57 protein-coding genes and 2 tRNA genes (2 of these 59 cut by a window edge) are annotated in these 56,506 nt (G+C 61.6%); 31 read left to right on the top strand and 28 right to left on the bottom strand.

Annotated features, from left to right (window positions below; translation table 11 throughout):
• Together K3759_RS01650 and K3759_RS01645 are read left to right on the top strand one after the other, a co-directional pair.
• Positions 1–1,417, top strand: the 3' portion of a protein-coding gene (locus tag K3759_RS01650) for a beta-1,6-N-acetylglucosaminyltransferase (RefSeq protein WP_259983951.1). Its footprint begins 161 nt before the window's first position; the window shows 1,417 of its 1,578 coding nt (coding positions 162–1,578); the start codon falls outside the window, past its left edge; it ends in the stop codon at positions 1,415–1,417.
• Between the two features lie 107 nt (positions 1,418–1,524).
• On the top strand, positions 1,525–2,037 hold the full coding sequence (locus K3759_RS01645) for a PepSY domain-containing protein (protein ID WP_259983949.1): 513 nt from the start codon (positions 1,525–1,527) through the stop codon (positions 2,035–2,037).
• A gap of 119 nt (positions 2,038–2,156) precedes the next feature.
• Here K3759_RS01645 and K3759_RS01640 read toward each other — a convergent pair whose 3' ends face one another.
• From K3759_RS01640 to K3759_RS01630, 3 genes are all read right to left on the bottom strand, one after another.
• The gene (locus tag K3759_RS01640; protein ID WP_259983948.1) at positions 2,157–4,667 is read right to left on the bottom strand and encodes a cation:proton antiporter; all 2,511 of its coding nucleotides are present in this window, start codon (positions 4,665–4,667) and stop codon (positions 2,157–2,159) included.
• A gap of 76 nt (positions 4,668–4,743) precedes the next feature.
• Entirely contained in the window at positions 4,744–5,373 is a 630-nt protein-coding gene (locus K3759_RS01635; protein WP_259983947.1) for a DUF1523 family protein, read from the bottom strand.
• 128 nt (positions 5,374–5,501) lie between these two features.
• Entirely contained in the window at positions 5,502–6,290 is a 789-nt protein-coding gene (locus K3759_RS01630) for an alpha/beta hydrolase (RefSeq protein ID WP_259983946.1), read from the bottom strand.
• A 91-nt stretch (positions 6,291–6,381) separates the two neighbouring features.
• Between K3759_RS01630 and K3759_RS01625 the strand changes: the two genes are divergently transcribed.
• Entirely contained in the window at positions 6,382–7,857 is a 1,476-nt protein-coding gene (locus tag K3759_RS01625; RefSeq protein ID WP_259983945.1) for an NAD-dependent succinate-semialdehyde dehydrogenase, read from the top strand.
• A 197-nt stretch (positions 7,858–8,054) separates the two neighbouring features.
• Here K3759_RS01625 and K3759_RS01620 read toward each other — a convergent pair whose 3' ends face one another.
• The 6 genes from K3759_RS01620 to K3759_RS01595 form a co-directional block, all read right to left on the bottom strand.
• Positions 8,055–8,597, bottom strand: coding sequence for a hypothetical protein (locus tag K3759_RS01620; RefSeq protein WP_259983943.1), 543 nt, complete (start codon positions 8,595–8,597; stop codon positions 8,055–8,057).
• 245 nt (positions 8,598–8,842) lie between these two features.
• Entirely contained in the window at positions 8,843–9,313 is a 471-nt protein-coding gene (locus tag K3759_RS01615) for an Hsp20 family protein (RefSeq protein WP_259983941.1), read from the bottom strand.
• Between the two features lie 149 nt (positions 9,314–9,462).
• The gene (locus K3759_RS01610) at positions 9,463–10,293 is read right to left on the bottom strand and encodes a trypsin-like serine peptidase (protein ID WP_409202498.1); all 831 of its coding nucleotides are present in this window, start codon (positions 10,291–10,293) and stop codon (positions 9,463–9,465) included.
• A gap of 49 nt (positions 10,294–10,342) precedes the next feature.
• Complete coding sequence (gene glcF, locus K3759_RS01605) at positions 10,343–11,671, bottom strand: glycolate oxidase subunit GlcF (protein WP_259983939.1); 1,329 nt, start codon at positions 11,669–11,671, stop codon at positions 10,343–10,345.
• Positions 11,672–11,684: 13 nt separating this feature from the next.
• The gene (locus K3759_RS01600) at positions 11,685–12,800 is read right to left on the bottom strand and encodes an FAD-binding protein (protein WP_259983937.1); all 1,116 of its coding nucleotides are present in this window, start codon (positions 12,798–12,800) and stop codon (positions 11,685–11,687) included.
• On the bottom strand, positions 12,797–14,248 hold the full coding sequence (locus K3759_RS01595; RefSeq protein ID WP_259983936.1) for an FAD-linked oxidase C-terminal domain-containing protein: 1,452 nt from the start codon (positions 14,246–14,248) through the stop codon (positions 12,797–12,799). The genes K3759_RS01600 and K3759_RS01595 overlap by 4 nt, the downstream gene beginning before the upstream one ends.
• 185 nt (positions 14,249–14,433) lie before the next feature.
• Here K3759_RS01595 and K3759_RS01590 point away from each other — a divergent pair, with 185 nt between their 5' ends.
• Positions 14,434–14,790 carry a hypothetical protein gene (locus K3759_RS01590; protein WP_259983934.1) on the top strand — a complete coding sequence of 119 codons (357 nt, stop codon included), beginning with the start codon at positions 14,434–14,436 and terminating at the stop codon, positions 14,788–14,790.
• 11 nt (positions 14,791–14,801) lie between these two features.
• On the opposite strand, the gene rlmH is transcribed toward K3759_RS01590, so the two are convergent.
• From rlmH to K3759_RS01575, 3 genes are all read right to left on the bottom strand, one after another.
• The gene (gene rlmH / locus K3759_RS01585) at positions 14,802–15,272 is read right to left on the bottom strand and encodes a 23S rRNA (pseudouridine(1915)-N(3))-methyltransferase RlmH (protein ID WP_259983932.1); all 471 of its coding nucleotides are present in this window, start codon (positions 15,270–15,272) and stop codon (positions 14,802–14,804) included.
• 23 nt (positions 15,273–15,295) lie between these two features.
• On the bottom strand, positions 15,296–15,667 hold the full coding sequence (gene rsfS / locus K3759_RS01580) for a ribosome silencing factor (protein WP_067631153.1): 372 nt from the start codon (positions 15,665–15,667) through the stop codon (positions 15,296–15,298).
• A 184-nt stretch (positions 15,668–15,851) separates the two neighbouring features.
• Positions 15,852–17,207, bottom strand: coding sequence for a mechanosensitive ion channel family protein (locus tag K3759_RS01575; RefSeq protein WP_259983930.1), 1,356 nt, complete (start codon positions 17,205–17,207; stop codon positions 15,852–15,854).
• 277 nt (positions 17,208–17,484) lie between these two features.
• Between K3759_RS01575 and leuC the strand changes: the two genes are divergently transcribed.
• The gene (leuC, locus tag K3759_RS01570) at positions 17,485–18,891 is read left to right on the top strand and encodes a 3-isopropylmalate dehydratase large subunit (RefSeq protein WP_259983928.1); all 1,407 of its coding nucleotides are present in this window, start codon (positions 17,485–17,487) and stop codon (positions 18,889–18,891) included.
• Between the two features lie 38 nt (positions 18,892–18,929).
• Here leuC and K3759_RS01565 read toward each other — a convergent pair whose 3' ends face one another.
• Positions 18,930–19,145: a DUF2945 domain-containing protein gene (locus tag K3759_RS01565; protein ID WP_067268510.1), complete on the bottom strand. Its 216-nt coding sequence runs from the start codon at positions 19,143–19,145 to the stop codon at positions 18,930–18,932.
• Between the two features lie 80 nt (positions 19,146–19,225).
• On the opposite strand from K3759_RS01565, the gene leuD reads away from it, so the two are divergent.
• A complete protein-coding gene (gene leuD, locus K3759_RS01560; protein WP_243262040.1) occupies positions 19,226–19,831 on the top strand; it encodes a 3-isopropylmalate dehydratase small subunit in 606 nt (201 codons plus the stop codon).
• On the opposite strand, the gene K3759_RS01555 is transcribed toward leuD, so the two are convergent.
• Positions 19,828–19,971, bottom strand: coding sequence for a hypothetical protein (locus K3759_RS01555; protein ID WP_259983925.1), 144 nt, complete (start codon positions 19,969–19,971; stop codon positions 19,828–19,830). The two genes, leuD and K3759_RS01555, sit on opposite strands and share 4 nt — an antisense overlap.
• Before the next feature lie 135 nt (positions 19,972–20,106).
• Here K3759_RS01555 and K3759_RS01550 point away from each other — a divergent pair, with 135 nt between their 5' ends.
• From K3759_RS01550 to K3759_RS01535, 4 genes are all read left to right on the top strand, one after another.
• Positions 20,107–20,937, top strand: a complete 831-nt coding sequence (locus K3759_RS01550) for a hypothetical protein (RefSeq protein WP_259983923.1) — start codon at positions 20,107–20,109, stop codon at positions 20,935–20,937.
• A gap of 23 nt (positions 20,938–20,960) precedes the next feature.
• Positions 20,961–21,929 carry an endonuclease/exonuclease/phosphatase family protein gene (locus tag K3759_RS01545; protein WP_311199020.1) on the top strand — a complete coding sequence of 323 codons (969 nt, stop codon included), beginning with the start codon at positions 20,961–20,963 and terminating at the stop codon, positions 21,927–21,929.
• 68 nt (positions 21,930–21,997) lie between these two features.
• A complete protein-coding gene (gene leuB / locus K3759_RS01540) occupies positions 21,998–23,104 on the top strand; it encodes a 3-isopropylmalate dehydrogenase (RefSeq protein WP_259983922.1) in 1,107 nt (368 codons plus the stop codon).
• 183 nt (positions 23,105–23,287) lie between these two features.
• Positions 23,288–23,364 (top strand) — tRNA-Pro (locus K3759_RS01535).
• A 51-nt stretch (positions 23,365–23,415) separates the two neighbouring features.
• Here the strand turns inward: K3759_RS01535 and K3759_RS01530 are convergent.
• Positions 23,416–24,174 carry a MauE/DoxX family redox-associated membrane protein gene (locus tag K3759_RS01530; RefSeq protein ID WP_259983921.1) on the bottom strand — a complete coding sequence of 253 codons (759 nt, stop codon included), beginning with the start codon at positions 24,172–24,174 and terminating at the stop codon, positions 23,416–23,418.
• 155 nt (positions 24,175–24,329) lie between these two features.
• A complete protein-coding gene (locus tag K3759_RS01525) occupies positions 24,330–25,727 on the bottom strand; it encodes a sensor histidine kinase (RefSeq protein ID WP_259983920.1) in 1,398 nt (465 codons plus the stop codon).
• Positions 25,728–25,945: 218 nt separating this feature from the next.
• Here K3759_RS01525 and queC point away from each other — a divergent pair, with 218 nt between their 5' ends.
• The 5 genes from queC to K3759_RS01500 all read left to right on the top strand — a co-directional run bounded on the left by queC (position 25,946) and on the right by K3759_RS01500 (position 29,061).
• Positions 25,946–26,647, top strand: coding sequence for a 7-cyano-7-deazaguanine synthase QueC (queC, locus tag K3759_RS01520; RefSeq protein WP_259983919.1), 702 nt, complete (start codon positions 25,946–25,948; stop codon positions 26,645–26,647).
• Entirely contained in the window at positions 26,647–27,000 is a 354-nt protein-coding gene (queD, locus tag K3759_RS01515; protein WP_259983917.1) for a 6-carboxytetrahydropterin synthase QueD, read from the top strand. Before queC ends, queD begins: the two co-directional genes overlap by 1 nt.
• Positions 26,997–27,704, top strand: a complete 708-nt coding sequence (queE, locus tag K3759_RS01510; RefSeq protein ID WP_259983916.1) for a 7-carboxy-7-deazaguanine synthase QueE — start codon at positions 26,997–26,999, stop codon at positions 27,702–27,704. Before queD ends, queE begins: the two co-directional genes overlap by 4 nt.
• 15 nt (positions 27,705–27,719) lie before the next feature.
• Positions 27,720–28,184 (top strand): preQ(1) synthase, encoded by a 465-nt coding sequence (gene queF / locus K3759_RS01505; RefSeq protein ID WP_259983914.1) that lies wholly within the window; start codon positions 27,720–27,722, stop codon positions 28,182–28,184.
• 211 nt (positions 28,185–28,395) lie between these two features.
• Positions 28,396–29,061, top strand: coding sequence for a L,D-transpeptidase (locus tag K3759_RS01500; RefSeq protein WP_259983913.1), 666 nt, complete (start codon positions 28,396–28,398; stop codon positions 29,059–29,061).
• 48 nt (positions 29,062–29,109) lie between these two features.
• Here K3759_RS01500 and K3759_RS01495 read toward each other — a convergent pair whose 3' ends face one another.
• Both K3759_RS01495 and K3759_RS01490 read right to left on the bottom strand, forming a co-directional pair.
• A complete protein-coding gene (locus tag K3759_RS01495; RefSeq protein ID WP_259983911.1) occupies positions 29,110–29,382 on the bottom strand; it encodes a hypothetical protein in 273 nt (90 codons plus the stop codon).
• 110 nt (positions 29,383–29,492) lie between these two features.
• Positions 29,493–29,569: transfer RNA gene (locus tag K3759_RS01490), tRNA-Arg, on the bottom strand.
• A gap of 146 nt (positions 29,570–29,715) precedes the next feature.
• Here K3759_RS01490 and K3759_RS01485 point away from each other — a divergent pair.
• Positions 29,716–30,753 carry a LacI family DNA-binding transcriptional regulator gene (locus K3759_RS01485; protein ID WP_311199015.1) on the top strand — a complete coding sequence of 346 codons (1,038 nt, stop codon included), beginning with the start codon at positions 29,716–29,718 and terminating at the stop codon, positions 30,751–30,753.
• On the top strand, positions 30,750–31,964 hold the full coding sequence (locus tag K3759_RS01480) for a winged helix-turn-helix domain-containing protein (RefSeq protein ID WP_259983910.1): 1,215 nt from the start codon (positions 30,750–30,752) through the stop codon (positions 31,962–31,964). The genes K3759_RS01485 and K3759_RS01480 overlap by 4 nt, the downstream gene beginning before the upstream one ends.
• On the opposite strand, the gene K3759_RS01475 is transcribed toward K3759_RS01480, so the two are convergent.
• Positions 31,961–32,656, bottom strand: coding sequence for an aspartate/glutamate racemase family protein (locus tag K3759_RS01475; protein ID WP_259983909.1), 696 nt, complete (start codon positions 32,654–32,656; stop codon positions 31,961–31,963). The genes K3759_RS01480 and K3759_RS01475 overlap by 4 nt on opposite strands.
• Positions 32,657–32,820: 164 nt before the next feature.
• Between K3759_RS01475 and K3759_RS01470 the strand changes: the two genes are divergently transcribed.
• From K3759_RS01470 to K3759_RS01435, 8 genes are all read left to right on the top strand, one after another.
• Positions 32,821–34,062 carry an FAD-binding oxidoreductase gene (locus K3759_RS01470; RefSeq protein ID WP_259983907.1) on the top strand — a complete coding sequence of 414 codons (1,242 nt, stop codon included), beginning with the start codon at positions 32,821–32,823 and terminating at the stop codon, positions 34,060–34,062.
• A gap of 39 nt (positions 34,063–34,101) precedes the next feature.
• On the top strand, positions 34,102–35,091 hold the full coding sequence (locus tag K3759_RS01465; protein ID WP_259983905.1) for a TRAP transporter substrate-binding protein: 990 nt from the start codon (positions 34,102–34,104) through the stop codon (positions 35,089–35,091).
• A 71-nt stretch (positions 35,092–35,162) separates the two neighbouring features.
• Entirely contained in the window at positions 35,163–35,687 is a 525-nt protein-coding gene (locus tag K3759_RS01460) for a TRAP transporter small permease (RefSeq protein ID WP_259983903.1), read from the top strand.
• Positions 35,688–35,691: 4 nt separating this feature from the next.
• Positions 35,692–37,008 (top strand): TRAP transporter large permease, encoded by a 1,317-nt coding sequence (locus tag K3759_RS01455; RefSeq protein WP_259983901.1) that lies wholly within the window; start codon positions 35,692–35,694, stop codon positions 37,006–37,008.
• 6 nt (positions 37,009–37,014) lie between these two features.
• Entirely contained in the window at positions 37,015–37,950 is a 936-nt protein-coding gene (locus K3759_RS01450) for a hypothetical protein (protein WP_259983899.1), read from the top strand.
• On the top strand, positions 37,943–38,671 hold the full coding sequence (locus K3759_RS01445; RefSeq protein ID WP_259983897.1) for an allophanate hydrolase subunit 1: 729 nt from the start codon (positions 37,943–37,945) through the stop codon (positions 38,669–38,671). The genes K3759_RS01450 and K3759_RS01445 overlap by 8 nt, the downstream gene beginning before the upstream one ends.
• Positions 38,668–39,699, top strand: a complete 1,032-nt coding sequence (locus K3759_RS01440; protein WP_259983895.1) for a biotin-dependent carboxyltransferase family protein — start codon at positions 38,668–38,670, stop codon at positions 39,697–39,699. The genes K3759_RS01445 and K3759_RS01440 overlap by 4 nt, the downstream gene beginning before the upstream one ends.
• Entirely contained in the window at positions 39,696–40,463 is a 768-nt protein-coding gene (locus tag K3759_RS01435) for a LamB/YcsF family protein (RefSeq protein ID WP_259983893.1), read from the top strand. Before K3759_RS01440 ends, K3759_RS01435 begins: the two co-directional genes overlap by 4 nt.
• On the opposite strand, the gene K3759_RS01430 is transcribed toward K3759_RS01435, so the two are convergent.
• Positions 40,460–41,329: a branched-chain amino acid aminotransferase gene (locus K3759_RS01430; RefSeq protein ID WP_259983891.1), complete on the bottom strand. Its 870-nt coding sequence runs from the start codon at positions 41,327–41,329 to the stop codon at positions 40,460–40,462. The two genes, K3759_RS01435 and K3759_RS01430, sit on opposite strands and share 4 nt — an antisense overlap.
• A 171-nt stretch (positions 41,330–41,500) precedes the next feature.
• Here K3759_RS01430 and K3759_RS01425 point away from each other — a divergent pair, with 171 nt between their 5' ends.
• From K3759_RS01425 to dxs, 5 genes are all read left to right on the top strand, one after another.
• Entirely contained in the window at positions 41,501–42,013 is a 513-nt protein-coding gene (locus K3759_RS01425; protein WP_067264985.1) for a MarR family winged helix-turn-helix transcriptional regulator, read from the top strand.
• Positions 42,010–42,711 carry a response regulator gene (locus tag K3759_RS01420; RefSeq protein ID WP_259983888.1) on the top strand — a complete coding sequence of 234 codons (702 nt, stop codon included), beginning with the start codon at positions 42,010–42,012 and terminating at the stop codon, positions 42,709–42,711. Before K3759_RS01425 ends, K3759_RS01420 begins: the two co-directional genes overlap by 4 nt.
• Positions 42,712–42,819: 108 nt before the next feature.
• Complete coding sequence (locus K3759_RS01415) at positions 42,820–43,062, top strand: exodeoxyribonuclease VII small subunit (protein ID WP_007118582.1); 243 nt, start codon at positions 42,820–42,822, stop codon at positions 43,060–43,062.
• 8 nt (positions 43,063–43,070) lie between these two features.
• On the top strand, positions 43,071–43,955 hold the full coding sequence (locus tag K3759_RS01410; RefSeq protein ID WP_259983884.1) for a polyprenyl synthetase family protein: 885 nt from the start codon (positions 43,071–43,073) through the stop codon (positions 43,953–43,955).
• A 41-nt stretch (positions 43,956–43,996) separates the two neighbouring features.
• The gene (dxs, locus tag K3759_RS01405) at positions 43,997–45,925 is read left to right on the top strand and encodes a 1-deoxy-D-xylulose-5-phosphate synthase (protein ID WP_259983883.1); all 1,929 of its coding nucleotides are present in this window, start codon (positions 43,997–43,999) and stop codon (positions 45,923–45,925) included.
• On the opposite strand, the gene K3759_RS01400 is transcribed toward dxs, so the two are convergent.
• From K3759_RS01400 to K3759_RS01370, 7 genes are all read right to left on the bottom strand, one after another.
• Positions 45,922–46,515 carry an exopolysaccharide biosynthesis protein gene (locus tag K3759_RS01400; RefSeq protein ID WP_259983881.1) on the bottom strand — a complete coding sequence of 198 codons (594 nt, stop codon included), beginning with the start codon at positions 46,513–46,515 and terminating at the stop codon, positions 45,922–45,924. The two genes, dxs and K3759_RS01400, sit on opposite strands and share 4 nt — an antisense overlap.
• Before the next feature lie 14 nt (positions 46,516–46,529).
• Positions 46,530–47,384 carry an SDR family oxidoreductase gene (locus K3759_RS01395; RefSeq protein WP_259985532.1) on the bottom strand — a complete coding sequence of 285 codons (855 nt, stop codon included), beginning with the start codon at positions 47,382–47,384 and terminating at the stop codon, positions 46,530–46,532.
• 51 nt (positions 47,385–47,435) lie between these two features.
• Positions 47,436–48,134 carry a YjbF family lipoprotein gene (locus K3759_RS01390; protein ID WP_259983879.1) on the bottom strand — a complete coding sequence of 233 codons (699 nt, stop codon included), beginning with the start codon at positions 48,132–48,134 and terminating at the stop codon, positions 47,436–47,438.
• The gene (locus K3759_RS01385; protein WP_259983878.1) at positions 48,131–50,272 is read right to left on the bottom strand and encodes a YjbH domain-containing protein; all 2,142 of its coding nucleotides are present in this window, start codon (positions 50,270–50,272) and stop codon (positions 48,131–48,133) included. Before K3759_RS01385 ends, K3759_RS01390 begins: the two co-directional genes overlap by 4 nt.
• 180 nt (positions 50,273–50,452) lie before the next feature.
• Complete coding sequence (locus tag K3759_RS01380; protein ID WP_259983876.1) at positions 50,453–52,336, bottom strand: nucleoside-diphosphate sugar epimerase/dehydratase; 1,884 nt, start codon at positions 52,334–52,336, stop codon at positions 50,453–50,455.
• A 244-nt stretch (positions 52,337–52,580) separates the two neighbouring features.
• Positions 52,581–53,192, bottom strand: a complete 612-nt coding sequence (locus tag K3759_RS01375) for a sugar transferase (RefSeq protein ID WP_259983873.1) — start codon at positions 53,190–53,192, stop codon at positions 52,581–52,583.
• Between the two features lie 10 nt (positions 53,193–53,202).
• Positions 53,203–54,096, bottom strand: a complete 894-nt coding sequence (locus K3759_RS01370; protein ID WP_259983871.1) for an NAD(P)-dependent oxidoreductase — start codon at positions 54,094–54,096, stop codon at positions 53,203–53,205.
• 142 nt (positions 54,097–54,238) lie between these two features.
• Here K3759_RS01370 and K3759_RS01365 point away from each other — a divergent pair, with 142 nt between their 5' ends.
• Positions 54,239–55,357, top strand: a complete 1,119-nt coding sequence (locus tag K3759_RS01365; protein WP_259983870.1) for a polysaccharide biosynthesis/export family protein — start codon at positions 54,239–54,241, stop codon at positions 55,355–55,357.
• Positions 55,358–55,363: 6 nt separating this feature from the next.
• Here K3759_RS01365 and K3759_RS01360 read toward each other — a convergent pair whose 3' ends face one another.
• On the bottom strand, positions 55,364–56,506 hold the 3' portion of the coding sequence (locus K3759_RS01360; protein ID WP_259983869.1) for a glycosyltransferase family 4 protein. 102 nt of this gene lie beyond the right edge of the window; the window shows 1,143 of its 1,245 coding nt (coding positions 103–1,245); its start codon lies off the right edge, out of view; its stop codon occupies positions 55,364–55,366.

The raw sequence follows: 56,506 nt of genomic DNA, 5'->3' as shown, positions 1-56,506 counted from the left end.
CGCCAACGTCACCTTTCCGCGCAAACGCATCCGTTGCGGTTGGGGCGAATGGTCTTTGGTACAGGCCACGCTGGACACGCTCAGCGCCGCGATGGAATGCTTCCCGCGCGCCACGCATTTCTACCTGCTCTCCGGCGACTGCATGGCGATCAAATCAGCAGAATACGCACACCAGTTTCTTGATGAGAACGACACCGACTTCATCGAAAGCGTGGACTATTTCGAAAGCGATTGGATTAAAACCGGCTGGAAAGAAGAGCGGCTGATCTACCGTCACTGGTTCAACGAACGCACACAGCGCAAGCGATTCTACGCGATGTTCGAGGTACAAAAGCGCCTTGGCCTGACCCGCAAGATCCCCGCTGACCTTCAGGTGCAGATCGGCAGCCAATGGTGGTGCCTGCGCCGCCGCACCGTTGAGGCGGTGATGGCGTTCACCCACAAACGCCGCGACGTGATGCGCTTTTTCCGCAGCACATGGATTCCGGATGAGACCTTCTTCCAAACCCTCGTGCGCCATCTGGTCCCCGAGGCGGAGATCTCGAACCGCAGCCTGACCTTCCTGCTCTTCACCGACTACGGCATGCCGGTGACCTTCTACAACGATCACTACGATCTGCTGTTAAGCCAAGATTACCTCTTTGCCCGCAAGATCAGCCCCGAAGCGCTGGACCTCAAACGCCGCCTCGGCCTGCTCTATTCCGCCCGAGGGGTGCAGTTTCAGATCAGCAACGAAGGCCGCAATTTATTCGAATTCCTCACCGCGCGGGGCCGCATCGGCCGCCGCTTCGCCACGCGGTTTTGGGAGACCGAAGCCAGCCTTGGACGCGAGCGGGAACTGCTGATCGTCATTGCCAAGAAATGGCATGTGGCCAAACGGGTGCTGGAGCGGATGCGGCAAGAGACAAACCTGCCCGCCATCGACTTTCTCTTCAACGAAGAAGACACACCCCTGCCCGACCTCGGCGGCATCCAAACGACGCTGGAAAAACGCACCCGACACCGGCGAGCCTTGATGCGGATGCTTTATGACTATTACGACAGTGGGCGGCTGATCGTCTGTATGGACACGTCCAACCTCGACCTGCTGAATGATTTCGCCACTGACCGCGCTCAGGTGCGCATGCTGGAGGTCGAGGGCAAGCTAACGGATGAATACCTCACTGGACATGCCCTGCGCATTGGCCTCGCTGGGGATCAGACGTCGCAGGAAACCCTGTCGCGCCTGCTGCCGACGATCAGGGCCGACATGCTGCATGAGGTCGACCAAATCCGGGACGCCCAGTTTGAAAACTACACCCGCCTATCCGAATACGCCGACACCGATGCGAATGCCGTGGCTCTCGCGCGTTTCCTTACCGTGAGCGAGGATAAGGCCCGTGCGATAGCGCAGACCGAGAGTCTGTTCGCGGATTAGCGCGCCGCCAAAACCGCATGGAACAGCCCCGATGGCCACGCGTTGGTCCGGGAACGCCGATGCCCGCTCCGGTCCGGCAACCCCACAACGCAACCAATGAGGTACCCATGCCACATAAATTCACCGCCATCGCCACTTCCCTCCTGCTTGCCCCGGCGGCCCTCTTTGCCCAAGAAACCGCCCTACAGGCCGAGCGCATCAGCATGTCCCAAGCGATTAAGGCCGCCCAAGGCAGCATCGACGGCGGCGTGCTCGAGGCCGAGATCGAAACCGAAGGCGACGCGCTGGTCTATGAGATCGACCTCGTTCGTGGCGAGGCCGTCTACGAAGTCACCGTCAACGCCGCCACCGGCGAAGTGATCTCGCAATCCGAAGAGCAGCTGACCAGCTTCCTCAGCGGTCTCTTCCAAGAAGATGAGTTGCGCGCCGCCGACGCATCCCGCGAGATGCTGATGAAGGCTTTGGCCGACCTCGAAGGCCAAGAGGGCACGCAGGTCGAGGAGTTGTCGCTCGACGAAGAGAATGACCGCATGGTCTATGAAGTCGAGCTGATCGACGCCTCAGGCGAACGTGAAGTGCTGATAGACGCCAACACTGGCGAAATTACCAACGACGACTAATCCCTCTCAACTAGGTGCGGCCAGCCGTTGGCCGCACCACCCCACCCATTTTCATCCTTTTTCAAATACCGCTGCGCAGCACCAACCCCAAACACGGCGTCAGCAGTAATCGACACCCCTCAATCGACGCCACCCCCCGACACGAGATCCACCGGATCGATCCCCCGCTTCTCCGCGCTTGCTCGCACCGCCTCTCGCAGGGCGGCACTCCGCTCCAGCAGGCGGCGAAAACGATCTTCATCCAGCACCAAAAGCGTGGTCGGCGCGATGGCGCGGACATCCACCCGGCGCACCCGGTTTGTCAGGATCGCCATCTGACCGAACATCTCACCCCGACCAAGCCGCCATGTCTGGCCCGCACTTTCCAGCTCGACCGCGCCAGAGGCGATGAAGAACACACTGCGTGCTGGGCTTTCCTTATGCAGCACCACATCGCCAATATCGACATAGCGGGTTTTAAGCGACCGGCTGAGCCGCTTAAGCGCACCATCTTCCAGATCCGTGAACAGCGGAAATTGCTCAATAAACGCGCCGCGTCGCACGGCAAGATCAAGCCCCGGGCGCCCCTCTGCCGCCGTGCGCCGCGTCGCTAGTTCCTGCATCAGCGCGGTATGAACCTCGGCCCCGAACAGGCCGTCTTCGCGCATCAACGTGTATTCGCGCTCTTCCAGACGCAGCGCCGTGCGGCGGATAAAGCGGCGTTCCAGTTCTTCGGCATAGCCGGGGTACTGCAGTCGCAGCCCCTCAAGCGCGGTTTCAATGCCCTCGATGCGGCGCGTCAGCAGGTCGTGCAGCAATTCGGCCACTCGCCGCCCGTGAATACGGCGAATGCGCCCGTCGATGAATGTCCCCAGGTCGCGCAAGATCAACCGCTGCGACAGCAACATTTCAAAGCGGTCCGCTGTCATTCTGGCCAGCGGCCCCGAAACGCCGTAGCGCCCGTGCAGCACCGCCGCCGCGCGGAAGGTGCGCCCATAGGCCACGCTGCGCCGCGCCGCGCGTTGATAGCCGCTGCGGCCTTGGGTGCGCGCCCCTTCAATCAACCGGTCCGCGTCAGACAGCACCAGATCCGCCATCCGGGCCGAGATCGTCCGCTCTCGCACGCGGGCAAGAATCGTATCGCGCTCATGGCCCGCCAGTGCGATCAGGCCAAGCGCGATGCGGTCCCGGTCGAGGATATCGGTCGCCTCCTCCGCCGTCTTGACCGCCGACTCAAGCCGTTCCCCAAAGCGTTTCGCCTCAGAGCGCACGATGTCGCGGTTCAGATCGTAGTTCTCGGTCGTTTGGGCCACATCTTCACGCACAGTCTGCAGGGCGACGGCGATCACCTGCCGCGACAGCGCGTGGTCGATGGGCGAAAGCTGATCAAGCCCCAGCCGCCCGATGATCCAGCGCAGCGTCGTACCTTGGGCCAGCAGCGTAAACAGCGTGAAACCAGTGGCCAGAATACCAACGATCCGCTGGATGTCATCCGGCACCCGTACGCTTTCCGTTACCGCCAGCGCCAGCGCCAGCGTCACGGCCCCGCGCAAGCCCCCCCAAAGGATCGCGACGCGGTAGGGCCGCTCGACCATTGGTGAAAGCTTAACGGCGGTGAGCAGGGGCAAGAGCACGAACAGGATCACCGCCCGCGCGAAAATGGCGGCGAGCACGACCACGGCAATGAGGAAGAAATCTTCCAACCGGACTTCTTCCAACAAGCGCGGAATCAGCAGCGCGGCAAGGATAAAGATCAGCGCCCCGGCCCAATGGGCCAGCACATCCCAAAGCTCGCGCAGGTTGGTCAGTGCTTGCGGCGGCAGCCGCCCCGGCGCGGTGAGGTTTAGCGTCAGCCCCGCTGCGACCACCGCGATCACCCCCGAGGCCCCGACGCTTTGTTCGGCCACGATATAGGCCAGATAGGGCAGCGCGACCGAGATCGATTGCTGCGCCAGTTCGTGCCGCGCGAAAAGCGCCATGACCCAAACAGCGATCCGCGCGCCAAGCCATCCCACCAGCGCCCCGCCCGCGATCAGAACGGGAAACTGTGCAAGAGCACTCCCCAGCTCCGGGTCGGGGATGCCCAGCATCACGAAGCCCATGAACAGCCCGAACAATGCGATGGCGGCTGCGTCGTTCAGCAGGCTCTCGCCCTCGATGATCCGCGCCAACCGCCGCGGGGCCGAGATCGAGCGAAAGATCGAGACCACCGCCGAAGGGTCCGTGGTGGAGACAATCGCGCCAATCAATAGACAGGCGGCCAGAGGAATGGCGCTGACCCAGAAAAGCGCGTAGCCAATGCTGACCGTGGCCACCACCACTGCCACCACGGCCAGAACCAAGATCGGCACCCAGTCATCGACCATGCGCCGCAGGTTCATCCCCAAGGTGGCCTGAAACAAAAGCGTCGGCAGGAAGACATAGAGGAAGACGTTCGACCGGATCGGCAGCCCCAGAATCGCCGCCGCCATCGGGTTCAATGCATCCGTCAGATCGGTGCGCAGCAGAAAGATCGCCGACGCGCCGATGAGGATACCCACGACCGCTAGGATCACGCTGAACGGCAGCCGCAACCGCGCGGCCAAGGGTTCGGCCAAGCCGATAACCACAAAGAGCGACGCGATGATCGTGGTGACGAGAATGATGTCCATATAGGATGGAATACCAGAAAATTATCTCAAGGCGGGGCACTTCTTGCCCCGCGCATCGCTTGCCGCCTGCCGAAGTTTACTTCCGCGCGCGGCGCTCAGCACGCCAGCGGGCAAAGCGGCCCCGGCGCACGGCGATATCGTCTTCGATCGCCTCGATCCTCGGATCCAGCCGGGCCCGCCGGAAGCGACGCCACCGGACCCAGATGGCATAGACCAACGCCGCAAGGAGCGTCAGGATGATGATGTTCGTAAAGGGAATACCTTTGCTCGCCCCAGGCCCTTCGACCGCACGGAGCGAGATGGCATTGGGGTAGATCGACAAAAGCTCACTACGCCAACCATAGTGTTTCAGCGCGTAATACTGCGGCGCGCCGGTGGTGCTGCGTGCGTCTGCCGCTTCGGCCTGAAGATTGGCAGTGTCGAATTTGAAATAGGGCGGCCAGCCCCAGCCAGTGTCTTCGTTGCGATAAACCATGACATCGCCCTTGGCGCGGCGGGTCTGAATGAAAAAGACATCGCGGTTGACCGCCTGCCCGGCGCTGTCGGTCGACGACCCCGCCCAGAAGATCGAGCTGTTGCCGAAGTCGATCCGCTTTTCATAGGTGTCAGTAACGCGGACGATATCGGTCTGCGGCAGGGTATAGTGGAAGAACGCCCCCACCAGCACCCAGATGGTCACCCAGAACACCCATTTAACGATTCTCATCTTCGGCCCTTTCAATTAGGTCGCGCGGCCGAACAGGGGCCCTTGCCCTTCTGACATAGTGTTTCCGCGGCACTGCGGCAAATGCCTTACGCGCTTTAACACAAGACATTTGCCGCAAGATGCGGGCCTTAGCTACCGAGAAGCGCTTTAGTCAGGTCACTGTCGGGCTTGGCCAGCGGATCAATCACATCGAAATGGTGTTTGCCCTCGGCCACCACCTGTTTCGCGCCCCAACTGCGGGCGAAATTTTCGGCCTGCTCAAGGAAGACCGGGCGCTCATCCGCGCCGACCCAAACCGTCACCTCTACGCCATGGGGCGGGGTCATGTTCATCGGGCTTTCAGCGGCAGCTTCGGCCTCATCCAGACGCAGGGTGTCGTTCATTTCGGTCTGAATCAGCGGGGTCAGATCGGCCACGGGAGAGATCGGCACGATCCGTGTGATCCGGTCCCGCACCTCCGCCCCCAGCAGCAGGGGGTCGGTCATCCGCGCCACCAGATGCCCGCCCGCCGAATGGCCCGACAGCACGATGGTGCCCTGCGTGCGGTTCGCCACCTCAGTCAGCGCGGCGGCGATCTGTGTGGAAATCTCCGAAATGCGCACATCGGGACAAAGATCATAAGACGGCATCGCCACGGCATATCCCCGCGCCAATGGCCCAGCGGCCAGATGCGACCAATAGCTCTTGTCGAACGCCTTCCAATAGCCGCCATGCACAAAGACGGCTGTCCCGCGCGACACGCCCTCAGGCTGGAAGAGATCGAATTTCTGCCGGTCCGAAGGGCCATAGCGCACATTCAACTGCGCCCGCGCACCCAAGTTTGCGCGAAACGCCTCTGCCTCCTTCTTCCAGCGGGGCGGAAAGCTGTCGGCCCCGTCGATATAGGCAGCGTTTGCGTAGGCGTCATCAAGCATCATTTGGGTCTCCCACCCCGGATTTGATCAAACTGAACTGGACAATCATACTCGTTGTTGCTTTGGAGGCTAGAGAGAATAGCGGAGAGATGACATGACTGATGCTAAGACGGATCTGAAATCACTACTCAAAGACCCCAGCCTGCTGGAAACACGCGCCTATATCGGCGGCCAATGGGTCGATGGCGACGACGGCACATTCGACGTGACCAACCCCGCGCGGGGCGATGTCATCGCACAGGTTGCTGACCTGAGCCGCGCGCAGGTCGCGGGTGCTATTGCACAGGCGGAAAAGGCGCAGAAGGACTGGGCCAGCTGGACCGGCAAGGAACGTGCCGCCGTGATGCGCAAATGGTTCGACCTGATGATGGAGAACCAAGACGATCTGGGCACCATCCTGACCGCCGAGCAGGGCAAACCGCTGGCCGAGGCCAAGGGCGAGATCGCCTATGGCGCGTCCTTCATCGAGTTCTTCGGCGAAGAAGCCAAGCGCGTCTACGGCGAGATGATCCCCGGCCACCAGCGCGACAAGCGCATAATGGTGATGAAGCAGCCCATCGGTGTGGCAGCCTCGATCACACCGTGGAACTTCCCCAACGCGATGATCACCCGCAAGGCGGCTCCGGCGCTGGCGGCGGGCTGTTCCTTCGTGGCGCGTCCGGCGGCTGAGACACCGCTCTCGGCCATCGTCATGGGCGTGCTGGCGGAACGTGCGGGCATCCCTGCAGGTGTGTTTAACGTGCTGCCATCGTCGTCGTCGTCTGCCGTGGGCAAAGAGTTCTGCGAGAACCCCGCCGTGCGCAAGCTGACCTTTACCGGCTCCACCGAAGTGGGGCGCATCCTGCTGAAACAGGCTGCCGATCAGGTGATGAAATGCTCCATGGAACTGGGCGGCAACGCGCCTTTCATCGTCTTCGATGACGCCGATCTCGATGCGGCGGTCGAAGGTGCCATCATGTGCAAGTTCCGCAACAACGGCCAGACCTGTGTCTGCGCCAACCGGATCTATGTGCAGGCAGGCGTCTATGACGCATTCGCGGCCAAGCTGAAGGACCGGGTGAGCAAGATGAAGGTTGGCGACGGCCTTGAAGAGGGCACAGACCTTGGCCCGCTCATCAACCCCGAAGCCTCCGACAAAGTGCGCGAGCACATCAAGGACGCGGTCGACAACGGTGCCGAGATCATTCTGGGCAACGCTAAGGACGACATGGGCGGCAACTTCTTCGGCCCGACCATCGTCACCGGTGTGACGCAGGACATGAAGGTCGCTAAGGAAGAGACCTTTGGCCCGCTCGCCCCGCTGTTCAAATTTGATGGCGTGGATGATGTGATCGCGATGGCCAATGACACGATATTTGGCCTTGCGTCCTACTTCTATGCCAAGGATCTCAGCCGCGTCTACAAAGTAGCCGAGGCGCTGGAATATGGCATCGTCGGCGTCAACACCGGCATCATCTCAACCGAGCTTGCCCCCTTTGGTGGGGTTAAACAGTCCGGCCTTGGCCGCGAAGGGTCTCACCACGGGATCGAAGATTACCTTGAGATGAAATACGTCTGCCTGTCTGTCTAACGCCTAAAGACCAAAAGGGCGATTGAGGGCCGCCGGGGAACACCCCGCGCGGCCCTTTTCAAAGACGCAATGGCGATTTTACCCCACGATCTGAGCTTCGGCTTAGGGACATTGGCAAACCATACAAAAAAGCCGACAGCGCTTTCACGCTGCCGGCCTCCGGGCGGGGGAGAGAAACGCCCTTGGGGTGACCCGTCTTAGTTGGTCTGGGTCTGCGCTGCGCCGCCCGCATTGATCTGCTGGGTCAGGGCTGCGGCGAATTCATCGCCTGTCATACCGATGACAAGCTGCCCTTGGGCGTCGACCTCTTGCTCAATCTGGACGACTGCACGGTCGCTATCGACGGCAAAGTCTTCGGCAAGATCGATGGAATAACGCACAGAGCCGTCGGCCTGCGGTTCCGCGTCAGAGATTGTGCCGATCACGGTGTCATCCGAAGCAACAGCAACGGTGCTGCCATCCAGCGCGATATCGACGTCGGTCTCGGTCTCTGCCGGGATGGTTTCAGCCACTTGATCTTCGACGCTGAGACCGGTGTCGGTCGAAACGGTGCTGTCCGCACCCACCGCGACATTAGCGCCGGTGGCAGAGCCTGCCACATCGGCGCTGACACCTGCATTCACATCGGCGCCAGCGCCCACGTCAGCAGTCTGTGCCATTGCGGCAATCGGTGCGGCCATGAAGGCTGTGACAGCCGTGGTCATGGTCAGCTTGCGTAGGGAATTTGCATAGTTAGTCATGGTTCTTCCTTTCATTACGCGTGCGGAACTTTGCACGCTGTTGCCCGGGCACGCCTGCCCGGTCCCCCACTCAACCCGGCAGTCTGACCAAGGTTTCGCCGCTTGTGCTGCGCAGCAGAAAGCCGCCGTTTTTCGGCCTGATCCTCGGCAGATATTCTCCCACGCGGGGGCACCTCCAACCGCCATCGCCAACAAAAAAGGCCCGCAAAAAGCGGGCCTTCGTAAAGTTCGAATTTGGTCGGCGCTTAGTTCACGGATTTGGCGTCGACCACGTCTTTTTCGATCGCCTTCACCTCAGAAGAAATCGCAATCTGGCGCGGTTTCAGGGCTTCGGGCACCTGACGCTCAAGCTCGATATGCAGCATGCCGTTGGCATGGGCCGCACCTGTCACTTGAACGTGGTCCGCCAGATGGAAGCGACGCTCGAAGGCGCGGGTGGCGATGCCACGGTGCAGATAGGATTTGGCCTCATCCCCATCTGCTTTTCGGGCCGAAACGATCAGCGCCTTCTCACGCACTTCAACGCTCAGATCGCTATCAGAGAAGCCAGCGACTGCGATGGAGATGCGGTAGGCATCGTTGTCGAGCTTCTCAATATTATACGGGGGATAGCTGGGGGTGGCCCCATCATTTGTCAGAACCCGGTCCATCATATTGGCGATCTGGTCAAAACCAACGCTGGAGCGGTAAAGGGGTGCGAAATCAAAGCTACGCATGTGTTCATCCTCATCTTTGAGCGATTGACATATCGGGCCTTCCACCATTGGACAGACCCGGTTTTTCAAGCGCCGAAGCCCTATAGAGGCACCTCGGCAAAGCTCATGTGGGAAGGGTTTTGGGCGCTTTCAAGTCTTGAGTCGCAGATTTAGGGCCGGATAAATTTCGCCCCGGTGCCGCGCTCTTCTCCGACCCGGATGCGCTTGCCCGCGGGGTTGGAATCCAGAAACACACCTTTGCCCGCCACCAATTCCGCTTGCAGCAGCGCCAAGGGCGCGCCCAAAGCGGTGCCGAGCGAGACCTGCGTGCCTTCGACCTCCGCCTTGGCCGAAACAACCGAGACGATATGCGCCTCGCCCGCGACAATGCTAAAGATCGGCGCGCCACTGGAGCCGAAATCGACCGCGCAGGAGGTCACCAGAACCCCCTCCTGCTGTGCCAGCACCTTGCAGACCTCCTGCAGGGACGGCGCTTCGGCCCGGTCGCGGGCATAGCTGACCACGCCGACGCTGTCGCCGGGACGCGGACGCGCGGCGGTGCCAAAGGGGCGGATCGTCGTGTTGCGGATGGGGCGGGACAGTTCCAAGAGCGCCAGATCATTGCGCACCCGACCCGAGGATACTTCTCCGTCATAGACGTAGTCGGGGTGCACCACGGCGCGGCGGATATCGCGGTAGGCCCCTGCGCGGCCATTGCGCCAACCGGCGAGGAACTGCACCTCACCATGATCAATCCGGGCTTTGGTTTCGCGGTCAAACAGGCAATGCGCGGCGGTCAGCACCAGACGCGGGGCGATCAGGGTGCCGGTGCAAAAGCCGGTGCCGCCGATGTCGAGACGGCCCACGGCCTCCCAAGCGGCGGCGTCAACACCGTTGTCGAGCGCCTTGAGCGCGCTGTCTTGGGCCATCGCCGCCGTGGCGAAGGTAAAGACCCCGAGAATAGCCGCCAACAATTGTCGCAAAATGCACCTCAAAACCATGTCAACTTTGGCGGATATAGGGGAGTTGCGGCGAAAATACGGCGCAGGCTTAACGCAAACGCGGCACCTGCGCGGGCGCGTCGGGATCACGGCTGAGCGCCGGCGGTTTTGGCCCTCCGCAGGCCCAATCGAGCAGTTCGACGCTATGCACCACAGGCACCCCCGTGCCCGAGCCGATCTGCATCATGCAGCCGATGTTGCCCGCCGCAATGACATCTGGCGATTTCGCCTCCAAGGTCTTGATCTTGCGCTCTTTCAGCTTGGCCGAAATCTCGGGTTGCATGAGGTTATACGTCCCTGCCGAGCCACAGCAGAGGTGGCTATCGGCAGGCTCTACCACAGTGAACCCCGCCTGTTTCAGCAGCGTTTTCGGCGTGGCCTTGATCTGCTGCCCATGTTGCAGTGAACAAGCCGCGTGATAGGCGACGACCATGCCCGGCTCAGCCGGTTCAGCAAAAGGCAGGTCCAGCTCCGCCAGCAACTCCGTCACATCCTTCGCGAGGGCCGAGACCCGTGCGGCATCTTCGGCCAGCGGATCATTGCGGAACATATGGCCGTAATCCTTTACCGTAGTGCCGCAGCCCGAGGTGTTGATCACGATCGCATCCAGCCCATTGCCGTCCATCTCCGCACACCACGCGCGGATGTTGCGGGCGGCGTGGGCGTGGCTTTCATCGGTCTTGCCCATATGATGGGTCAGAGCCCCACAACAGCCCGCGCCTTCGGCGACCACCACCTCGCAGCCTGCACGGGTCAGCAGCCGGATTGTGGCGTCGTTGATATCGGTGTTCAGCGCTTTCTGCGCGCAGCCGGTCATCAGGGCGACCCGGCGCAGCGGCTGGCCCTTGGCGGGGAAGCTCTGCGGATCGTCATTGCGGCTGACCGGGGGGATCGTTTTGGGGGCCATCTCAAGCATGGCGCGCAGCCGGGCGTCGGGCATCAGCCGCGCGAAGGGCCGCCCGATCTTGGCCCCTAAAAGCGCCAGTCGAAAGCGTGTCGGATAGGGCAGGATCCGCGCCAGCATCCAACGCAGCGCGCGTTCCCCCATTGGCCGCTTGTACCGCTCTTCGATGTAGCTGCGCGCGTGGTCGACCAGATGCATGTAATGCACGCCCGAGGGGCAGGTCGTCATACAGGCGAGGCAAGAGAGGCAGCGGTCAATGTGCAGCACCGTCTTTGGGTCCGGGTCGCGGTCGTTCTCAAGCATATCCTTGATCAGGTAGATACGCCCGCGCGGGCTGTCCAACTCATCGCCCAAGACCTGATAGGTCGGGCAAGTCGCCGTGCAAAAACCGCAGTGCACACAGGCGCGCAGGATCTCGTTGCTGCGCTGCGTGTCGGGGTCCTGCAATTGCTCGGGGGTGAAGGTGGTTTGCATGAAGGCTCCGAAATTATGCGCTGTGGGCCAAGGCTGGGGCATTGAACAGGCCGCGCGGGTCGAACTTGGCCCTCAGTCCCGCCGTCAAACGCGCCACGCCCGGTGCTTCGGGTTCCTGCCGGGGCAGCGTCTGCGCCGCGCCTTCGGCCCGCAATAGGGTCGCGTGACCGTCATACCGCCCCAACCGCGCGCGCAGGTCGGTGCCGGGGGCCATGCGCAGCCAGATCAGCCCCCCGGCCCAGTCATAAAGATGCGCTTCGGCTCCGGCCTTTGCCGCGAGCGCCGGTGCCTCAGTCGGACGGCAATGCACCCGCCAGACATCCCCCGGCGCCCCATGAAAAGCCGCCACATCACACAGGTCACGCCAAAGCGTGGCGGAAGGCTCTGCCGCGATGTCTGCAAGCTCGGCACCGGTTGGCGAGAGCAGATCTTTCAGCCTTCCGAGCCTGTAAGTGACGGAACTCTCAAACCCCTCCAGCCGCAAAGACGTCCGACCCTGCGCCGGGTCATGGGCCGCGGCGGTAACCTCGAAAGGGCTGCGCATGGCAAGTGCCATGGCGGCGATGGCGGCACGATCATCCAGGCCCGAGAGCATAAGCGTCGCGCTGGTTTCTGGTTCGGGCAGTACCTTTAGCGACACCTCGGTCAGCGCGCCCAATGTTCCGCGCGACCCGGCAATCAGCTTGACCAAATCATAGCCAGTGACGTTTTTCATCACCCGGCCCCCGTTTTTGATGACGTTCCCTTGCCCATCGACAAAGCGCACGCCCAATAGGAAATCTCGCGCGGCCCCAACGGCGAGCCGTCGCGGCCCGCTAACGTTGGCGGCAAAGACCCCACCGATGGTCGGCGTGCCGCTGCCGCCCATAAGCGCGCGGTGGTCCATTGGCTCAAAGGCCAGCCGCTGGCCTTCGGCGGCCAATGTCGTCTCAATCTCGGAGACCGGCGTACCTGCCTGCGCCACCAGCGTCAGCGCGCCCGGCTCATAGAGGCTGATGCCTCGCAATCCCGCAAGCGACAGGTCCGCCCCCGGCCCGGCCATGCCGCGCGTATTGCCGCCCCGCAAGGACAATGGCGCCTGCGCGGCTCGGATCGCATCGACCAATTCTGCCTCAGAGGTTACCGTCACGCGGCCACCGATGTGCCGCTGCCGCGCCGCCCTTCCGTGACATCCAAAGGAAAGACCTTGGCCGGGTTCAACAGCCACGCCGGGTCAAACACATCTTTCACCGCCAGCTGCGCCTCAAGATCCGCCGGGGCATATTGCACATGCATCAGATCGCGCTTTTCGATGCCCACGCCGTGCTCCCCGGTCAGACAGCCGCCCGCCTCGACACAAAGCCGCAGGATATCCGCGCCGAAGGCTTCGCACTTTTCCAGATCACCGGGTTTGTTAGCGTCAAACAGGATCAGCGGGTGCATATTGCCGTCGCCTGCGTGAAAGACGTTGCCGACTTTAAGGCCATAGCTGTCCGACATCTCGCCAATGCGCCGCAGCACCATCGGCAGCTCGTTCACCGGGATCGTGCCATCCAGACACATGTAGTCGTTGATCTGCCCCATCGCACCGAAGGCCGATTTGCGCCCCAGCCAGATCGCCGCGCTTTCTTCGGCGCTGGTGCTTTCGCGCAGTTCCACCGGGTTGTGGCGGCGGGCGATCTCGGTGATCAAGGCAAGCTGGTGATCGATCTCGGCGTCGGAGCCTTCGACCTCGACGATCAGCAGCGCCTCGCACATCGGGTAGTCTGCATGGGCGAAAGCCTCTGTCGCCTCGATACAGGGGCGGTCCATGAATTCGATCGCAACCGGCAGCACCCCGGCCTTGATGATGTCACTGACACAGGCACCGGCCACGGCATTGTCGTCAAAGCCCATTAACACGGGCCGCGCGCCTTCGGGTTTGGGCAGGATGCGCAGGGTGGCTTCGGTCACCACGCCCAACTGCCCTTCGGAGCCGCAGACCAGCCCCAGAAGGTCCAGCCCGCCTGCATCCATATAGCCGCCGCCGATCTCGACCACTTCGCCATCCATCATCACCATCGTGACGCCCAGCAGGTTGTTCGTGGTGACCCCGTATTTCAGACAATGCGCCCCGCCGGAGTTCATCGCGATATTGCCCGCGATGGCGCAGGCCAGCTGGCTGGACGGGTCGGGCGCGTAGAAAAAACCGTCCTCCTCCACCGCGCCGGTCACGCTGAGATTGGTGCGCCCGGTCTGCACCCGCATCAGGCGGTTGTCATAATCGACCTCTAGCACTTCAGCCATTCGCGCCACGCCCAGCACCACGCTATCCGCCGTCGGCAGCGCCCCACCGGCAAGCGACGTGCCCGACCCGCGCGGCACGATCGGAACGCCCTCCTCATGGCAAATGCGCAGCACGGTCGAGACTTCTTCGGTGCTGGCAGGCAGGGTCACGGCGAGGGGCGGACATTTGTATGCAGTCAATGCGTCGCATTCATAGGCGCGAGTCTCATGCACATCGTCAATCACGGCATTCTGTGGCAATGCCGCGCGCAGCCGTGCGACGACATGCGCCTTGCGCGCAATGATCCCGGCGTCGGGTGTTGGCATCTCCATCACAGTCCTCCTCTTACCGTGCAGCATAGGCCTAGTGCTGCGGGTTTGACCAGTTTGCCGTGCCACTTGTGCAATTGCACCACTAATTCGCAGCATCACGGTGAATTGCGCAACACCCCTATTTGCTCACCTTGGAACCGCCGCAATATGCGCTATATTCAGTCTGTTATTTTAGGTGGTCTCACATGTTCAAACGCAGCCTCATCCTCGCCTCGCTGGCCTTTGCCACGCCGGCTTTGGCCGATCCGCCATCTATATTGAATGTCACGGTTGAGCAGCTTGGTGACCTTTGGAAGTTTGACGTCACCATTCGCCACAACGACACCGGCTGGGACCATTACGCCGACGCTTGGCGCATCCTCGATCCGGATGGGGCGCCACTGGGCACGCGCAACCTGGCCCACCCCCATATTAAAGAGCAGCCCTTCACCCGCTCGTTGTCAGGCGTGCGCGTCCCTGATGGAGTGACTGAGGTGAGCATCCAAGCGCGCGACAGTATCAGTGGCTGGTCTTCCGACGTCGTGACCATTCCGCTGCCCTAACCGCGATCCCGTCAGACCCGGTGGTAAGGGCCGCCCGATAGAATCGCCGCCGCGCGGTAGAGCTGTTCGGCCAGCATGACCCGCACCAGCATATGCGGCCAAACCATCTTGCCAAAGGAGAGCGCGTGATCCGCCTCTGCGCGAAGACTGGAATCAATGCCATCCGCACCGCCAATGACAAAGGCCAAATCGCCTCGCCCGGCATCACGCCATGTGCCAAGACGTTCGGCGAAAGTGGGGGAGGTTTCGACCTTGCCGCGCTCATCCAACACGCAGATCACCGCCCCTTGGGGGATAGCGCGCCGCAGCAAAACGGCCTCGGCAGCCATGCCGCCGTTTTTCTTATCTTCCATCTCAACCACGCGCGCGGGGCCAAGGCCCAGCCCGCGCCCGGTCCGGTCAAACCGGGTGAGATAGTCATCGACAAGAGATTTTTCGGGACCGGCGCGAAGCCGGCCCATAGCGCAGATATGTACCCGCATGGCTTAGTCCCGCAAAAGCAGGATCAGTGCGGCATGACCGCAGCCGCGTCTTCGCCGCCCAGCCACATCTTTTCGAGCTGATAGAACTCGCGGACTTCGGGGCGGAAGACATGCACAACAACGTCGCCTGTGTCGATCAAGACCCAGTCGCCGGTTTCGCGGCCTTCCATCTTGGACGTGCGTCCGGTGGCGTCTTTGACGGCCTGTGCCAGCTTTTCCGAGATCGCCGAAACCTGTCGCGTGGAGCGGCCCGAGCAGATCACCATATAGTCGCCGATGGCCGTTTTGCCGCGCAGATCGATCTGCACGATGTCTTCGGCCTTGTCGTCATTCAGCGAGGAAAGGATAAGCGCCAGCAGGTCGTCGCTGGTTGCGATTTGCGAGGCGGCAGTCATTGCGGCCCCATGGTCAGCAGCCTGCGCTGCGTCAACGTTAAGAGACAGGACATTGTCCTCCTTCGTAATGCACCGCCAATGCTGAACGCTTGCCCCGGTGCCGAGCCCCCCTAATTTAGCGATATAGGCCAGATTTTTCAATGGACCCTATGCGTTCCGCGCCAACCGTGGCGCAAATCCCCGCTTAGTCAGGCAAATTCTGCGTCGCTGCGGCCCGCGAGAGCGCCAATTGACTGTCTTCGATGATCTTCACTTCGCGCTGCGGGAAGGGGATCGAGATGTCGTTTTCCTTGAACGCGTCCCAAAGCGCCAGGTAGACATTGCCACGAATATTGGTCAGCCCGCCGGTCGGATCCTTGATCCAAAAGCGCAGGATGTAATCCACCGACGAATCGCCAAAGCCTACGATGTGGCAGACCGGCGCCTTATAGCTCAACACCCGGTCGACGCCCTTGGCCGCATCAACGGCCAGTTTGCGCACCACATGCGGATCGTCGGAATAGGCTGTGCCGAAATAGATATCAAGCCGCACAAAGTCGTTGGAGTGCGACCAGTTCACCACCTGCCCCGTAATGAGGTCTTCGTTCGGGATCAGATATTCTTTGCCGTCCCGCGTGACCACAGAGGCATAGCGCGCGCCGAGGGTTTGGATCCAGCCAAAGGTCTCGCCCAGACTGATCACGTCGCCCGGTTTGATCGACTTGTCCAGCAGAATGATCACGCCCGAGACGAGGTTCGACACAACCTTTTGCAGACCAAAGCCAAGGCCTACACCGATCGCACCTGACAGCACTGCAAGCCCGGTCAGGTCGATCCCCACGGCTCGCACCCCGATGAAGAACGCCAGACCGTAGAGTAGGATCTGCACCCCCTTCACGGCCAGCACCTGCATGGAGGGGCTGATGTCCTCATTCTTGCGGATCGTCGCGGCGGTGGTGGTGCTCACCAGCCGCGCCATGGTCAACAACGCGCCCACCACGACCAGCGCGGTGAGAACGGTCAGCACCGAAAGCCGGAATTCACCGATGGTCAGCGCCACGCCATCCAGAAACACCGCCACATCATCGGCGACATTAAGCATGTAGAGCGTGGCGTAGATCCACAGCCCCCATGTCACCATGCGTCGCAGCGGGCGGTTGCGCACCAGCCGCGCGGCAAAGGCGATACCGACATAGATCGCCGCAAGTGTCGCCGCCAAACCGATGAGATAAGACCGCGATGGCCAAGTGACATTCTGCATCACCTGATACAAAAGCCCGGCCAGCAGCGCGAACCACATCAGCCCCAGCCGCCGCTTGACCTGCACCACCACACGAAGCTGCCATTTTGACCAGCCTTCGCGCGAACGGACCCAGTTTTGCAGCATCACGCCGGTGACCCGGTGCAAAATCCACGCCAGCGCCACCAAGGCCAGCAGGATCAAAATCTGGTTTTGCCGCCACCCGGGGCTCAGGACACTTTCGCCAAAGCCCAGAACACCGTCGAACAAAGCCTGTAGCGAAAGAAGGAAGTTCGAGAAGGGGTGAGTTTCAGGGATCATATATAGCCTTCGCACTTAAGGAAGATCACGGTTACACAGCCTCCCCCTCAGGGCAAGAACCGCTGCAAAGCCTACCCCCCTCATCCCCCACGATGCCACCTTGCGAGACTCACTCAGGGTCTATATCCAAGGTCCCATGATACTGGTGTTTGATCTTTGCGACCGTGCGCGTCTGCGCGAACGCTTTTTCGGCGCGACGCATAGCGTTCTGGCTCGACTATAAGCCAGCCCTCTTAGCCAGACCCTTAGCCATTCCAAACCACGGGAGAGGACCATCATGTCCCCCAAGACGCTTTACGATAAAATCTGGGACGCCCATGTCGTCCACGAAGCCGATGACGGCACTTGCTTGCTGTATATCGACCGTCACCTCGTCCACGAAGTGACCAGTCCGCAGGCCTTTGAGGGGCTGCGCATGTCGGGCCGCACCGTCCGCGCACCGGACAAGACCATCGCCGTGCCGGACCACAACGTGCCGACCACCGAGGGCCGCGAAGACCCCGCCGCGATGACCGAAGACAGCCGCATTCAGGTCTCTGCGTTGGATAAGAACGCGCGCGAGTTCGGCGTGCATTACTATCCCGTCTCGGACGTGCGCCAAGGCATCGTGCATATCGTCGGCCCCGAGCAGGGCTGGACCCTGCCCGGCATGACCGTCGTCTGTGGCGACAGCCACACCGCGACCCACGGCGCTTTCGGCGCGCTGGCGCATGGCATCGGCACATCGGAGGTTGAGCACGTGCTTGCCACCCAGACGCTGATCCAGCGCAAGGGCAAGAACATGAAGGTCGAGATCACCGGCAAGCTGCGCCCCGGCGTCACGGCCAAGGACATCACCCTGTCGGTCATCGGCGCCACCGGTACGGCGGGCGGCACCGGCTATGTCATCGAATATTGCGGCGAAGCGATCCGCGACCTGTCGATGGAAGGCCGCATGACCGTCTGCAACATGGCGATTGAAGGCGGCGCACGCGCGGGCCTCATCGCGCCGGACGAAAAGACGTTCGAGTATTGCAAAGGCCGCCCCCATGCGCCGAAGGGTGCCCAGTGGGAAGCAGCGATGGACTGGTGGAAGACGCTTTTCTCTGACGAAGACGCTCATTGGGACAAGGTCGTCACGCTGAAGGGCGAAGACATCGCGCCGGTCGTCACTTGGGGCACCTCGCCCGAAGACGTGCTGCCAATCACTTCGGTCGTCCCTGCGCCCGAGGATTTCAAAGGCGGCAAGGTCGACGCGGTGAAACGCGCGCTGGAGTATATGGACCTGAAGCCCGGCCAAAAACTGACCGACATCCAGATCGACACGGTCTTTATCGGCTCCTGCACCAATGGCCGCATCGAAGACTTGCGCGCCGCGGCCGCGGTGCTGAAGGGCAAGAAGATCAAGGACGGGCTGCGTGCCATGGTCGTGCCCGGCTCAGGCCTCGTGCGTGCGCAGGCCGAGGAAGAAGGACTGGCGGACATCTTCCGCGAGGCCGGTTTCGAATGGCGTCTGGCGGGTTGTTCGATGTGTCTGGCGATGAACCCCGATCAGCTCGCCCCCGGCGAACGCTGCGCGGCCACGTCAAACCGCAACTTTGAGGGGCGTCAGGGCTATAAAGGCCGCACGCACCTCGTATCGCCCGGCATGGCCGCGGCGGCGGCTCTCACTGGTCACCTGACCGACGTGCGCGAATTGGCGTGACCGACCGGGGCGTGGATACCGGGCGCGTTGCGCAGGGCTCAGTCGGCCTTGCGCAACTCGCTGCCGGACTTCAGCACTTCGCTGCCGTCGTCCTGTTCGATCTTATAGGCCGGTTCGTCATCACTCGCTTTGCGGGTCACCTCGCTGCCCTGCAGCTTAAGCGTGATCTTCTGCGTGTATTTTTTGACGATCTTGCCGGTCCCGGTGCCATTGCCCCAGTCCCACTCTACTTTCGTGCCGGTTTGGTACGACATGCCATGCCCTCCTGATACTCCATTTGCTTAGAACGCGCCGCTCAGCAGCGCGGTTCCCGCACTCTCCGAAGGATACCCCGATGGAAAAGTTTACAGAAATCACCGGCACCGCGGCCCCCATGCCGCTGGTGAACATCGACACCGACATGATCATCCCCAAGGTCTTTCTCAAAACGATCAAACGCTCCGGCCTTGGCGTGAACCTGTTCGACGAAATGCGCTATGACCGCGAAGGCAACGAGATCCCCGATTTTGTGCTGAACCAACCGCAATACCGCGACGCGCAGATCCTGGTGGCGGGCGACAACTTCGGCTGCGGCTCCTCGCGCGAACACGCCCCTTGGGCGATCAAGGATTTCGGCATTCGCTGCGTCATAGCGCCCAGCTTTGCCGACATCTTTCATAACAACTGCTTCAAGAACGGCATCCTGCCCATCGTCCTGCCGCAAGAGCAGGTCGACGTGCTGATGAAGGACGCCGAAAAAGGATCGAACGCGCGGATGACCATCGACCTCGAAGGCCAAACCGTGACCACTTCGGACGGTGAGAAATTTCCCTTCGAAGTCGACGCATTTAAAAAGCATTGCCTGCTCAACGGTCTGGACGACATCGGTCTGACACTTGAGAAAGGCGCGGCGATCGACAGCTACGAGGATTCGCTTGGCCAGAGCCGCCCTTGGGTCTAAGTATTTGCTTTTAATTTAACCTGTGGGCGCAAATCCAGCGCCCACAAGATGTTGCGGCCTGCCATCAATCCGCCACGGAATTGATGCAAGAAGGCACCACCCTTTCCCTCAAAATACCCCAGAACTTTGCTCATCTTCATGCGGAGCCTTGAGGCATGTGCGGAAAGAAGGCAAAAATTGGACAAGAATGAGGCAAGCTCCAGCAATCGGGGCCATCAAGTTGGGACAAGCACGCGGCAATGTACCGCGGCTGACCAGTTTGGAAGGGCAGAACAGTGATCGGACGTATGACAGGCGCGGCGACGCGTGGCCTACTGGTGGCGCTATTGATAGCCACACCTGCGCTCCTCCTGCCGGGTGCCGATGCGGAATCGAGTCAAATCACCGTGCTTCTCGCTTGCGTCGCAGCGATCCTGACCTTCATGGAATATAACTCCCGCCAGCCCAGCATTGTCGAATTCCGCGATGCGCCGCCGTTCAACCGTTTACGGTTTATCAGCCTGCTTTTTACCATTCTCGTGCTGTCACTCATCGCAAGAGGTCAGGCGACCCCTACCCTGCTGACTGCCGCACTGACCTCCTTAGGTACAATTTTAGGAAATTCGCTCGATTTTCCCTATTCTCCGGTCCGACTGGTGGTGCTGATGATGCCCGCCGACGCCCCATATGAGGCCGTCAATCTCATCCGCACAGCGGCAGGGCTGGCCTATCTCGTTTCGCTCATAGCTCTGGCGACCTTTGTCGTGTTGGTGCGCGTCATGGGCTGGCCCGCCCGCCATGGCGCTTTTAACGTCTGGGTGAACCTGCCGCTCTTTGATCCAACCGCTGGCGGCGACGTGCTCTACCGCCTGCAACGAGATGCGCGGATCAACATCGCGCTTGGGTTCCTGTTGCCCTTCATCATCCCCGCAGTGGTCAAAGCCACGGCCGATCTGATAGATCCAATCTCACTGAGCAATCCGCAAACCATGATCTGGACAATAAGCGCATGGGCTTTCCTTCCGGCCAGTATGATCATGCGGGGCATCGCCATGGGGCGCGTGGCCGAGATGATCCACGACAAACGCCGCCGCGCCTACGCCGAAGCGCATATGCAGGCCGCCTGATCCGGCTGCTGCTGCCAGCGCTGGTGCTGCTGGCGGGTTTCGCGCAGGCCGACCCGCTGCGCATCGCCACCTTCAACACCGAACTTTCGCGCAAAGGTCCGGGCCTTCTGCTGCGCGATATCCTGCGCGACGATGACCTAAGCGTGTCTTCCGTGGTGCAAACCATCACCGCTGCCAATCCCGATATCATCGCCCTCCAAGGCATCGACTACGATCTCGAACTCAGCACCCTCGATGCCCTCGCCGATGCCCTCACCGCTGCTGGTGCGCCCTACCCCCACCGCTTCGCCGCGCCGCCCAATGCGGGTCGTCATAGCGGTGTCGATCTCGAAGGAGACGGCAAGCGCGGCGGCCCCCGCGACGCCCAAGGCTACGGCCGTTTCTTTGGCCAAGGCGCCATGGCCATCCTCTCGCGCCACCCGATCATGACGGCGCAGCTCCAAGACTTCAGCGCCCTTCTCTGGCGCGACCTTCCAGGCTCACTTTACCCGATTATCGATGGCGCCCCCTTTGCTGGAGCCGAGGCCCACGCCACGCAGCGCCTGTCGTCCAACAGTCATTGGTCTTTGCCCATCCAGACATCCGATGGCCCCATCACACTGCTGACCTACCATGCCACCCCGCCCGTGTTCGACGGCCCCGAAGACCGCAATGGCCGCCGCAACCACGACGAAACCATCTTCTGGGTCCACCACCTTGCCGGAGTGATCGGCACCCCGCCTACACATCCCTTCATTCTACTGGGCGATGCCAACCTAGACCCGACCGGCGGCGACGGGCGCGGAGACGCCATTGCCGCCCTCCTGTCCCACCCCGCACTGCAAGACCCGCAGCCCGACCAGCCCACGGTCAACTGGCCACAAACCGGCCCGATGCGCGTCGGCTACATCCTGCCCTCCCGCCACTGGCAGGTGGTCGACGCAGGCCTCATCTGGCCCCAGGGTGACGCCGCAAGCCGTCATGCCCTCGTCTGGGTCGATCTCACCCGCTAAGCCCCGCTAGCTTGACCCTCCGGAACCCGCAGGCTACCCATCAGCAACCGTATTTTCAGGAGTTTCCCATGGCCAACCCATCCTTGCTCATCCTCCCCGGCGACGGCATCGGCCCCGAGGTTATGGCGCAGGTCACGCGCATCATCGACTGGTTCGGCGAAAAGCGCGATCTGGCCTTCGATGTAGAGCATGATCTGGTCGGCGGTGCCGCCTATGACAAACACGGCACGCCCCTGCATGACGACACGATGGCCCGGGCTCTCGAAGTCGACGCGGTGCTCTTAGGCGCGGTGGGCGGTCCACAATACGACGACCTCGATTTCTCCGTGAAACCCGAACGTGGCCTTTTGCGTCTGCGCAAAGAGATGGACCTTTTCTCCAACCTGCGCCCGGCACAATGCTTTGACGCGCTGGCCGATTTCTCCTCGCTGAAAAAAGACATCGTCGCCGGTCTCGACATCATGATCGTGCGCGAACTGACCTCAGGCGTCTATTTCGGCGAACCGCGCGGCATCTTCGAGGAAGGCAACGAACGCGTCGGCATCAACACGCAACGCTACACCGAAAGCGAGATCGAGCGCGTCGCCCGCTCCGCTTTTGAGCTCGCCCGCCGACGGGGCAACAAAGTCTGCTCCATGGAAAAAGCCAATGTCATGGAAAGCGGCATCCTGTGGCGCGAAGTCACCCAGCGGGTGCGCGACGCCGAATACCCGGATGTCGAACTCAGCCACATGTACGCCGACAACGGCGCCATGCAACTGGTCCGCGCCCCCAAACAATTCGACGTCATCGTCACCGACAACCTCTTCGGCGACATCCTCAGCGACTGCGCCGCCATGCTGACCGGCAGCCTCGGCATGCTGCCCTCCGCCAGCCTCGGCGCGCCCAATACCGATGGCCGGCCCAAAGCCCTCTACGAGCCCGTTCACGGCTCCGCCCCCGACATCGCGGGCCAAGGCAAAGCCAACCCGATCGCCTGTATCCTCAGCTTCGCCATGGCGCTGCGCTACTCCTTCGATCAAGGCGAAGAGGCCGCCCGTTTGGAAAAAGCCGTCGAACAGGCGCTGGCCGACGGTGCCCGCACCCCCGACCTGATGGGCCCCGAAGGCGGCACCCCCATTACGACCGAGGAGATGGGCGACGCGATCCTCAAATCGCTCGACGCAAGCCTTTAAAAACCACGGCGGGGTTCGCGCCCCGCCCCTTCCCCTTCATCCTTTCTTAAATACCCGCGGGGGAGCAGCCGAAGGCTGCGGGGGCAGCGCCCCCTCCTCTTTGAATTCAACGCGCACCCTCTAAATCCATAGAACTGACCAATTGCCAAACACCCCAAGCTGCGCTATGCGCAGCACATCGGTCGGGCTGTAGCGCAGCCTGGTAGCGCACCTGCTTCGGGAGCAGGGGGTCGGAGGTTCGAATCCTCTCAGCCCGACCAGATATCCCCCCTGATCAAAGTTCGTGCTGCCCTCTCAGATCGCCAATCTGCTCAACCGTAGACTTTGATCAACATCCAGATCCCCATTCCCAGCATCATGACGTTCTCGGTCAACGAAACAAACCCCAGCGGCACATTGCTCGACCCGCCGACGCAAGCACATTTCAATTCGCGCTTGTCGATATAAACCGCCTTGATCACCGAAGTCGCGCCGATCGCGCCGATGACGATCGCCACGGGGGCCGAGAGCCAGGTCAGCGCGCCCGCTGTCATGAGTATACCGGCCAGAGCCTCGCCAAAAGGGTAAACCTTACCATAGGGCACCCAACGCTGCGCCAGCAGATCGTAGTTGAGAAACATTGTCGAAAAGCTCTCGATGTCCTGCAGCTTTTGCACCGCAAGGAAGCACATAGAGATCGAGATGAACCACTCAAACGCCCGCAGGGTGAGGATGTCGCCAAAGGCATACCACGACAGGGCCAGTGCCATCAGAAAGGCCACTCCGAAGATCGCAATGACCGGCTGATAGCTCGTGTCAGATTGTTCGTCTTTAGGTCGATTCACGCCAAAATACACGCGCAGATCGTCATACCCCCCGATCCGCTCCCCGTCGATATAGGTCTGTGGGGTGGTATCGACGCCCTCTTGCGCCATGAAGGCGTCAGTCTCTTTGCGCGTCGTCAGGTGATGGTCCTCAACGATATAGCCCCGCCGTTCCAACAGGTCTTTCGACTTCAACCCGTAGGGGCAAAGATGTTGCTTCATCACCATCCGGTAAAGCGTTGCGGTTTTGCCCTGTGCCTCAGCCATTATGCCCTCCTCATCATCTGTTCAAACGACGCTGCTAAAGAGGAAACGAGCTTCCAGCGCGGGAAAGTTCCGCAAAAGGTGGATTTAGGTGCACATCAAGATACAGCGCCGCCGCAAACGGTTCAGCGCGGGGACACAGGGGCGCAGGGATTGCCCTAGTTGGTTTTACCCAAATGGCTAGGAGGGATGGTGACCGTCCAGGTCAGCGCGTCGTCACTAGTGACCGTATCCGCCGACCCGTTGACCATAGCAGGGGCCAGCACCGAAAGAACCTTGCTGCCAAACCCTGATGTTCTTTTGACGGATGGATCAAGGGTGATCCCCGTCTCGGCCCATTGAAACCGCAGCCCACCCTCTTTGGTGTGCGACCAGTGACATTGGATATGCCCGCGCCCGTCGCTCATCACGCCATATTTGGTGGAATTGGTCGCCAGTTCGTGCAGCGCCATACCGATCAATTGCAACGCCTGCGGACCAAGTGCCACGGAGGGGCCAGCCACATCCACGACCTTGGTATGCTCATGCAAAAATGGGTCCAACTGCGCGCGGACCAATTGCCCAAGGTCCACCGATGACCAACCACCATCGACCAACAAGTCGGTCGAACGGGCCAGCGCCTGAATGCGATCCCCGAAAGATTTGTTGAACTCTGCCAGCGACGAAGCGGAGTTCGCAGTCTGCCGCTGCATCGCCGTCACCAGGGACAGCATGTTCTTTGCGCGGTGAATAACCTCCCGCGAGACAAGATCACGCACCTCTTCGGCGCGCCGAGTGGCCGTTACATCATGGTGAATGTTCGAGATTGAAACGATATCGCCGGAAAGCGTTCGGATCGGCGTGCAGGCAATGGTCACGTGGCGCTTTGTGCCATCCTTGGCGATGCGCACCGCATCGAACTGACGCAGGCTGCCTGACATGATCTGATCGCGATACTCAAGCACGCTTGTTGGCCAGTCCGCCGGAAAAAGCAGTTCTACTGACTGACCCAAAGCCTCTGCTTCAGTATAGCCATAAAGCCGTTCGGCCGCCGGGTTCCAGCTGATGATGCGGCCCTCAAGATCGTAGGTCAGGATCGCCTCGCCCGTGGTGGCAACCAGCGCGGCGAAGGTCTCAGCCTGTACATGGGCGCGCTCAACATCATCATGGGCCATGCGCCGCGTCGTCACATTCCGGTGTTGCAGCAGCAAACAGGGCGCACCCTGGATCGTCATGCGGTTGGCATTCAATTGAAACCAGCGCCGCACGCCCGGCCCGTCACAGGGATACTCCCCCTCAAAAGACGTGCCAGTTTTCAAAGCTTGCCTCAGCCCGTCCAGAACAGCTTCGGCCTGCACCACGGAATCCATCACCGCCGCTTTGCAGATGTCGAAGTAATTGGCCCCCACATAATGCGTCCCGGCGTCACCGTCGTTCTCTTCGCAAAAGAGCTTCCATGCCATATTAACCGCCACAATCTTTCCTGTGGCGTCAAGGACGACCACTTCGTCGGTCATCGCCTCAATCAATTCAAAATGGCTGGCGTCGAGCGTTACGCTCTGAGGGCTTTTCAACATATGAGCAGCATAGCGCAGTTCTGAGGCTGGCTAAAGTTAACTTAGGTTTAATTGTTAAGGCCAAAGTCCTTATTTTATCGGTCATCGGCGACCCTGTTCGCGCAGCTTCGCCTGCTGCCCATTGCCACAGCCAGCAGGGCTTGCAATCCCCGCGAATTCTGGAATAAGCCCCGCCATCCGGTCGCAGCCTACCCGGACATCAAAACAAGGGCCCCAAAATGAAAACACTTGTCATCTGCTCTGGCGGACTCGATTCCGTGTCGCTTGCGCATATCACCGCTAATGAGCATCAGCTCACCCGGCTTGTCTCCTTTGACTATGGACAGCGCCACCGCAAGGAGGTCGACTTCGCCGAAGCCGCCGCCAAGCGGCTAGCTGTGCCGTTCCACCTGATCGACATGCGCGGCATTGGTGCTGCGCTGTCAGGCTCTGCCCTGACCGACGATATCGACGTGCCTGACGGGCATTACGCCGAAGACACGATGAAGATCACCGTTGTGCCGAACCGCAATGCGATTATGCTGTCGATCGGCTTTGGCATAGCGGCAGCGCAGGGCGACGAGGCTGTCGCCACTGCCGTGCATGGCGGCGACCACTTCATCTATCCCGATTGCCGCCCCGGCTTTACCCGCGCTTTTGACGCGATGCAGCAAGCTGCCCTCGACGGCTATGCCGATGTGCGCCTGCACACGCCGTTTGTGGAGCAAAGCAAGGCCGAGATCGTCCGCCAAGGCGCGCGGCAGGGCACGCCCTTTGCCGAGACTTGGTCGTGCTACAAAGGCGGCGATGTCCATTGTGGGCGTTGCGGCACCTGTGTGGAACGGCGCGAAGCCTTCCATTTGGCCGAGGTCACCGACCCCACAGTCTACGCCGACCCGGACTATTGGACCACGGCCCTCGCCACACGGGGGGAAGGCTGATGTTTCGCATTCGCAAAGAGTTCCACTTCTCCGCCAGTCATCAACTGACCCACCTGCCCGACGACCACAAATGCGCGCGGCTGCATGGGCACAACTATATCGTTGTGGTTGAACTGGCGGCCGAGACGCTCAATACCGATGGCTTCGTGCGCGATTATCATGACCTGAAGGCACTCAAGACCTATATCGACGACCACTTTGACCACAGGCATCTGAACGATGTTCTCGATGGCCCCTCCACTGCCGAGAATATGGCGAAGCATTTCCATGATTGGTGCGCCGCGCGCTGGCCTGAGACCAGTGCCGTATTGGTGAGCGAGACCCCCAAGACATGGGCGGAATACCGGCCATGACCCTGCGCATCGCCGAGATTTTCGGCCCCACCATTCAGGGCGAAGGCGCGCTGATCGGGGAGCCGACGGTATTCGTCCGCGCGGGCGGTTGTGACTATCGGTGCAGCTGGTGCGACAGCCTGCATGCGGTTGATAGTCAATACCGTCACAGTTGGGCACCCCTAAGTTCTGAGGATGTGTGGCGCAAGGTACGCAGGCTCTCGAACGACCAACCGCTGACGGTTTCCCTGTCGGGCGGCAACCCGGCCATTCAGGATTTCGGCCCGTTGATCCAATTGGGCAAGGCTGCGGGCTACCGTTTCGCCTGCGAAACGCAAGGCTCTATCGCACGCCCGTGGTTTGCCGATCTTGATACGCTGGTGCTGTCCCCCAAGCCGCCCTCGAGCGGTGAGGAGGTCGATTGGGACGCCTTTGAGGCCTGCTGCACCATCGGTGCAAAGGCGCGGCAACAGGTGATGAAGATCGTAATTTTCGATGAGATCGACTACCAATGGGCGCGCGAAGTGCATGCCCACCACCTTGATATTCCTCTCTACCTGCAGCCCGGCAACCCGGAAGTCGACCCTGCCACCCCGGTTGATCCGCAGGCACTGGCCGACCGATTGGGCTGGCTCACTGAAATGGCGATGGCCGATGGCTGGTTTGCCCCCCGTATCCTGCCGCAGCTTCATGTCCTGATCTGGGGCAACAAACGCGGCGTCTGACCGATGGAGACACCTATGTCCGAAGACATTTACAGCAATCTCAAACAACTCGGCGGTGAGACCCGCATCCCCACCAGCCCCGAAGAGGCCGAGTTGGAGCGGGTGCCGAACCCACAGGCCGATGTGGCCTACAACGTGCGCTTTACCGCGCCGGAGTTCACCTCGCTCTGCCCGATGACCGGCCAACCGGACTTTGCCCATCTGGTGATCGACTATGTGCCCGGCCCGTGGTTAGTGGAATCCAAATCGCTCAAGCTGTTTTTGACCTCGTTCCGCAATCACGGGGCTTTCCACGAGGATTGCACGATCTCAATCGCACGCCGCTTGGCCGATTTCCTTGATCCGCAATGGCTTCGGATCGGCGGCTATTGGTATCCGCGCGGCGGTATCCCGATCGATGTCTTTTGGCAAACCGGCCCCCTGCCCGAGGGGATCTGGATCCCCGACCAAGGTGTGCCCCCCTACCGGGGCCGTGGCTAACGCAGTCACTGCAAATCGCCCAAACCCACAGCATTCGGGGCGCGCACCATTGCGGTCGTGCCCCTGACCCGCAGGAAAACCGTGTGTTTTAGATCACAATCTCTTCAGCAAGTGCCTTCTTCCTTGAACCTCAAGCGGGGAGAGGCCGTTAGTCTCTCATACACGCATACGACCCTGCCTTGCGCAGACAGGTCAACCACGGAGCGACCACATGCTGACAAGACGTCATTTCATCCAAACAACCACGGCGCTGTTTTCCGGCGCAATCGCCACACCGCTGATGGCACGCACCCGCCCAACCGCGGCAGAAAAAGCCGCATGGGATGCGCGGGTCACGCCTGCGGGCTTTGATCCGGCGACCAGCAACCCTTGGGGCGTACACCCGCGGTTCTTGCCGCAGCGCGTTGTGGCAAACGACAATCTGCGCGTCGGCGATGTGCATGTGGATGCCGTCGCACGCTATGTCTACCACATCGAAGAGGGCGGCACCGCGATGCGCTACGGCGTCGCGATTGCGCGCGGCAATCTTTATGAGCCCGGCACTTACACGATCAAACGCAAAGCCGAATGGCCGCATTGGACGCCCACGCAAAACATGATCAAGCGCGATCCTGAGCTTTACGCGGGTCTGGAAGACGGTGTGCCCCCCGGCCCGGAAAACCCGCTCGGCTCGCGGGCGCTTTATCTATTCGAAGGCAACCGCGACACCTATTTGCGCATCCACGGCACACCCGAACCGCGGAGCATCGGGGGCCGGGCCAGCTCTGGCTGTGTGCGGATGATCATGGCGCATATTAACCAACTATATCCGAATGTGCGGACTGGCTCGACAGCCTATCTCTATTCGGCAGAAGAAAGCGTCGTCGCGCGCAGCTAAGCCGCGACGTAAGACGGGGACCGCCAATCAGCGGTCCCCGTTTTGATTTTAGGCTTGGCGTTTGGTGCAGATCGGATTGCCGCCCACCGCGCGCAGCGGCACCAGCGTCGTCTCAACCGGACCGCTATGCTGATACCAATAGCAGCCATCCTCGGGCAGCAAACGCGCTGTGGACAAGTCTTGGTTCGGCGCGGCAAGGCTCACCACCGACTCGGGCAGATTGCCAACCCGCGCTGACGCGCCCTGCGGCCCTGTCGCGGGTACCGCACAGCCAGCCACGGCCAGCAAAGCCGCTCCGACCACAAAAGTTCCTGTTTTCATCAAAGCCTCTGCCATTCCTGATTATATCGCGGGCAATCTGACAGACCGGGTGAGGATTTCAAGCAGCAAGGGGGCTTTTGAGGCGATTGGTTCGGCTGGCAAAATGAGAATGGTGACCCCGGCAGGATTCGAACCTGCAACCTGCCCCTTAGGAGGGGGCTGCTCTATCCAGTTGAGCCACGGGGCCGACCGGGGCGGTTTAGCGCAAACGAGGGGCGATGTCATCGGCAGAATGGCAACCGATCTGCGCGGTGACGCGGCAAGTCGGCGGCAGTGCTTGATCGTGCGACGCGCTTCGCGCAAACTAGGTGAAAGGCAAACAGGAACACCAAATTGACCACACCCCCCAAACGCCCGTTGACCCTGCGCGATGTGTCCGATGCTTGTGGCGTTTCCGAGATGACGGTCAGCCGTGTCCTGCGCAAACGCGGCGACGTATCGGAAGCCACCCGAAACCGTGTGCTGGCCGCCGCCAAGGCGCTTGGCTATGTGCCCAACCAGATCGCCGGATCGCTGGCCAGCCAGCGGGTCAACCTTGTAGCCGTAGTGATCCCGTCCTTGGGGAATATGGTGTTTCCCGAAGTGCTTAATGGCATCAATCAGGTGTTGGAAGATACACCGCTCCAGCCGGTCGTGGGGGTCACGGATTACCTCCCCGAGAAAGAAGAGCGGGTGCTTTACGAGATGCTTTCGTGGCGGCCCTCGGGGGTCATCATCGCAGGGCTGGAGCATTCGGAGGCCACCCGCGCCATGCTGCGCAATGCAGGCATTCCGGTGGTTGAGATCATGGACACCGATGGCAAACCCATTGACGCGATGGTGGGCATTTCGCACCGCCGCGCGGGGCGCGAGATGGCACAGGCGATCCTGCGCGAAGGCTATGAGCGGATCGGTTTCATGGGCACGAAAATGCCGCTCGATCACCGCGCGCGAAAACGGTTCGAGGGCTTTACCGAAGGACTGGCCAAGGCAGGGGTGGAGATCGAAGACCGCGCCTTTTACTCAGGCGGCTCTGCGCTGGCTAAGGGGCGCGAGATGACGCAAGAGATGCTGGAACGCTCGCCCGACCTAGATTTTCTCTATTATTCCAACGATATGATCGGCGCGGGCGGCTTGCTGCACCTGATCGACCGAGGCATCGACATTCCTGGTCAGATTGGCCTTGCCGGGTTTAACAACGTCGAACTGCTACAGGGTCTGCCGCTTCAATTGGCGACGATGGACGCCTGCCGAAACGAGATCGGTCAGGCCGCCGCGCGGATCATCCTCAATCAGACGGTACCCGAACCCGACCCCGATATGCAGACCCAGGTCACCCTGACCCCGACGCTGTCGCTGGGCGATACCCTGCGCCGTCGCCGTCGGGGGTGAGCCGCCCGACGCTTGGCAATGCCGCCGCGCGGCGGTTGTTTCTGGCGCGTCACCTGCTGTCTGAGCCGCCACAGGGCCTGGCCAAGGGCGCGGCGCTGCTGAAGGTGATCCATGATCTGGGCTTTATGCAACTCGACAGCATCAATACGGTGGCGCGGGCGCATGATCTGATCCTCTTTGCCCGCCGCCCGCGCTACCGCCCTGCTGAACTGAAACGGCTCTATGAAAAAGACCGCGCGCTGTTTGAGCATTGGACCCATGACGCCGCCGTCATCCCGATGGACTTCTACACTCAATGGCACCTGCGCCGGACCCGCGATGCGGCGAAGCTTTTGGGCCGCTGGAAGGATTGGCAGCGCCATGATTTCGAGGCGCAGATGCAAAGCGTACTGGCGCAGGTCCGCGCAGAGGGCACCGTTACCTCATCGGATGTGGGCCGGGACGAGCCGCGCAGCAGCGGGGGCTGGTGGGAATGGCATCCCTCGAAAACCGCGCTTGAATATCTCTGGCGCAGCGGTGCGCTGGCCGTGGCCGGGCGTGAGGGGTTTCGCAAGCGTTATGATCTGACCGAACGGGTGGTGCCCGCTGCGCTTCACGATCCGGCCAATGCCCCCGATACCGCGCAGACCATCGACTGGTGCTGCGACCAAGCACTGGCGCGTTTGGGCTTTGCCACGGCGGGAGAGTTGGCAGCCTTCTGGGCACATATTTCCCCCGCCGAGGCGCGCGGATGGTGCGCGGCGGAGCTGGCTGCTGGGCGGTTAGAGGAAGTAAATATCGAGGCTGCCGACGGCAGTTTGCGCCTCGCCTTCCTCCGCCCCGGCTGGGCCGATGACCCTGCCCTCACACGCGATCCGCCCAAGCGCCTGAGGGTGCTCAGCCCTTTCGACCCCGCCCTGCGGGATCGCAAACGCGCGGCACGGCTCTTCGGTTTTGATTATCGGATCGAGGTCTTCGTGCCAGAGGCGCAGCGCAGATACGGCTACTATGTCTTTCCGCTGCTACAGGGCGACAGGCTGGTGGGCCGCGTCGACATGAAAGCCCATCGTGACGCGGATGAGTTGCGCGTCACCGCGCTTTGGCCCGAGCGTGGCGTCCGCTGGGGCAAGGGACGGCAAGAAGCGTTTGAGGCGGAGTTGCAACGTCTCCTGCCGCTTGCCGGGGTGAGCCAAGTCTGTTTTGCCGACAACTGGCTGCGCGATCCGGTCTAGGCGAAGCTGGGCGGCTGCAACCCTGCGTGAAACCAGTTGAGATAACTATGGATCGAATGCACGGGCCGCCCAGTCGCCGCTGCGATATCGGGCGCATAGGGCACCATATTGGTGCATTCCAACAAGATCGCACCGACATCCGCATGGGCCTCCACCAGCCGCCGGGCCGCCTGCACCATCTCGGTCCGCGCCTGCGGCACATCGAGGTCGGGCAGATTGCCAAGGATGGACCGGGCAAAACCGCTGCCTTCCAAACCCATCACCCGGCTCCCCTCGGGCACCCCTGCCGCGCGCAGATGGGCGGGTGAGAGGGAGCTGGCAGAGATCGTCAAAATCCCCACCCTTTGCCCCGGCGGCAGACAGGCCGCGATCTGCCCCGCCTGCTCCAACGCCGAGGCAGCGACGGGCACGCTCAGCGCCTCGGCCAGACGGGGTCGGATCAGCGCCAAGAAGCCGCAGGTGGTCGCGATGCCGGTGCAGCCTTTGGCGGTTAACTCTCGCCCCACGGCGATAAAGGCCTGCACGAAGGGTTCGATGTCATCGCAGACAATCGCCTCAGGCGTGGCCACCGGCACCACTGCATAGCGCACCGGAAAGGACCAACTGCCCGCGTTGCCCACATCACCCAGAATTCGAGGAAACCGCGTGTCGAGCATAAGTATCCCCAACCGCGCGCCCGTCTCGTTTGTCATATGCCCTCCGTTTAGACGCAGGGTGCCTTTGCGGGCAGGGCGAGACAAGCGAAACCGGAACGATGACATTTTATCAGCATTTTGTTGACGTGGTGATTTTTTGTGTAAAAGATGCCCCAAAGGAACCAAACCATGACCCAACGCAAAATCGAGAGCTGCCACCCATGAGCCAGCATGTCGTCGTTATCGGCGCCGGAATTGTCGGCGTATCTGCCGCGATCTGGCTGCGCCGCGCCGGGGCGCAGGTGACTCTGTTGGACCGGGCCGAGCCGGGCCGTGGCACTTCGCATGGCAATGGTGGCGTGCTGGCGGCTGCCGGGGTGGCCCCGGTGACCGGGCCGGGTCTGCTGCGCAAGGCACCGGGTATGTTGCGCGATCCTGAGTTCCCACTTTTCCTGCGCTGGCCCTATGTCCCGCGTTTGCTGTCATGGTTGCGTCGCTACATGAGTCACGCCAATGATGCCGACACGCGCCGCATATCAGCCGGGCTCGCGGCTATCGTCAGCGACAGCGTGGCCCAGCATAAAGCCCTCTGCGCCGATTTGGGGCTGGAGGATTGGGTTCACGACAGTGACTACTGCTTTGCTTATACCAGCCGCGCTGCCTTCGAAGCTGAGAACTACACTTGGGCGCTGCGCCGGGAGGCGGGCTTTGTGCCAGAGATTATCGAAGGCAGCGCGGTGCAGGAATTCGACCCAGCTTACGGCCCGCAGATCACCTGCGTCGCCCGGCTGGCCGACCACGGCTTCATCGCCGACCCCGGCGGCTATGTCCGCGCTTTGGCAAAGGCGTTTGAAGGGATGGGCGGCACAATTAAACGGGCCGAGGTTGAGGACATCTCGATCCTTGATGAACAGGTCACAGCGGTCCTGACCGATCAAGGCCCCCTGCCCTGCGACGACGTGCTGCTGGCCACCGGCGTCTGGTCGAAACCGCTGATGCGTAAGCTAGGGATCAACGTGCCGCTGGAGTCTGAGCGCGGCTATCATATCGTCTTCAAAGACGCCCAAGGCGGCCCCTCCCGCCCCACCATGATGGCGGCGGGCAAATTCGTCGCCACGCCCATGACCGAAGGGCTGCGCTGCGCCGGGATCGTCGAGTTCGGCGGGCTAGAGGCGGGCGCCTCCAAAGCACCACTGGCACTGCTGCGCCGTCAGGCCAAGGCCGCCTTTCCCAACCTCACCGCCGAGGAAGAGATCGAATGGCTGGGGCACCGACCCGCCCCCAGCGACTCGCTGCCCCTGATTGGGCAGATCGGGACGAGCCGGGTCTATACTGCCTTCGGGCACCATCACATCGGGTTGACGGGCGGGCCGAAAACGGGCCGACTGATCGCCGGATTGATCACGGGGCAGCCGCCAAACACGGATCTGACCCCGTATCACCCCCAGCGCTTCGACGGATAACGCCAAGCGTGGGAACCTAACAACAAAGGGAGAAACCATATGACACTGACAGCAAAACTATTGGCCGGCGCGGCCACAACGGCACTAACACTGGGCGCGGCCCTGCCCGCTTTCGCGGCCGAGAAATGGGATATGCCGATGGCCTATTCGGCCTCGAACTTCCACTCCGAGAACGGGGTAAAGTTTGCCGAATGCGTGACCGAAGCCACCGGCGGCGAGATTGAGATCACCGTGCATCCGGGCGGCGCGCTCTTTGCGGGTGCCGACATCAAGCGCGCGATCCAGACCGGGCAGGTTCAACTGGGCGAGCGTCTGCTCTCCGGTCACCAGAACGAAAACGCGGTCTTCGGGTTCGACTCCATCCCCTTCCTCGCACCCTCCTTCGAGGCCAGCGCGCAGCTTTGGGAAGCCGCTAAGCCCAAGGTCGAAGCCGTGCTGGAAGAGCAGAACCTCGTCCTTCTCTATAACGTGCCGTGGCCGCCACAGGGTCTCTACTTCAAAAAGGAAGTCGGCTCGGTCGAGGACATGAAGGGCGTCAAGTTCCGCTCGTACAACAATACAACCGCGCGTCTGGCGGAACTGACCGGCATGTCGCCGGTGACCATCGAAGCCGCCGAAGTCAGCCAAGCCTTCGCCACCGGCGTCGCGGAATCGATGATCTCTTCGGGTGCCACCGGCTATGACCAGAAGGTCTGGGAAAGCCTCACGCATTTCTACGAAGTCGACGCCTGGCTGCCGCGCAACTACGTGATGATCAACGCCGACGTCTGGGCCGATGTCTCGGACGCCAACAAAGAGGCGATCACCACCTGCGCGACCGAGGCCGAAGAGCGTGGCCTGCAAGCGTCGAAGGACTACACCCAGTTCACCTATGACGGGCTGCGCGAAGGCGGCATGAACGTGGAGCCTGCCAGCGAAGAGCTGATGTCCGGCCTGCGTGAAGTGGGTGACACCATGACGCAAGAATGGCTCGAAGCCGCGGGCGAAGACGGCGCAGCAATCGTCGATGACTATAAGGCGATGCAATAATCGCACAACTTGCGGCGGCCCTGTTTCGGGGCCGCCGTTCTCATGCCGGGGCATGATTTAGGGAGGGTCGGATGAAGACGCTGCGCAAAATATTGGACGGGCTTTACACCGGGGCGGGGGCGCTGGCGGCGGTCTGTTTGGTGGCCATCCTTACCTTGATCGTCGCCCAGATGGTCGCCCGCTGGACTGGCAATGTCTTTCCGGGTGCGGCGAGCTACGCGGGCTATGCCATGGCTGGGGCAAGTTTCCTCGCCTTTGCCAATGCGCTGAACCGTGGCTCGCATATCCGCGTGTCGATCCTGCTCAACGCGCTCAGCACGGGTGGAAAACGCCTGCTGGATATCTGGTGTTTCGCCGTTGCTGCGGCCGTCGCGTGGTACTTCACCTACTACGCCTATTGGTTCGTTTATTGGTCGTGGAAGTTTAACGAGGTCAGCCAGGACCAAGACGCCACGGCGCTGTGGATACCACAATCCGTCATGGTGATCGGCGGCGGCATTCTGGCCATCGCGCTGACGGACAACCTTCTACATCTCATCTTCAAGGGCGACCATCGCGTCACCCGTGACCTAGTCGATCAAAGCTTCGGGGAATGACGCCATGACCGAGATTTACGCCATTACCCTGTTTTTAATCGTTCTGTTCTTCCTGCTCGGCACCGGTGTCTGGGTCGGCTTGGCCCTGATGGGCGTTGCCTGGGTCGGGATGGAACTGTTCACCACCCGCCCCGTCGGCGACACGATGATCACCACGATCTGGGCGAGCTCCTCGAGCTGGACACTGACCGCCTTGCCGCTTTTCGTCTGGATGGGCGAGATCCTCTACCGGACGCGCCTGTCTCAAGACATGTTCAAGGGCCTGTCGCCGTGGCTCGCCAAACTGCCGGGCGGGCTGGTGCATACGAATATCGTCGGCTGCACGGTCTTTGCTGCTGTTTCCGGCTCCTCTGCCGCGACACTGACAACCGTCGGTAAGATGTCGATCCCGGAGCTTCGGGCGCGCAACTATCCTGAGAAGATGATCATCGGCACATTGGCGGGCGCGGCCACGCTGGGCTTGATGATCCCGCCTTCGCTGGCGCTGATCGTTTATGGCGTGACGGTGAACGAAAGCATCACCAAGCTGTTCTTCGCGGGCGTCATGCCCGGCCTGCTGCTGGCGCTGATGTTCATGGGTTATGTCGCGATCACCAGTAAGCTGTCAAAAGACTGGAACCCCGATATCGAGACCGACATGAGCTTTGCCGACAAACTGCGCAACTCGCGTTTCTTATTGCCGGTCTTCGCGCTGATCTCGGTTGTGATTGGGTCGATGTACCTCGGCTTTGCCACAGCAACCGAAGCTGCCGCGATCGGCGTGATTGGCTCGCTGACATTGGCGCTGTTCCAAGGCTCGCTGAACTGGCACAGCTTCCGCGAAAGCCTAATGGGGGCGATGCGGACCTCCGCCATGATCGCGCTGATCCTCGCGGGCGCGGCCTTCCTGAAACTGTCGATGGGCTTCACCGGCCTGCCCCGCGCACTGGCCGATGGGATCGCGGCGATGGAACTGTCGCGGTTCGAGCTGCTGATGGCGCTCTTGGTCTTCTACATTGTGCTGGGCATGTTCCTTGATGGTATCTCTTCGGTCGTGCTGACCATGGCCGTGGTTGAGCCGATGGTGCGCGGTGCAGGCATCGATCTGATCTGGTTCGGCATCTTCGTTGTGGTCGTGGTCGAGATGGCGCAGATCACGCCGCCGATCGGGTTTAACCTCTTTGTGCTGCAAGGCATGACCAATCACGAAATGGGCTATATCACCAAGGCCGCCCTGCCGATGTTTGCGATCATGGTCTTTATGGTCTTCGTGCTGATCTGGTTTCCCGAAGTGGCGACATGGCTGCCCGAGAACCTGCGCAGCGGCCCGGCCTCGGGGTGACCCTAGATGCGGCATATCCTCAGACTGGCTTCGCGCCATGCGCGGGCCTGCCTGATCGTCGGGTTGCTGGCAGGTTTGGCTCTGCCCGCGCTGGCCGCGATGCTGGCCGATTGGTTGCCGCAGATGGTGGCCGCGCTTCTGACGATCACCGCGCTCAGAATCGGGCATCGCGCGGCGCTTGGAGCAGTGCGCGATCTCATTTGGGGGCTGGCCTCGGTGCTGGCCTTGCAGACGGTGCTGCCCCTGCTGCTGCTGGGGGGCTTCATGCTGGCAGGGCTGGGACAGTCGCCCGCGGCACTGGCCGTGACCCTTGCCGCTGCGGCCCCGGCGTTGACGGGCAGTGTGAACCTCGCCCTGCTGATGCGCCTCGACGCGGGGCGGATGATGCAACTGATGGTGCTGGGCACCGCCGCCTTTCCGCTGACCGTTCTTCCGGTGCTGGCGGCCCTGCCGCAACTCGGTCCAGCCTCGGAAATCGCCCTCGCCGCCCTGCGGCTCTTGGCGGTGATCCTTGGCGCGACGGGGCTGGGCTTTGCCCTGCGCCATGTCTTCCTGCCCCATCCCACCCCGCGCCAGACCGAGGCGCTGGATGGCGCATCCGTACTCGCCTTCTCGGTCATCGTGGTGGGGCTGATGGCCGCGCTGAACCCTGCGTTGCGCAGCGATCCATGGGCCGTGGCGGGCTGGACGCTGCTGGCCTTCGCCCTAAGCTATCTCTTGCAAGCGGGGGCTTTGCTGGTCCTGCGCCGTGGCCCGTTGCATCCCGTCGCCGGACCACTGGCGATCGGCGCAGGCAACCGCAATATCGCGCTGTTTCTCGTGGCGCTGCCTGCAGATGTGGTGGCGCCCTTGATGATCTTTATCGGCTGCTGGCAACTGCCGATGTATCTGACCCCGGTGCTGCTGCCGCGCCTTTACGAAAGGATGCTCCGCAATGACTGACTGGCCCCGCATCCGCAGCGTCGGCCTCTCCGGCCTATTGGTCACCTTTGCCGAGAAGATGTCCGAACCCGCCAACCGCGCCGCCCTCGCCTTTCGCGCGGCGGTGGAGGAGCAGGACTGGTCCGAAGTGAGCGAGACCAGCACCTCGTTGGTGTCGACCTTCGTGCAATTCGAGGTATCCCAAGAGGCCATCACCACGATGACCGACCGCCTGCGCGGATTACTCGAAACCCGCGACTGGTTCGCCGAAGCCCTCCCCGCCGGGCGCAGCCTGTGGCATGTGCCCACGGTCTATGGCACCGACCTCGCCCCGCAGTTGGAGGAGGCCGCCGAGGCTGCGGGCCTCGACCCCGATGTGGCGATCGCAGAACTGTCGCAGGCGCGGGTGCGGGTGCTGACCATCGGCTTCGCCCCCGGCCAGCCCTATATGGGTGAACTGCCCCCGCACTGGGACATCCCGCGCCAGCAGGGGCTGACGAAATCGGTGCCGCCGGGCTCGCTGGTCGTGGCCATTCGGCAGTTGATCATCTTCACCAATGCCTCCCCCACCGGCTGGCGGCATATCGGGCAAACCGCCTTTCGCACCTTCCGCCCGGGCAGCGCCATGCCCTTTCCGCTGTCGCCGGGCGATGAGCTGATCTTCCCGTCGATCCCCCGGCAAGAGTTCGACCGCATCGCTGATGACCCCACCGGCGGTGCCGAGCGGGAGGCGCTGACATGAGTGCCACGTTGACCATCCTTCAAGCCGGTCCGGCCATGACCATCCAAGACCTTGGCCGCCCCGGCTACCGCGCGCTCGGCCTGACCCATGGCGGCGCGGCGGATCCGACCGCCCTGCACGAAGGGGCCGCCTTGCTGGGCCAAGACCCGAATTGCGCGGCGCTGGAGATGGCCGGGAGCGGCGGCAGTTTCGAGGCCGATCAGGACACCCGCATCGCCCTGACCGGGGCGCAGATGCAGGTGAACATCGACGGCGAAGCGATTGCATGGAACGCCAGCCACCTACTGCTTGCCGGGGCCAAACTGACCATCGGCGGCGCGCGTGATGGGGCTTACGGCTACCTGCATGTGGGCGGCGGCTTTAATATTGAGCCGGTGATGGAGTCCCGTTCCAGCCATCTGGCCGCTGGCATCGGTGCCCTGCTGCAGAGCGGGGAGACCCTGCCGCTGGGGGCAGACAAGGGCGGAGAGACGAACCTGACCCTCCCCCGTGACGACCGCTTTGGCGCAGATCGCGTGCGTATCGTCGCCTCCATGCAGACCGACGCCTTTGACGATGCTACCCGCGCGCGCTTTACCGAAACCACCTTTCGCCGCGATGCCCGCGCTAACCGCATGGGCGCGCGGATGGATCACGACGGCGAAGGTTTCGCGACCGGCGGGCAGTTGACCATCGTGTCCGAAGTCATCACCCCCGGCGACATCCAGATCACCGGCGATGGCGCGCCCTTTGTGCTGCTGTGTGAATGTCAGACCACTGGTGGCTACCCCCGCATTGGCACGGTGATCCCCTGTGACCTGCCGATCGTCGCGCAGGCCCAGCCGGGTGCTGCGCTGCAATTCGCGTTCATCGACCTCGACGAAGCGCTGGCCGCCGAGACGCGCCACCGCGCCGACCTTGCCGCCCTGCCCAAGCGCCGCCAGCCCCTTTTGCGCGATCCCGCGCGCATCCGCGATCTCTTGGGCTATCAACTGATCTCTGGCGTGGTCTCGGCCACCGCCGACCCCTTCGAGAAGGACAAGACATGACCACCGTCGATCTCAACGCCGACATGGGCGAGAGCTTTGGCCCATGGAAAATGGGCGACGACGCGGCGCTTCTGCGCGTCGTGACCTCGGCCAATGTCGCCTGCGGCGGGCACGCGGGCGACGCAGACGTGATGGCCGCGACGATGCGCATGGCGCATGAAAACGGCGTCGGCATCGGCGCGCATCCGGGCTTCATGGATCTCGCGGGCTTCGGGCGCAACCGCATGGCGGTGCCGCGCGGCACCTTGCGGAACCAAATCCGTTATCAAGTCGCGGCAAGCGTCGGCATGGCGCGGAGCGTCGGGGCCGAAGTGCGGCATCTGAAACTGCACGGGGCGCTGGCGAATATGGCGTCTGAGGATGAGGCACTGGCCCGCGATCTCTATGAAGCGGCGCTCAGCGTAGCCCCTGACCTCATCGTCATGGTGCTGGCCGCCACGGCGCAGGAACGGGCGGTGAAATCACTGGGCTGCAAATGGGCCGGAGAAATCTTCGCCGACCGCGCCTACAACGATGACGCCACTTTGGTCGACCGCAGCAAGCCCGGCGCGGTGATCCATGACGCCGATCATGCCGCCGCGCGGATGGTCGAGATGGTCAGGGTCGGCGCGATCATCACCGAGAGCGGCAAGCATATCCCCACGCGGATCGACACGATCTGCTTGCATGGCGATACGGCAGAGGCCGTTCAAATCGCAACCGCCGTCCGCAAGGGTTTGCAGGACGGCGGCGTGACTTTGGCAAAGTTCAGTGGCAGCGTTTAGCTGCGCACCAGCTTTTCATAGTCGGTGGCGATGTCACGGGTCAGCGCGCCGACCTCAAACTTCCAGTCGCCGATCTGCCCCACCGGGGTCACCTCGGCGGCGGTGCCGGTGAGCCAGCATTGCTCGAAACCTTCGAGCTCCTCGGGCATGATGTGGCGCTCGTGGACGGTGATGCCCTTGTCCTTCAGCATGCCGATCACGGTCTGGCGAGTGATGCCGTTGAGGAAGCAATCGGGCGTCGGCGTGTGCACTTCGCCGTCCTTGACGAAGAAGATATTCGCGCCTGTCGCCTCGGCCACATAGCCGCGGTAGTCGTACATCATCGCGTCCGAACAGCCCTTCGCCTCGGCCGCATGTTTGGACATGGTGCAGATCATATAGAGACCCGCCGCCTTGGCATGGCTCGGGATCGTCTCAGGGCTGGGGCGCTTCCATTTGGAGATGTCGAGCTTGGCACCCTTCATCTTGGCGTCACCGTAATAGGCACCCCATTCCCATGCCGCGATAGCCAAGCGCACCGGGTTGCGGGCCGAGGCGACACCCATGTCTTCGCCCACACCGCGCCATGCGACCGCGCGCACATAGGCGTCTTGCAGGCCAGAGGCGGCGAGGACTTCGGCCTTGGCGGCTTCGATCTGGTCAATGGTGTAGGGGATCTCGAAGTCGATCATTGCGGCCGAGCGCTTCAGACGCTCCGAATGCTCGCGGCTTTTGAAGATTTTGCCGTTATAGGCGCGCTCGCCCTCGAAAACCGAGGAGGCGTAGTGCATCGCATGGGTAAGGATGTGGACATTGGCCTCGCGCCAGTCCACCATTTTGCCATCCATCCAGATGTGCCCGTCTCGGTTGTCATATCCGCCTGCCATGGTATTTCCCTCCCAAATGACCCGCTATCTTTTCAAAAATTGCGCAAAAATCAGCATATGCAGACATTTAATTGCGCAAAACACGGGATTCGATAGCCTTTCACTATTGGAATGTCAACAAGGCTGACGTAAACTGATCTACATCAGGCGTGAGAGAGATTGAGACATACTATGGCTGACGGGCGGATGATGGCCCCAAGCAGTGGCGACAGCCTGCTGTTTTTGACCGACGAACAACTGCGGCAGGGGATCGAGGCGATGTTCTTTGCCTATCGTGGTTTCACCGCGGACCCTGACCGGATTCTGGCCGATATGGCCTATGGCCGCGCCCATCACCGCGCCATACACTTTATCAACCGCGCTCCCGGCACGACCGTAAACAACCTGCTCAATATCCTTGGGGTCACCAAACAATCGCTCAACCGTGTCTTGCGCACGTTGATCGCCGATGGTCTGGTGCAAAGCAAGGTTGGCCGCAATGACAAGCGCGAGCGGCATCTGTTCCTGACCGACGAGGGTCGCAAGCTGGAACAGGAGCTATCGGATGCTCAGCGCGCGCGCATGCGGCTGGCCTTTCGCACCGCCGGCCCCGAAGCTGTGGCCGGCTTCAGAACGGTATTGGAGGCCATGATGGACCCCGAAATGCGCCAAAGCTTTGACCGGCTCCGCGAAAGCGCCCCATGAACGAACTTGACGCGCACCTGCTGGTTGTTGACGACGATGAGCGCATCCGTAGCCTGTTGAAGAAATTCCTGATGCGGCACGGCTTTCTGGTCAGCACCGCCCGCGATGCCGCCCATGCCCGCCGGGTGCTGGCGGGGTTGGAGTTTGATCTTATCGTGCTCGACGTGATGATGCCGGGCGAAGATGGCATGGCGCTGACCCGATCCCTGCGCGAAAGCCTGCAAACGCCGATCTTGCTGCTGACCGCCAAGGGCGAGACCGACAACCGTATCGAAGGGTTGGAGGCCGGGGCGGATGATTACCTGCCCAAACCTTTTGAACCCAAAGAACTGTTGCTGCGCATCAATGCGATCCTGCGCCGTATGCCCGATACCTCTGCCGCCGATGCTGCGCCGAAGGTGCTGTCGCTCGGTGTGATCCGCTATGACATGGAGCGGGGCGAGATGTGGCAGGGTGACGATCTGGTACGTCTCACCGCGACCGAAGTGCACCTGATGAAGATTTTCGCCGCGCAGCCCGGTGTCGCGCTCAGCCGGTCCAAACTGGTCGAAGAATTGGGCCGCGACCGGGGTCAAGCGCAGGAGCGCGCGGTGGACGTTCAAATCACCCGCCTGCGCCGCAAGATCGAGAGCGATCCGAAACAGCCGCAATACCTGCAAACCGTGCGCGGCGCGGGCTATATGCTGGCGCCGGACTGACCCGGCCCTTCAGCGAAACAGATAGGTAAAATTCATGCGGCCAGCCTGCTGGCAATGCGCGGCGCGAAGTTCTATTGTCGCGCGAAATTCCGACCAATGAGGCGCGTAATGTCTGACACACCTGTAGAAGAGATGAACTTTGAGACCGCCATGGCCGAGCTTGAAAAAGTGCTGAGCCAGCTTGAAAACGGCAATGTCGCGCTGGACGAAAGCATCGCGCTATATGAACGCGGGGCCAAGCTCAAAGCGCGTTGCGAGGCCAAGTTGAAAGAAGCCGAGGAAAAGGTCGCTGCGATCACCCTTGATGGCGATGGCAACCCCAATGGGCTGAAACCCGTCGAAGGGCTTTGACCGGCTGCATGACCTTACAGTCCACCCCCCTTCCCTTGGCAGCGGCGCTTGCCCATGCCTGTGATTTGGCACAGGCGCAGATCGAAGCGGCGCTGAGCGCACATAAAGGCCCGGTGGCCGAGGCGATGCTCTATGCCTGCACGGGCGGCAAGGGGCTGCGTGGTTTTCTGGTGATCGAATCCGCCCGGCTGCACGGCATCGCCTCCGGCATGGCCGCCCCGGCAGCGGGCGCGATTGAGGCGCTGCATGCCTATTCGCTGGTGCATGACGATCTGCCCTGCATGGACGACGACGACCTGCGCCGGGGCCAGCCGACCGTGCACCGCAAATGGGATGAGGCCACCGCCGTTCTGGCCGGAGATGCGCTGCAAACGCTGGCCTTTGAACTACTCGGGCAACTCGCCTGCCCTGCAGAGGCGCGTCTGATCCTAATGACGAGCCTTGCCCAAGCGGCAGGCGTGGGCGGTATGGTCGGCGGTCAAGCGCTGGACATCGCCGCCGAAACCGCGCCCGCCCCATTGTCGCTGGCCGAGATTACGGCGCTTCAGGCAGGCAAGACCGGCGCGCTGATTGAATGGTCGGCCATGGCTGGCCCACGCATGGCCGGAGCCGATGCCACGGCGCTTGGGGCTTACGCCAAACACCTTGGCCTTGCGTTCCAGATCGCCGATGACATCCTTGACGTTGAAGGCGACGCCGAGACCGTGGGCAAAGCCGTGGGCAAAGACGACGCAGCGGGCAAAGCGACCTTTGTGTCCCACCTTGGGCTGGCCGGGGCCAAGACCCGTGCCGCCGAATTGGTGGACATGGCCTGTGACGCCCTATCTGACTATGGATCAGAGGCGCAGAGCTTGCGAGCGGCTGCCGCCTTCGTTATTGCCCGCGACAGCTAGCCGGGCGGCACATGCGCCAATGCGGCACCAGAGAGGCCCCGATGAGTGACAAACCCGCCACCCCCCTGCTTGATCAGGTGACCCGCCCCGCGGACCTGAAACACCTGTCTGATGCCCAGCTGATCCAAGTCGCCCGTGAATTGCGGACCGAGACGATTTCGGCGGTATCTGAAACTGGCGGACACCTCGGCGCGGGCCTTGGTGTGGTGGAGCTGACCGTGGCGCTGCACGCGGTCTTTGATACCCCGCGCGACAAAATCATCTGGGACGTCAGCCACCAGTGCTACCCGCACAAAATCCTGACCGAACGCCGCGACCGCATCCGCAGCCTGCGCATGAAGGACGGGCTGTCGGGCTTCACCAAACGCAGCGAATCTCCCTATGACCCGTTTGGCGCGGCGCATAGCTCGACCTCGATCTCGGCCGCGCTCGGTTTTGCCGTGGGCCGCGATCTGGGCGGTGTGATCCCCGAAGGGCTAGGCGACGCGATTGCCGTGATCGGGGACGGCGCGATGAGCGCAGGCATGGCCTATGAGGCGCTTAACAACGCGGGCGATCTGAAGAAACGGCTGATCGTCATCCTGAATGACAATGAGATGTCCATCGCCCCGCCCGTGGGCGCGATGTCGAGCTACCTCAGCCGCCTCTACGCCGAAGCGCCGTTCCAAGATTTCAAAGCCGCCGCCAAGGGCGCGGTGAGCCTGCTGCCCGAACCGTTCCGCGAGGGTGCCAAACGCGCCAAGGACATGCTCAAGGGTATGGCCGTTGGCGGGACGCTGTTCGAGAACCTCGGGTTTTCCTACCTCGGGCCGATCAACGGGCACGATATGGATCAGCTGCTTCCTGTACTGCGCACCGTGCGCCAGCGCGCGACGGGGCCGATCCTGATCCACATCCAGACCCAAAAGGGCAAGGGCTATGGCCCCGCCGAAGCCGCGCGGGATCGCGGCCATGCCACGGCCAAGTTCAACGTGGTAACGGGCGAGCAAAAGAAGGCCCCCTCCAATGCACCCAGCTACACCCGCGTTTTTGCCGACAGCCTGCTGACTGAGGCCGCCGAGGACGACAAGATCTGCGCCGTGACAGCCGCCATGCCCGACGGCACCGGCCTTGATCTTTTCGCCGAACGCTACCCCAGCCGCTGCTTCGACGTGGGCATTGCCGAGCAACATGGCGTGACCTTCTGCGCGGGGCTTGCGGCGGCGGGGATGAAACCCTTCTGCGCCATGTATTCGACATTCTTGCAGCGCGGCTACGATCAGGTCGTGCATGACGTCGCGATCCAGCGTCTGCCCGTGCGCTTCGCCATCGACCGCGCCGGATTGGTCGGCGCTGACGGGCCAACCCACGCAGGCGCATTTGATGTGGCTTTCCTCGCCAATCTGCCGGGTTTCGTGGTGATGGCCGCCGCCGATGAGGCCGAGTTGCGCCATATGGTCGCCACCGCCGCTGCACATAACGATGGGCCTATCGCCTTCCGCTATCCGCGTGGCGAAGGTCGGGGCGTTGAGATGCCAGAGCGCGGCACGCCACTGGAAATCGGCAAGGGCCGGATGATCCGGGAAGGCAGCAAGGTTGCGCTCTTGTCCTTTGGCACGCGGCTCGAAGAAGTCGAGAAAGCCGCTGAGCAGCTTAGCGCCAAGGGCATCACTCCCACCATTGCCGATGCGCGCTTTGCCAAGCCGCTCGACCGCGAGATGATTCTGAAACTGGCTCAAGACCACGAAGCACTGATCACCATCGAAGAGGGTGCCGTAGGCGGCTTTGGCAGCCATGTGGCGCAACTGCTTGCCGATGAGGCGGTCTTTGATAAGGGGCTTAAGTTCCGCTCCATGGTGCTGCCCGATACCTTCATCGATCAGGCCAGCCCGGCGGATATGTACGCCGTGGCGGGGATGAACGCTGAACAGATCACTGCCAAGGTGCTCGACGTGCTCGGCGTCGCTGATTTAGGCGCGCAGCGCGCCTAACTGGTGGCGGTCAGCACCAGCAGGCCGCCTGCGACCAGCGTGATCGCCACGCAAAGATAGCCCAAAAGCACGAAGAGCCCATCGCGGGTGAACAGGCCGAAGACCAACAGCGCCACGGTACCAGCGCCGAGGGATGACATCATCGGCAGCACCTCCATGAAGGGCCAGCCGAGCGGAATGATTGTGACCACGATAAGCGTGATGAATCGCATCGCCCCGGTGGTGAGGAATTGCAGCCGTGGTTTGCAGCGCCCGTCGACGAAGGCGCAGGGACGACGCAAAAAGCGCACGCAGCCGCTCAACCGATGGCCCGCCACCTCACGACGCAACAGAAACTGCGGCATCCACAGCCTGCGCCGCCCGGTCACGGCCTGCACTGCCAGCAGGATGATCGTCACCGCCGCGAGGGTCGAGACACCGGGAATGCCCGACAGGGGCGAGACCAGCAACAAGGCGACAATCAGGATCAACGGCGTGATGGAACGGTCGCCGATCTCGTGCAATACATCGTTGATCGACACCGCTTCCTTTTCCGCCGCGCGCTCCATACTATCGAGCAGATAGGCCAAGGTGTGTTCGTCTTGACGCATGCAAAGCCTCGGGTTCAGTCATCCGACCCCAAAAGCGCGGCCAGACCAGAGCGGTAGTCAGGGTAGATCGGTCGCCAGCCCAACGCCGCCTTAGCGTGATCGTTCCGGACCTTCTTGCTCTCCGCATAGAAACTGCGCGCCATGGGGGTCATCTCGGCCTCGTCGAAATCCACCGCCGGGGGCAAGGGCAGGCCCAAGAGGTCGGCGGCATGGCCGATCACATCCTGCGGCGGAGCCGGGTCGTCGTCGCAGAGGTTGTAGACCGCGCCCGGTTGCGGAGTGGCCAGCGACAGTTCCAACGCTTGGGCGATGTCTTCCACATGGATGCGCGAAAAGACCTGACCCTGCTTGATGATCCGCCGCGCCGTGCCTTTGCGCACCTTGGCAAACGGGCCCCGACCGGGGCCGTAGATGCCCGCGAGCCGAAAGATATGCAGCGGCAGGTCTGGGATCGCGCCCCATGCGGCCTCGGCCTTCACCCGCGCTACGCCACGGCGGGTAGAGGGCGCGAGGGGCGTGGTCTCATCCACCCAATCGCCACCGTGGTCACCGTAAACGCCGGTGGTAGACAGGTAGCCGACCCACCGCAGGTCCGGGGCTGCGGCGGCGATCTTATTATGCAGGGCATGCAACACCGGATCGCCGTCCGGCCCCGGCCCGGCAGAGACCAGAAGGTTCGGCACCTCTTGCAAAAGCGCGGTCAGATCGCTGCCCGGCCAGAGCATCGGCTCCACCCCCGTTGCGGCGATTTCATCGAGTTTTTCGGCGCTTCGGGTAGTGCCGATGATCCGCCAGCCTTGCGGGATCAGCCGCGCGGCCAGCGCGCGGGCGCTATAGCCATGCCCGAGAGAAAGAAGCGTTTTATCCATACCGCCAAACTGGCCCGCGCGCGCCGCGATCACAAGCGCCAAGCAGTGAATTCAGTCTTTCAACAGGTCGATCGTCATATAGCCGAACTGCGGCCCAGCCCATTGCCGCGATCGGCGGATCTTGCCGGTTCCAACTTCGGCCCAATAGTCGTTGGTGAAGCTCGTCGTGTCATAAACGCAGACCTCGCGGATGTGGCGTACCGACAGGCGGCGGTCGACGATCTGGATCGTCTCAGGCCCCAAATGGGTTACGTCACAGGCAAAGGGCACCGCCTGTGCCGTGCCATCAAGCCGCGCCAGCGTGATGAGCCTTTCGCCCCCGCCGCCCCGCCCGTCCAAGGCCGCGATCATCGTCTGGGCCTGAGCCGAGCGCATATCACCGCCCAGTCCCTTGGTCCCGACCAGCACACCTTCTCGCAGAACAATCTGGGCCTGATCCGTCGACTGCCAGACTTCAACCATCCCCGGTGTGCTATCGGACCGCCGGGCGACCCGCTTTAGAAAATCCTGCAAGCCAGTGTTCTCCGGCACCACCTGCAAGACCGCGCCGGGCGTCTTGTCAAGCAGCGCACGGGTCACGGTAACCCGCCCTTTGGCGGGCGCCTCCGGCCCGGTGCGGTCTTTGAGGATACTGAACAATGTGCTGCCTGCGCTGAGCAGCGGGCTGCGTTCCTCTTCGCGACCGCCACCGGCGCAGGCGCTTAAAGCCACGCTGGCGATCAACAGGAGACCGGTTGCAACACGCTTCATTCCCAGACCCTCGACCATTGATCTTCCAGTGAGTTGCGGTGACCACTGCGCACCTGTTCATAAAGACGGCCCGGCACCTGAAGCCGCGCCCCGCCATCACGTTGGATGGGCCGGATCGTGGTGGACACGCTGCGCTTGTCCGGCTCGCCTAAGAACCAACCGACCGGGATCGTCAGGTTGATACCCTTGTCAAAGGAGCCTTCGCCAAATTCCTCAGCCGAGACATCCGTGATCGTGAAGAAGCCGCCGACCTTCCATCCATTGGCAAATTCCCGCGTCAGGGTCACGGTCGCCCCGACATCGCCCGCCAGATAGCGGCCCACGTCTACTTGCCCGTGATAGCCACCGCCGAACGCGTAATAGGCCGAGACATGGCCGGTCGCGACACTGTAGTCGAGAAAGCCCAAAGCACCGTCATAGTCGCGCTTTTTGACATAATTGGCTTCGACTCCAAGGGCGAGGTTGCTGCTCACAGGTTTCCACAACAGCTCTGCCGAGACGCCCCCGAACATCCGTTCAAGGTAACCCGCCGTGACCCGCGCATAGAGGTCATTGCCAGCCTTCCACTGCTTGCTGACATAGGCGTTGTCGATGACCGTCTCCCCTTCGCGGGCATAACGCGGCCCTTCGGTGCGGACTTTGGGCAACCTAGAATTGCTCGGCGTCGTCTTATCGCCCACGTTGCCGAACAGGCGGTGTTTCATACTGCCGGCGACGATCCAGCCCGGCGCGGGGCGATAGCGGCCCTTAAGCTCCACTCCGCCATCCAGCCGAACGGGCTCGTCCGGATCAAAATAGCTGGGCGACAGATAGGGGCCGATTGACCACGCGAAATCAGGGTAGAGATCGTCGTTCTCCATCGCGCCGCGCAGGCGTGGGGCGGCTTCGCCAATGCCAGCCACCGCCAAAAGCGCATCGGCGGCTTGGGGGTCAAACTCTAAAGCTTCTAGGTCAGAGCGGCGCAGGGTCACGGCCGATTGCGCGAGCCCCTCTTCCACTAGAACGATGCGGAAGGTCTCGACCGAGGCGGGCAACACCCACGCCAGCGCGCGCGCGCCGCGACCAACCGCGACTGCCGGAGCTTGATACCGGTCATTGCGCAGGCGCAACTCAGCATTTGCGGAATCGAGTTTCAGCGCGACGAGGGAGAGGCCGCTGGCGGATAACACGTCCTTAACCTGATCACGCAGGCTGTGTTGCTGGTTGGTGCTGGCAGCCCATTGCGTATCCCAAGCCGCCGGTGAGGTGGTGCGACTGGGCCGGACCTTCAGCGGTGCGACCGGGGTAATTGCAACAGGGGTAAGTGGTTTGCGGGGGTTTAGCTGGTATTGCAGGTTTACCCCGATTTCCGCCCCATAGAGATAATAGGCACCCAAGCGTAGCCCGTCAGAATATTGATACTCCGTCCCGAAGTTGAACTGCGATTTACGGGTGAAGATTTCGCGTGAGGCATCTTCGGTCTCATAGGCGTCGGAACTGTATTCCGCCTTGACGGTCCAACGGTCGTTTACCGCCCATTCAACACCGGCAAAGGGGGCAGCAGGCCCGCGAAACCATTGGTCGAATGATGGCTCGCCCCCCGTGTCGCCCGCATCGAATGCCCCGCGGTTGCCTCCGAAAGGTGTGCCGATGCTGCCGTGACTTCCCAAACGGCCCCAGCCCAGACCGCCCGTAACCTTCACGCGACCGGGCAGTAGCGTGTTGTCAAAAGTTTTGGTGGCCACGACATATTCGCCGGCGTAGATCCCCGTGCCCGCAAAGTCCTGCAAACCCACAGTGACCGCAGGCCAAAAGTCGTCTTCCTTTTTTAATAGGTAGCGCACGTCAAAGCTGCGGTCGCGGTAGGTGTCAAATTTGCTGGGAACAACGTCGTTCCAATCACGAAGGCCAACATAACGAAAGCTGGCCGACAGACGCGGCGTTGCCTGAAAGGTCAGTGTGCTCCGGGTCATGCCCGCAAAGTTTGAAATGCCTATGGTAAGCTGCCCATCCGGCAGCGCATGGGCGGTCGGCATATCCACCAGACCCGGCGAGCCGTAAAAGTTCAATGAGGGGCGGTCCGGGGTCTCGAATATATGGTAGGTCGGGTCGGCCAGCACGGCGCCGGGCAGCGCCACGCCTGCCAACAGCAAAGACACCACAGGGCCCCGGCACAGCTGACGCGTTTTAAATTTCGTTCGCTGATCCACGACCTGCCTCTCAACCGTATTATTGTTATCCTGATTTGGCATGGACGGGACCTGCAAATCAATCTCTGTCCTGTCGCCGTTCGGCCGCGCGATTCAATCGCAGCAATATCGCGACATATGCCGCCTGGATCAGGAAGATTTCCTCAGGGCCTCTGGCGGGGCAAAGCCCTCTACCCAGCGATAAACCACCTGACGGGCCAAATCCTCATCATTGGCCACAAGTGCTTCGCGCAGGTCCCGCAGAACCGAGGCGATTTCCAGTTCGTTCAACCCGTCTTCGCGGGCGGAATAGATCTTGGAGTGGGCCGTCTTGATAAGCACTCCGCTCAGCGTCAGCTCTTCGGTCATCTTCTCGCCGGGGCGCAGGCCAGTGATCTCAATCTCAATATCGCCGTCTGGGTTGTCTTCATCCCGCACGGTGTACCCTGCCGTCTCAATAACCTGCCGCGCTAACTTGAGAATTGGCACAGGCTTGCCCATGTCGAGAACGAAAACCTCCCCCCCTTGGGCCAGAGACCCCGCCTGCAACACAAGCCGCACAGCTTCTTCGACGGTCATGAAGTATCGCGCGACGCCACGATCGGTCACCGTCAATGGCCCGCCGCGGCTGACCTGTTCTTGGAACAGGGGCACGACAGACCCGGAGGACCCCAAGACATTCCCAAAGCGGACCATCGAGAAGATCACACCGCCCTCGCCACCGTATTTGCGGGCCATGTCCTGAATGACAAGTTCGGCAAGCCGCTTGGACCCGCCCATGATATTGGTGGGACGCACGGCCTTATCGGTTGAGATAAGGATGAACCGCTCCACACCCGCCCGCGCTGCCTGTTCGGCCAAAGCCTGCGTACCCAGAACGTTGTTTACCAATCCCGAAAGCGGGTTCGCCTCTACCAATGGGACATGTTTATAGGCGGCGGCGTGGAGGATCACATTGACCTCATGCAGAGACAGTACTTTGCGCAGTTGCCGGGTGTCGGTCACTGTGCCCAAGACCGATATGATCTCGATATCGGTGCCCTCGGCCAACTGCCGCATCTCCATGTCGGCGTTATAAAGAGCAAGTTCACTCAGCTCGAAAAGCACCAGTTTCGTAGGGCGGCAGAGCATGACCTGACGACAAAGTTCCGAGCCGATGGAACCGCCCGCGCCGGACACTAGAACCACCTTACCTGCATAGCTGATTACCCCCTCACCGATCTGGGGGGCAATCTCATCCCGGTTCAGGAAGCGGCGCGGCGAGACGGGGGAGAGCTTGTCGACCAAAGCCTCTTCGCCGATCAACTGCGCGAAGGAGGGGAGGGTTTGCACCTCAAGCCCCAGTTTCTCCAACCGCCGCGCGATCTGCGCCTGCTTAGGGGTGCTGAGCGATGGCACAGCCAACAACACACGGTCGATTTGCTTTTCCATAGCCAATTCTGCAATGCCCAATGGAGAATAAACTGGAAGTCTTGAAACCTTAAGACCCTGCAACGCGATATTGTCATCCACAAAGGCAATAGGCTCAATCGTTTCATGCCCGCGAAGCGCTGAGACCAGCTGCGTTCCCGTGGTGCCCGCGCCATAGATCAAGACCCGGCAGCGCGCGTCGCCAAAACGGTAGAGCCGCAGCACGATATGCAGCAAAATCACGCGAGAAAGCACGACCAGCGAAAAGAAGATTGCCCCAAACATGACGTGCACGCCCATTGGGAAATCAAGCCTCAGAAGAGACGCTGCGATCAAGGAAAGGGCGGCGAGGGCGGTCGCCAAAATTGCGGTACTTCCCACCGCTGCGGTCTCATAGGCGTTTAACTGAGTGCTGCAGACACCCAGGCAGATCGAGATAAATACCCCGGCAATCAGAGTGAAAGGCAAAACAGGGGCGTAGCTGATCAATGTTTCGAGGAAGTGTTCAGGCAGTCCGCGTACCGCTAAGGCGGAAATCGTTGCGACAACGATCAGAAGGGAATCGAGCGTTAGCATAATCACGCGCTTTTGCCGTTTGGTCAGCGACTTGATAATGCTCAGCATGCGCCGTTCCCTTGTGTTCGACTGTATTCTCGACCGCATTGCGCCCAGAGCGTACTAATAACCCTCTTTCGTCCATGCAGGCCTTGATGGGCACCATCAAACGCAAAAACAGTCAACCGCGCGCAATACATAGCCATCCGAATCTACATTTGCCTAAATATGCAGCAAACAATGCCATGGTTTCATTAAAAGACCAATTATTCACGAATCCCCCAAGCGGCCCCCCGCCTACCCGCCGCAGTCTCTAGCTACGGCGAAAGAGGTTTCCAATCGTCTGAAATACCAAATCAAAGTCGTAGCAGGTGCTTTGATGGCGTTGGTAAATCAGATCAAGCTGCGCCTTTCGCGGAACGCAAATGCGACAATAGACCCTGTCGGTCTCTTCGGGCGTGTCACAGCGCGACAGCAGCCGCTCTTCATGTTTGTGAAAGCGGATCGTCGCAAGACCGGTCACGCCGGGCCTAGATTTCAGGACTTCGGCATAGATCGCGGGAAAACGCTCTACATATTCGCGCAGCGGTGGGCGGGGACCGACAAAGCTCAGATCGCCGCGCAATATGTTCCAAAGCTGCGGAAACTCATCAAGACGCCGTGCCCGAAGCCATGCGCCAGTGGGGGTGATCCGCGCGCTCTTGTTCCCGCCAGATACGCCTTGGTCATCGTCCACCACGGTCATTGTGCGCAGCTTCCACAAGCTAAAACTCTGCTGAGGCGTTTTCATCCGCTCGGCCACGTGAAACAGGGGTCGCCCTTCTTTGAGCAGCAACCAGATCAGCAATCCGAGCAGGATCGGCCCAAGGATGATGACAAGCAGACTGGCAAAGAACAGGTCGAAGATGCGCTTGCGCCAGGTCATAGGAGGGCCTTCATAGTTTCTTCATATCCTGCTGCCATTCCCTTACCAAACCGGCGGGCGTTTGGGCTTCTGGCGCAAAATCGACGTGACGTTCAAGCGCGCTTGTATCAAGCTGCACCTCAGGAATGGCCGCAGCCGGTGCCGGTTTGGGCTGCCATTCCAGACCTGCTGCGTCAAGCAACGCGCCCATCTGCACCGCGCCCGGGGCCGCGATATTTAAAACTGGCGGCAGGTTGTCTGCCGAACAAAGCTGATGCAGCACCCGCGCAAGTGTGACCGGCCCGATATAGCTGCGGCTTGGCGTGCGGCCGTCGGGGAACTGATCAATCTGCATGCCCCGCTGCCAGCCACCAAGAATCGCATCAGCTCCGGCGACATTGCCGATCCGCAGCAGGGTAACCGCCACGCCGGCCCGCGTTTTCAACATCGCCTGCTCCATCGCAAGCTTTTCTTTGCCGTAGTCCGAAAGCGGCGCGCATCGCACATCCTCCGTCAGTGGGCCTGCCCCCGCGCCATAGACTGCCGCCGAAGAGGCTGCGAATATCCGAGGGACAGCAGCAGCAACTGCCAAGTTTAGCGCGCCGAGGGCGATGTCCACATTCTCACTCAGGTTGGCCCCGCTTGCCCCTGCCCGCGCCGGGGTTATCCCCGATAAGCAGATAATCGCCCGCGCGCCACGGGCGGCAGCGATGGCCGCATCGCTTGGCCGCTGGCCGATAGCCGGCAGGTCAAATTGATGAAACTCAGGCTGAGGCTGCCGCGACTGGCTGCGCAGCGACTGCGCTTCAGGCCAGTGACGGCGGAGCATGCCACCCAAACGCCCTGTCGCCCCCAGCAGGAGAACGCCGTCAAATGCCACAGCGCCACTCGGAACTGCACTCCCTTTTGAAATCATTGACGTCATAGGTTCTGCCTCTATCCTGACGGACTAGAATTTCAGATCGGGCGGGGTTTACAACATCCTTTGCAACCCGCCAATTTACGCTGCATATAGGCACAAGTACCCCGGTTCGACGGCGAAACACCAGAAGGCGATTGCGCATCTTATGAAGCACCTGAGCAAGCTTTTCCTCTCAGCCCTGCTGGCCCTTTCGCTGGCAGCCTGTGGCAACCTTCCCCGCGGCGCGGCCATTCAAAAAGAGGTCACGCAAGAGGCAGCAACACCAGATGCTGATATCGCCGTTTACCCCGTCACCCGCGCCTTCCTGCCCAGCGTCGCACAATGGCCCCGCACCGGCGAAAGGCGTCATGGCTGGATAGGCGCCAGCCGGGGTTCGAATGCCCAAGTCATCCGCCCCGGCGATCGGCTGGACATTCTGGTTTGGGACAGCGGTGACAACTCGCTGCTGACATCGCCAAGCCAACAGGTCGCCACCCTTCCGGGAATTCGTGTCTCGGAAAGCGGGACGATCTTCATGCCCTATATCGGCAAGGTTCAGGTCTCTGGCCGGACCCCGGATTCGGCGCGGCAACTGTTGCAGCGGCGGCTTGAGGCCATCGTTCCATCGGCACAGGTCCAACTGGCCATGACCGAAGGGCGCGGCAACTCCATCGATCTTGTGGGCGGTGTGAACAGCCCCGGAAACATCCTGATGCCAGACAACAACTTCACCGTTCTGGCGGCGATCTCGGCGGGCGGCGGGGTGCAAAACAGTATCGAAAACCCGCAGGTCAAACTGGTCCGGGGTGCGAACATCTATACGACCTCGATCAACCGGCTTTATGAGAATCCCAGCCTCGACACCCGGCTGATCGGTGGTGACAAGCTGATTATCGAGAAGGATCGCCGCTACTTTCTGTCGCTGGGCGCTGCGGGGCGCGAAGCGCAGTTTCCATTCAACCGCGATGAAGTCTCAGCATTGGATGCGCTGGCGACCATCGGCGGGGTGAATGAATCCCGCGCCGACCCGGAGGGCATCCTGATCCTGCGCGAATACCCGGCAAGCGCGGTCAGCGCGGGTGTGCGCGGCCCCCGCCGCACGCGGGTGGTGTTCACGTTGGACCTTACAACCTCTGACGGGCTGTTCTCAGCGCGGAATTTCCACATTCAATCGGGTGATTTGGTGCTCGCGACCGAAAGTCCGTTGTCGGATACACGCACCATTCTCGGTCTTGTTGGATCGGTCTTTGGTCTTGTGAACACGGCTGGAAATCTCGCCAATTGATCCGGGCTAGCTGATCCGTTTGCCCTCGGGCACGAGCGCATTGATCCGCGCGAGGTGCTCGGGCAGGCAGCGGGTGAGAAAATCGTATTTTTCAACTGCATGCGCCCGTGCGGCGGGACCCAGATGCGCGTGGTCTTGCGGATTGGCCAGCACTTCAACCACCTGTGCGGCAAGCGCATCGGGGTCGAAGAAATCGACCAGCAGCCCGGTCTCTCCATGGGTCACCGCTTCGCGGACCGGAGCCACATCCGAGGCTACAATCGTCGCCTGCATCGACATGGCCTCAAGCAGGGACCAAGACAGCACGAAGGGCATCGTCAAGTAGATGTGGCAGCGGCTGATCTGCACCAGTTTCATGAAATCAGGGTAAGGCACCTTACCGACGAAATGCACCCGCTCCCAATCGACCCTATCGCCCAGCTCTGCTGTCATCTCGCCGCGCAGCCCGCCGGGATGATCACTTTGTTTGCCGTAAGACACGTCATTGCCACCGACGATGACCACCCGCGCCTTGGGCCGCTCGGCCAAGATACGCGGGAGGGCGCGCATCATCGTGTGAAACCCGCGCGTCTTCTCCAGATTGCGCGCCACATAGGTTATGATCTCATCATCGCGCGTCACGGGGCGCGCCAGGCGCCCCAAGCGCACACTGACATTCGGGTCCGGCAGCAACTGATCTGTGCGAATACCATCGTGACAGACGTAAAGCTTGCGGTGAAAGCTCTTTGGGAAACGGTCGCGTTGCCAATAGGTCGGGCAGTGGCCAAGATCGACAGTTTCGATATTCGCCAGCGGCACAAGGTTGCGCGCATGGTTGAGGTAGGGCGCATGGGTCGAGATTTTCTCAGCAGGGTCAAAGCCCACCATGCCGCCAGTCATATTATAGTAATACTCAAAATACCCAATGATCGGCACATCGGGCCAAAGCTGTTTGAAAAAGCTCAGCTCTCCCCAACCGACATGGCCGATAATGATATCGGGTCGAAAGCCATCTTGCTTTTCGATCTGCTGGGCCGCGTCGACGGCACCGAAGCCACTGCCTGCGGCCTCTTCCCAGACCTTGGAGAGGCCATAGGCTTTCTTGGTGGGCAAGTGATGGGGACGGTAGATGCGGGTTTCAACTCCCGGCAATTTAGGTGCATTCTGCCG

This window comes from Sulfitobacter sp. W027 (assembly GCF_025143985.1).
Lineage (GTDB): Bacteria > Pseudomonadota > Alphaproteobacteria > Rhodobacterales > Rhodobacteraceae > Sulfitobacter.
This window is presented reverse-complemented; position numbering and strand designations above follow the sequence as displayed.

Coding starts and splice junctions, on each gene's coding strand:
- K3759_RS01645 (WP_259983949.1), top strand. CDS start 1,525: ATGCCACATAAATTCACCGCCATCGCCACTTCCCTCCTGCTTGCCCCG.
- K3759_RS01640 (WP_259983948.1), bottom strand. CDS start 4,667: ATGGACATCATTCTCGTCACCACGATCATCGCGTCGCTCTTTGTGGTT.
- K3759_RS01635 (WP_259983947.1), bottom strand. CDS start 5,373: ATGAGAATCGTTAAATGGGTGTTCTGGGTGACCATCTGGGTGCTGGTG.
- K3759_RS01630 (WP_259983946.1), bottom strand. CDS start 6,290: ATGATGCTTGATGACGCCTACGCAAACGCTGCCTATATCGACGGGGCC.
- K3759_RS01625 (WP_259983945.1), top strand. CDS start 6,382: ATGACTGATGCTAAGACGGATCTGAAATCACTACTCAAAGACCCCAGC.
- K3759_RS01620 (WP_259983943.1), bottom strand. CDS start 8,597: ATGACTAACTATGCAAATTCCCTACGCAAGCTGACCATGACCACGGCT.
- K3759_RS01615 (WP_259983941.1), bottom strand. CDS start 9,313: ATGCGTAGCTTTGATTTCGCACCCCTTTACCGCTCCAGCGTTGGTTTT.
- K3759_RS01610 (WP_409202498.1), bottom strand. CDS start 10,293: ATGGTTTTGAGGTGCATTTTGCGACAATTGTTGGCGGCTATTCTCGGG.
- glcF (WP_259983939.1), bottom strand. CDS start 11,671: ATGCAAACCACCTTCACCCCCGAGCAATTGCAGGACCCCGACACGCAG.
- K3759_RS01595 (WP_259983936.1), bottom strand. CDS start 14,248: ATGGAGATGCCAACACCCGACGCCGGGATCATTGCGCGCAAGGCGCAT.
- K3759_RS01590 (WP_259983934.1), top strand. CDS start 14,434: ATGTTCAAACGCAGCCTCATCCTCGCCTCGCTGGCCTTTGCCACGCCG.
- rlmH (WP_259983932.1), bottom strand. CDS start 15,272: ATGCGGGTACATATCTGCGCTATGGGCCGGCTTCGCGCCGGTCCCGAA.
- rsfS (WP_067631153.1), bottom strand. CDS start 15,667: ATGACTGCCGCCTCGCAAATCGCAACCAGCGACGACCTGCTGGCGCTT.
- K3759_RS01575 (WP_259983930.1), bottom strand. CDS start 17,207: ATGATCCCTGAAACTCACCCCTTCTCGAACTTCCTTCTTTCGCTACAG.
- leuC (WP_259983928.1), top strand. CDS start 17,485: ATGTCCCCCAAGACGCTTTACGATAAAATCTGGGACGCCCATGTCGTC.
- K3759_RS01565 (WP_067268510.1), bottom strand. CDS start 19,145: ATGTCGTACCAAACCGGCACGAAAGTAGAGTGGGACTGGGGCAATGGC.
- leuD (WP_243262040.1), top strand. CDS start 19,226: ATGGAAAAGTTTACAGAAATCACCGGCACCGCGGCCCCCATGCCGCTG.
- K3759_RS01555 (WP_259983925.1), bottom strand. CDS start 19,971: ATGAAGATGAGCAAAGTTCTGGGGTATTTTGAGGGAAAGGGTGGTGCC.
- leuB (WP_259983922.1), top strand. CDS start 21,998: ATGGCCAACCCATCCTTGCTCATCCTCCCCGGCGACGGCATCGGCCCC.
- K3759_RS01530 (WP_259983921.1), bottom strand. CDS start 24,174: ATGGCTGAGGCACAGGGCAAAACCGCAACGCTTTACCGGATGGTGATG.
- K3759_RS01525 (WP_259983920.1), bottom strand. CDS start 25,727: ATGTTGAAAAGCCCTCAGAGCGTAACGCTCGACGCCAGCCATTTTGAA.
- queC (WP_259983919.1), top strand. CDS start 25,946: ATGAAAACACTTGTCATCTGCTCTGGCGGACTCGATTCCGTGTCGCTT.
- queD (WP_259983917.1), top strand. CDS start 26,647: ATGTTTCGCATTCGCAAAGAGTTCCACTTCTCCGCCAGTCATCAACTG.
- queE (WP_259983916.1), top strand. CDS start 26,997: ATGACCCTGCGCATCGCCGAGATTTTCGGCCCCACCATTCAGGGCGAA.
- queF (WP_259983914.1), top strand. CDS start 27,720: ATGTCCGAAGACATTTACAGCAATCTCAAACAACTCGGCGGTGAGACC.
- K3759_RS01500 (WP_259983913.1), top strand. CDS start 28,396: ATGCTGACAAGACGTCATTTCATCCAAACAACCACGGCGCTGTTTTCC.
- K3759_RS01495 (WP_259983911.1), bottom strand. CDS start 29,382: ATGAAAACAGGAACTTTTGTGGTCGGAGCGGCTTTGCTGGCCGTGGCT.
- K3759_RS01475 (WP_259983909.1), bottom strand. CDS start 32,656: ATGACAAACGAGACGGGCGCGCGGTTGGGGATACTTATGCTCGACACG.
- K3759_RS01470 (WP_259983907.1), top strand. CDS start 32,821: ATGAGCCAGCATGTCGTCGTTATCGGCGCCGGAATTGTCGGCGTATCT.
- K3759_RS01465 (WP_259983905.1), top strand. CDS start 34,102: ATGACACTGACAGCAAAACTATTGGCCGGCGCGGCCACAACGGCACTA.
- K3759_RS01460 (WP_259983903.1), top strand. CDS start 35,163: ATGAAGACGCTGCGCAAAATATTGGACGGGCTTTACACCGGGGCGGGG.
- K3759_RS01455 (WP_259983901.1), top strand. CDS start 35,692: ATGACCGAGATTTACGCCATTACCCTGTTTTTAATCGTTCTGTTCTTC.
- K3759_RS01450 (WP_259983899.1), top strand. CDS start 37,015: ATGCGGCATATCCTCAGACTGGCTTCGCGCCATGCGCGGGCCTGCCTG.
- K3759_RS01445 (WP_259983897.1), top strand. CDS start 37,943: ATGACTGACTGGCCCCGCATCCGCAGCGTCGGCCTCTCCGGCCTATTG.
- K3759_RS01440 (WP_259983895.1), top strand. CDS start 38,668: ATGAGTGCCACGTTGACCATCCTTCAAGCCGGTCCGGCCATGACCATC.
- K3759_RS01435 (WP_259983893.1), top strand. CDS start 39,696: ATGACCACCGTCGATCTCAACGCCGACATGGGCGAGAGCTTTGGCCCA.
- K3759_RS01430 (WP_259983891.1), bottom strand. CDS start 41,329: ATGGCAGGCGGATATGACAACCGAGACGGGCACATCTGGATGGATGGC.
- K3759_RS01425 (WP_067264985.1), top strand. CDS start 41,501: ATGGCTGACGGGCGGATGATGGCCCCAAGCAGTGGCGACAGCCTGCTG.
- K3759_RS01420 (WP_259983888.1), top strand. CDS start 42,010: ATGAACGAACTTGACGCGCACCTGCTGGTTGTTGACGACGATGAGCGC.
- K3759_RS01415 (WP_007118582.1), top strand. CDS start 42,820: ATGTCTGACACACCTGTAGAAGAGATGAACTTTGAGACCGCCATGGCC.
- K3759_RS01410 (WP_259983884.1), top strand. CDS start 43,071: ATGACCTTACAGTCCACCCCCCTTCCCTTGGCAGCGGCGCTTGCCCAT.
- dxs (WP_259983883.1), top strand. CDS start 43,997: ATGAGTGACAAACCCGCCACCCCCCTGCTTGATCAGGTGACCCGCCCC.
- K3759_RS01400 (WP_259983881.1), bottom strand. CDS start 46,515: ATGCGTCAAGACGAACACACCTTGGCCTATCTGCTCGATAGTATGGAG.
- K3759_RS01395 (WP_259985532.1), bottom strand. CDS start 47,384: ATGGATAAAACGCTTCTTTCTCTCGGGCATGGCTATAGCGCCCGCGCG.
- K3759_RS01390 (WP_259983879.1), bottom strand. CDS start 48,134: ATGAAGCGTGTTGCAACCGGTCTCCTGTTGATCGCCAGCGTGGCTTTA.
- K3759_RS01380 (WP_259983876.1), bottom strand. CDS start 52,336: ATGCTGAGCATTATCAAGTCGCTGACCAAACGGCAAAAGCGCGTGATT.
- K3759_RS01375 (WP_259983873.1), bottom strand. CDS start 53,192: ATGACCTGGCGCAAGCGCATCTTCGACCTGTTCTTTGCCAGTCTGCTT.
- K3759_RS01370 (WP_259983871.1), bottom strand. CDS start 54,096: ATGACGTCAATGATTTCAAAAGGGAGTGCAGTTCCGAGTGGCGCTGTG.
- K3759_RS01365 (WP_259983870.1), top strand. CDS start 54,239: ATGAAGCACCTGAGCAAGCTTTTCCTCTCAGCCCTGCTGGCCCTTTCG.